This is a genomic window from Streptomyces sp. NPDC006283 (assembly GCF_040613325.1).
In the GTDB taxonomy this organism is placed as follows: Bacteria; Actinomycetota; Actinomycetes; order Streptomycetales; family Streptomycetaceae; genus Streptomyces.
In genome coordinates this window covers 1-47,703 of the sequence record NZ_JBEXRZ010000029.1, presented here as the reverse complement: position 1 = coordinate 47,703, position 47,703 = coordinate 1, and the positions used below count along the sequence as shown (strand labels likewise).

Genomic DNA, 47,703 nt, shown 5'->3' with positions numbered 1-47,703 from the left:
ATCAGGGCCGAATGCGAGATCTCGTCGAAGCAGGCCGTGATGTCGCCTTCCAGCACCTACTCGTAAGTCTTGGATGCCAAGAAGCGGGTCTCGGCTGCTCGCCGATCATCGCCCCCGGGATGCAGCCCGCCGGGCTGACGGCAGTGCTGGCACTGCTGCTCGCCGGCGGCGCCGCCCTCGGCCCGTACGCGCTGCTCGTGCCGCTCGTGCTGCTCCAGGCCGTCACGGCGGCCGGCTGGTTCCGGCTCAACGGCATGTGGCCGGCCCGGCAGGGCATCGCGCTGGCCTTCCTGGGCGGCGTGGCCGCCGACGTCGCGCTCCTCGCTTCCGGGGAGGGGAACGCGGCCACCGCGATCGTCGGCACGCTCGGCGTGTGGGTGCTGCTCACGCTCGTTCTCCAGCTGCGCAGCCACGCGGGCCCCGACGAGAGGATGTACGGCCTGATGGCGACCGTCGCCTCCGCGGCCCTGGCGATCCTCGCGACCGGGCATCTCGCCGCCGCGGGCGACGCCGTGGTCGTCGGCTCGGTCGCGGTCGCCGTGGCCACGCTCGCCCGTGCGCTGCCACTCGCGGGGCCGGCCTCCGTCGTCCTGTCCCTGCTGGCCGCGGCCGGTGCCGGTATCGCGGCGGGCGGGCTCACCGGCCTGGGCGCCGAGGGCGCGCTGCTGGGCCTCGCGGCGGGCGGGTGCGCCCTGATCGGCCTGCGGGTCGCCTCCTACGACTACCCCTCCCGCTTCGTCCACATGACCGCGGGTGTGGCGCTGCCCCTGACGGCGGCGGCTCCCGCCGTCTGGCTGATCGGCCGCGCGCTCGCATAGCCCCACCACGTCGCGGGCAGGCGCGGAACCATCACAGGCTGCCGGACGTCGATCATTGCGCAGGCGTCGTCCGGACGGATTCGGGCTCAACGGGCGTCCGTGCAGACAGTGTGGGGGACACCGAAGACATGCGTGCACTGCGAATACTGACCGTCGTTGTCGTCGTCCTCGGCGCCCTGTTCGTCGTCGTGGACCGGTTCGCGGTCAACATGGCCGAGTCGGAGGCGGCGGAGCGCATCAAGGTCCAGGAGGGGACGGCCGATTCGACGAACGTGTCCATCAAGGGCTTCCCGTTCCTGACCCAGGCGATGGACAAGACGTTCGACGAGGTCACGATCAGCCTCACCGGCATAGAGACGAGGGCGGCGGGCCGGCCGGTGCGGATCGAGGAGATGACCGCGGACCTGTTCGACGTCCGCGTGTCGGAGGGGTACTCGAGCGCTACGGCTGCCCGCGCAGATGGCACCGCCCGGATCTCGTACGCGGACCTCACCGAGGCGGCGGACGACGGTGTCAGCGTCGCGTACGGCCAGGACGGCAAGGTGAAGGTGACCGGGTCCGTGACGCTGCCGGTGTTCGGCAAGATCACGCGCAGCGTCGTCTCGACCGTGAGCATCGTCGACGGCGACACGATCCGGGTGCGGGCCGACAAGGTGCCCGGCGAGGGCATTCCGGGGCTCGAGGGCGAGGTCCGCAAGAAGACCGACTTCGACCGGAAGCTGGGCGGGCTCCCGGAGGGGCTCGAGCTCACGAAGGTGGAGGCCGGTCCCGACGGTGTCGTGATCACGGTCACCGGCAAGGACGTCCGGCTGGCGGGCTGATTCCTCTCCCTGCGCCCGGGCGGTGCGTACGTCCGTGTGCGCCCCTTGGTCGTAGCCTCTGGTCGTAGCCTCGAGCACAGGCCGAATGGTGAGACGGCTGTGTCCGCTGGGCAGAAGGGGTTGTGACCCGGGTCACGCGCCGACCCCTGGCGAGGCGGCGTGGCCACCTTTGCATTCCGCATAGTGGACGATCGCGTCTCATCATCCGACACGCCGGTGACACGGCGACCGACTCGTCCCTACGATCGGTCCCATGAAGCAGCGACAGGCGGATCTCACGAAGCGGCGGGCAGTAGACCTGTGCCGCGTCGCCGCCATGCTCTGTCGCTCCGTCTGAGCGGGAGCCCTGCCCCGTATCCCCTGGCCCTTCGACCTCTTGTCGGGGCCGCCCCGTGCTGATCGACGCGCTTTCCGCGTACCCGCACACCTCTCGCGCACAACCCCTCGCGCACCACCGCCGCACACTGCCCCGGAGGAGAACCACCATGAGCCGCAGCGACGTCCTGGTAGACGCCGACTGGGTCGAGGCCCACATCGACGACCCGAAGGTCGTCATCGTCGAGGTCGACGAGGACACCTCGGCCTACGACAAGAACCACATCACGAACGCGATCCGTATCGACTGGACCAAGGACCTCCAGGACCCGGTCCGCCGTGACTTCATCGACCAGGAGAGCTTCGAGAAGCTCCTGTCGGCCAAGGGAATCGCGAACGACTCCACCGTCGTCCTCTACGGCGGCAACAACAACTGGTTCGCCTCCTACGCCTTCTGGTACTTCAAGCTCTACGGTCACAGCGACGTCCGCCTCCTCGACGGCGGCCGCAAGAAGTGGGAGCTCGACTCCCGCGACCTGGTCGCCGAGGTGCCGGTCCGCGAGGCCACCGAGTACAAGGCCAAGCCGCAGGACAAGTCCATCCGCGCCTTCCGCGACGACGTCGTCGCCGCCATCGGCAGCCAGAACCTGGTCGACGTGCGTTCGCCCGACGAGTTCAGCGGCAAGCTGCTCGCCCCGGCGCACCTCCCGCAGGAGCAGTCGCAGCGCCCCGGCCACGTGCCCAGCGCCCGCAACATCCCGTGGTCGAAGAACGCCAACGACGACGGCACGTTCAAGTCCGACGAGGAGCTCAAGGCCCTCTACGAGGACGAGCAGGTCGACCTGTCGAAGGACACCATCGCCTACTGCCGCATCGGTGAGCGCTCCGCGCTGACGTGGTTCGTGCTGCACGAGCTCCTCGGCCAGGAGAACGTCAAGAACTACGACGGCTCGTGGACCGAGTACGGCTCCCTCGTCGGCGTGCCGATCGAGCTCGGCGCCAACAAGTAACCCCACCGACCTTCTGCAAGGAGAAACAGCATGTGTGGAGCGCAGGTCGGTGGCCCCGACGCCTCGACGATCAAGCCCGGTGAGACCACCATCCAGGGTCAGGTGACCCGTGACGGCGAGCCGGTGACGGGCTACGTCCGTCTGCTGGACTCGACCGGAGAGTTCACCGCCGAGGTCCCGACCTCGGCGACCGGACAGTTCCGCTTCTACGCGGCCGAGGGCACGTGGACCCTGCGTGCGCTCGTCCCCGGCGCCACGGCGGACCGCACGGTCGTCGCGCAGACGGGTGGCCTCTCCGAGGTGGCCATCGCCGTCTGATTCATTGACCGGCCGAAGGGCCGCACCTCCTGGGGGTTGGACGCTTACCGGGAACGAGGTGCGGCCCTTCGGTCGTGTCCGGGTGCGGTCGTACGCTGGAGGTATGTACGCCCGGCGTCGTCACGCCTACTTCCTGCTGATGGGCGGCTGTCTCGTCCTCTTCGTGTCCGCCTGGGCCGTGGTGCGGCTCTGGTCGGTCCCGGCGGCCGTGGGCATGTGTCTCGTCGCCATGGTCATTCCCCCGATCGCGGCGATGGTCGCGAACCGGCGCGGGCCGGACGACCGCTGGTGGGACGACCCTTCCGGCGACCCGAAGTCCGACGAATGGTGGGACGAACTCGACGGCAAGCGCCGGCCGCGTCAGTAGGTGCCGGCCGCGTCCTTGGACGAGGTCAGTAGACGAGTGCCTGCACGTCCTCCGGCATGATCTCGCTGACGAACACCTGCGCGCCGGCGATCCGCACACCCTCGACGGTGTCCTTCTCCGTGATGTCGCGACGTGCCGCGCACTGCGTGCACAGGGTGATGAGCCCGTTCGCCCGGATGGTCTCGATCAGGTCGGGCAGCGGCGCGGCGTGCGGCAGCTCGAACTCGGCCGCCCGCCCGGGCAGCGCGAACCACGCGGACTCGCCGGTCAGCCAGAGCGAGACCTCCACACCGCTGGCGGCCGCGACGGCCGCGACCGTGAAGGCCTGGGAGCAGCGCTCCGGCGCGTCGGCGCCGGCAGTCACCTTGATCACGAGCTTCTTCGCCATATGCCGAACTGTAATGCGCGGCCCTACAACCCGGATCACCCACTGGGAGTCAGCTGTGTGCGCGGATACGGAATTCGCGCCTCAGGTCTCGTGGGGGGACCCCTTTGGACACGCAGGACAACGAAGTGCCGCAGGCCGCGGCACCTCACACACCACCGAAACCGGAGCCGGCTCCGGAGCGGGAGCCGGCCGCCGTGCTGGGCCTCGACCCGGCGCCCGTCGCGGCCGATGCGCCGACCGGGCCGGCGACGCTGGTCCGTCGCCGCGGCCGCACCACGCTGCTGATCGCCGCCGCCGCGGTGCTCGGTCTCGCCGCCGGCACGGTCACGGGCTACGCCGTCCAGTACCAACGTGAGCCCACACCGTTGCCGGTGCTCTCGCAGCCGGACATCAGGACCCCGAAACCGGTCAAGGCGGGCAGCAACAGCACCGCCAGGTCCCTGTCGGTGAACCGGTGGGTCAAGACCGACGGCGACCTCCGTCAGCTGCTGCTCCCGAAGCCGAAGGGCGCGAAGGAGGAGCAGAAGGCCGCCTGGGACGACCTCTACTCCTTCGCGACGTGGTTCGAGGAGGAGGCCAGAATGTTCGAGAACCTGGCCGAGCAGGACTTCCGCCGGGCGGCGAGGATCAACTGGTCGAAGAATGAGAAGGTCTACGTCGAAATCAGTCTGGTCCAGTTCCGTGAGACCTCGGAGGTCAACGCCGAACAGTTCGGTGAAGGCCAGCAGGCTTATCTGGACGGCGACGACTGGGCGGGGAACGAGGGCGAGCCCATACCGGGCAGCGCCAACGGACGCACCTATGTCTTCGACAAGCCCCTGCGCGAGGCGGGATACGAGCCCTTGTACCAGGGCCGCGCGGTGGCATGGCGGGGTGACATCGTGATGATCATCGAGTACGCGAACAACTCGGGACCGGTCGACGAACGGGACTTGAAGTCGCTCGCCAAGCGCCAGTTGGAGCGACTGTGACCGAACAGCCCGAACAGCCCGAACAGCCCGAGCAGCCGGAGCAGCCGGAGCAGGCCGCCCCTGCTCGGAAGCGGCGCCCATTCCCGGTGGCGCTCGTCGCCACGGCGTTGAGCCTCGCCCTGCTCGCCGGGGGAGGCGCCTGGGGATGGTCGACCCTGAAAGAGGCGGACCGTACGGCGCCCACAGTCATCTGGGCCGAGCCGGCCGAGCATCCTGAGCTGGACTTCCCGCCTCCCGAGCCCACCGGACTCGCCGCCCAGCTGCTGCCGCTGTCCGTCCAACACATGCCGGGGCCGGATGTCGAGGAGTTCGGCAACGACAGCGTGGTCGATGCCCAGCGGGCCGTCGCCCTCCTCAAGCAGGGTTCACGCGGCCTGCCGAGCGCGCAGCGCAAACAGCATGACAAGGCCGTCGACAAGCTCCGGGTCAAGGGCCTCGCCATGCGCAGCTACCGTCCGATCGACGGAAGGTACGTCGTCGAGACCCGGCTGACCCAGATGGAGAACACCAAGGCCGTGCGCGACATGGCCGAGTTCCAGAAGGCGATGGGTGACACGCTCCGAGTGTTCCGGAAGGGCCCGAAGATCAAGGGCCATCCGAAAGCCGCGTGTCACTTGCTGCCCAAGATCGACGACGTGGAACTGGACGCCATGATGTGCACGGGGCACGTCGGCGAAGTGTTCGTGACCATGTACGCGTACGGCACCAAGTCGCTGCCCACCGGGACGATCGCGGCCATGGTACGTGATCAGCTCGACCACATCGCTTCGCCCGGGGAGTCCGTGTGACCGACCAGATTGTTGTCGCGGCCGCGCCGGCCTCCATGACGGAGCCCGAGCTGCTCGTGCCGCAGGAACCCCGCGACCGGCGGAAGCTGCGGGCCGTGCTGCGGTGGACGGCCGCCGTGCTCGTCTTCGCCGCTGCCGGCACCGGTACCGCGTTCGGTATCGCGTCGCAGGAGCGCACCGATGTGCCCGGACTGTCCACACTGAGCGACGGCCGCTGGGACTACCCGAAGCTCACCAAGCCGGCGCTGCCGCCCGGTGCGCCCCTGCCGTTCGTCCAGGAGAACCCGGGCGAGATCCACTACGCGGACCTGGAGCAGCTGCTGCTCCCGGCCCCGGCGGGAAGCAGGCCGGACGCGACCCTGGCCGGTGAGCGCAGCAGGGTACCGGTCGACCGGTATCTGAAGGAGTACGCCGAGGACAGCCGGGAGAGCCTGCGCGAGCACCTCAAGGAAGGGGGCCTGCGTCATGTCGTGGCGCGCGGATGGTCGATGCCCGACGGCACGTCGGCCCGCATCTTCCTGCTCCGCTTCCACACCTCGGCGATCGCGGGCCACTATTTCACCGAGCAGCTCGGCGGTGCGCCGGACACGCTGCTCCGCCCGGCGGACGTCGAGGAGATGTCCTCGTACGACGAGAAGTACATGCACGATGCCAAGGTGGCCTCCACCGAGCGCTACGTCTATGACGAGGCCGCACCCCGCGGCCCGGTCCATGTCCGGCACGCGTACGTGACCGCCGGCGACACCATCGCGCTCGTCGTGGTCTCCCGTAAGGGGACGGTCCCGCTCGTTCCGTTCCACCAGACGGTGATCCTGCAGAACCAGCTGCTCGGCTGACGCGGACCTCACGGAACGGGCCGGACCCGGGCCCACTAAGCTGGGGTCCGGCCCGCTATCGCCTTCACGCTCATTCGAGGAGCACCCCGTGATCGTTTTCTTCGAAGCTCTGCTGGTTCTGGTCTGCGTCGGCGTCCTCGCCTTCGCCGGTCTGACCGTGAAGAAGCTGTACCAGGGCCAGCGATAGTCCCCCGTATCACTACAGATCGACAGAGCTGCTCATGATCGAGATCCCGTCCGACCTGCATCCGGACCTCGTCCCCCTCGCGTTCCTCCTCGGTACGTGGGAAGGCGCGGGCGTCTCCGACTTCCCCGGCGCCGAGAAGTGCAACTTCGGCCAGTCCGTGACCTTCAGCCACGACGGCCGGGACTTCGTCGAGTACGTCTCGCACTCGTGGGTGCTCGACGCCGAGGGCAACAAGGTCAAGCCGCTGGAGAGCGAGAGCGGCTACTGGCGCATCGACAAGGACCGCAAGGTCGAGGTCGTGATGGTCCGCGACCAGGGCATCGTCGAGGTCTGGTACGGCGAGCTCGCCGACCAGAAGCCCCAGATCGACCTGGTCACCGACGCCGTCGCGCGCACCGCGGCCTCCGGCCCGTACACCGGCGGCAAGCGTCTCTACGGCTACGTCAAGAGCGACCTGATGTGGGTGGGCGAGAAGGCCACCCCGGACGTGCCGCTCCGGCCGTACATGTCGGCGCACCTGAAGAAGGTCGTCACCCCGGAGCAGGTCGAGTCCTGGGCCAAGGACCTGGGTGACCTGCCGGACGACGGGATCGCCTTCTTCAAGTAGGCCGTCTCCTTGGAGCAGGCCGTCTCCTTTCCCGGAGACGGTCTCCGAACGGTCCGGCGGGGCCGGGTGCGCGGCTGCCTACACTGGGGGGCGTGGTGAGCACCGACTGGAAGAGTGATCTGCGGCAGCGCGGTTACCGGCTGACACCGCAGCGCCAGCTTGTCCTCGAAGCCGTCGACGCCCTCGAGCACGCCACCCCGGACGACATCCTCGTCGAGGTGCGCAAGACCGCGTCGGGGGTGAACATCTCCACCGTCTACCGGACGCTGGAGCTGCTCGAGGAACTGGGACTGGTTTCCCATGCCCATCTCGGGCACGGCGCCCCGACCTACCATCTGGCCGACCGGCACCACCATCTCCACCTGGTGTGCCGGGACTGCACGGACGTGATCGAGGCGGACGTCACCATCGCCGCCGACTTCACCGCGAAGCTGCGCGACACCTTCGGTTTCGAGACGGACATGAAGCACTTCGCGATCTTCGGCCGTTGCCGGGACTGCACAGTGAAGGCAGCGGAAGCCGAGTCGTAGGCTGGGGCCATGTCATCGACCAGCCCTCTGTTGTCCCTGCCCGGCGCGGTCCCCGCCGAGGGGCGCGACGAAGGGGTCGCCGCGCACTACGGCGACCTGTTCCGCGAGCAGCGTGCCCTCGCCGACGGCAAGGGATTCGTCGACCTCTCGAACCGGGGCGTCGTCACCGTGACCGGCGAGGAGCGGCTGAGCTGGCTGCATCTGCTGCTCACCCAGCATGTGAGCGACCTCCCTGCCGGCCAGGCCACGGAGGCGCTGATCCTCTCCGCCCACGGCCACATCGAGCACGCCCTGTATCTCGTCGACGACGGTGAGACGGTCTGGGCGCACGTCGAGCCGGGCACGCGTGAGGCGCTGGTCGGCTATCTCGAGTCGATGAAGTTCTTCTACAAGGCCGAAGTCGCCGACCGCACCGACGAGTTCGCGGTCGTCCACCTGCCGGCCGGGTCCATCGCGGAGGTGCCGGAGGGCGTCGTCGTACGCGAGACGGCGCACGGCCGGGACCTGTTCCTGCCGCGGGCCGACCTCGAGTCGTACTCGGCGAAGGCCGGTCCGGCCGTGGGCATCCTCGCGTACGAGGCGCTGCGGGTGGAGAGCAGGCGTCCGCGGCTGGGCTTCGAGACCGATCACCGCACCATCCCGCACGAGTTGGGCTGGATCGGCAGCGCGGTCCACCTCCAGAAGGGCTGCTACCGCGGCCAGGAGACCGTCGCCCGTGTCCACAACCTGGGGAAGCCGCCGCGCCGTCTCGTCTTCCTCCACCTGGACGGCAGCGAGGTGCACCTGCCGCCGCCCGGAACCCCGGTGCGGCTCGCGTCCGACGGGGACGAGGGCCGCCAGCTGGGCTTCGTCACGACATCCGCCCGCCACTACGAGCTGGGTCCGATCGCGCTCGCGCTGGTGAAGCGCAATGTGCCGGTGGACGCCGAGCTGCTGGCGGGCTCGACCCCGGCCGCACAGGAGACGGTCGTCGAGCCGTAGGGCCGCGGCGAAACAGGGCCTCGGGCAAGGGCCAGGGCCTCGGCCGCGCCGGGCTCGGGGCCCTGGTCCCCGGCTCAGATCTCGATCAGCACGGTGAACGGGCCGTTGTTCGTGAGCGAGACGCTCATCCGCGCTCCGAACCGTCCCGTCTCCACCTGCGCGCCGAGTGCCCGCAGCTGCGCCACCACCTCGTCCACGAGCGGCTCGGCCACCGGGCCGGGCGCCGCCGCGTTCCAGGTGGGGCGGCGGCCCTTGCGGGCGTCCCCGTAGAGGGTGAACTGCGAGATCACCAGCAGGGGCGCGCCCACGTCCGAGCAGGACTTCTCGTCCTCGAGCATACGAACCGACCATAGTTTCCTGGCGAGTTGGGCCGCCTTCTCCTTGGTGTCCTCGTGGGTCACCCCCACCAGCACACACAGCCCTTCCCCGACGATCTCGCCGACGGTCTCCGGTCCCGATTCACCGGGCACCACGACGCTCGCCCCGTCCACCCTCTGCACCACTGCACGCATACAGGCCAACCTATCGGGGTCGTCCGCACCGCCATTCAGGGCCGAACGGGTGCAGAGCGCCTGCGACGGGACGTATCGGAGTGGCACCATGCACCAAGGCGGTGCAACCCCTCGGCCCTCCGGGCCTGGGGAGGCCCATGCACCGGTCGAGGGGACGGACTACGCAGATGAGCACTTCTGGCGCCGGGCAGTCGCTCGGTCCCGTACCGATCCGGCGGCAGCGACCCGTTCCGGCGAACCGGCCGCCGCGGCAGCGCAGCGGCGGGGAGCTGCCGGAGCACCCGGAGCACGACCTGGGCGCACTGCGCCTGCCCGAGCTGCGCACGCTCCGCCGCGACTCCCAGCGCGACGAGGCCGACCTCAGCTATGTGCGGCGGCTGGTGCAGGGCCGTATCGACATCCTCCGCGCCGAGCTGGCCCGCCGTACGGCCCCCGGCACGCCGGTCGGGGACCGGCTGCCGGTCGACCGGCAGCTCGTCGACCGGCTGTCGGAGATCCTCGCCGACGCGCCCTCCCGGCGGGGCTCCTCCGCCCGTCACGTCACGCTCTCCACGCCACGCGGCGAGGAGTACCGGCGCCTCGCCTCCGACATGCTCGATGAGGTGGAGCTGTCCGACCTCGACGCCCGTACGGACGAGGAGCTCCACGCGGCGATGGGACGGCTGCTCGGCTATGAGCAGCAGGTCTCGCACCGCCGCCGGCTGCTCCAGCGGACCGCCGACGATTGCAGCGCGGAGATCGCCCGCAGGTACCGTGAAGGCGAAGCACAAGTAGACGACCTGCTCACGTGAAGCGATCCTTCCGGTGCGGGTCCCCTGCCCGGAAGGCCGCCCATGTCCGCCTCGTCCTCCTCCAGCACCCTCGCGATACCCCCGGTTCTCGCGGAGGTCGTCCGCTCCGGTTTCGTGGAGGGGCGCCACCGGGGCTCGCTCGTCGTCCTGGCGGCGGACGGCAGTGTGGAGCTGGCGCTCGGCGACCCGTCCCTGCCCGTGTTCCCGCGTTCGTCCAACAAGCCGATGCAGGCCGCGGCCGTGCTGCGCGCCGGGCTCGACCTGGATGGGGAGCGCCTCGCGCTGGCGGGGGCCAGCCACTCGGGCGAAAGCTTTCACCTCGATCTTGTGCGCAAGATGCTCGCCGAGCACGGCCTGTCCGCGGGTGAGCTGCAGACGCCGCCCGACCTGCCGCTGGACCCGGTCGAGGCGGAGACGTACCTGGCGTCGGGGCACGTACGCGACAAGGTCGCCATGAACTGCTCCGGCAAGCACGCCGCGATGCTCGCCGCCTGCGCCGCCAACGGCTGGGACCGCACGAGCTACCTCGACCCGGCGCACCCGCTGCAGCAGCTGGTCCACACGGTGGTCGAGGAGGCGGCCGGCGAAGCGGTGACGGCCGTCGGTACGGACGGCTGCGGCGCGCCGCTCATGGCGATCAGCCTGACCGGGCTGGCCCGCGCCTTCCGGCACTTCGTGCTCGCCGCACCCGGCTCGGCGGAGCGCCGTGTCACCGACGCGATGCGCGCGCACCCCGAGTACGTGGCCGGTACGCGCCGCCCCGACACCTGGCTGATGCGCGGGGTGCCCGGCTCGCTCTCCAAGATGGGCGCGGAGGCGGTGCAGGCTGTGGCGCTGGCGGACGGCAGGGCGCTCGCCTTCAAGGTCGAGGACGGGGCGACGCGGGCGCTGGGGCCGGTGCTGGCGCGGACGCTGCGGCTGATGGGCGTCGAGTCGCCCGAGCTGGACCGGATCGGGAGCATGCCGCTGCTCGGCGGGGGCGTCGAGGTGGGATCGATCCGGGCGGCGTTCTGACGAGCCTCGGGGGGGCGACGGGCGGGGCCGGAAATCCGGGTGCGGGGCCCGGCCGCGCACGCCTAGCGTGTCGGCATGACCGTCGAAACGCGCCTGATCGCCGAGTCCGAGTACCCCGACTGGCTGAGGGCGCTGGCCACCGGTTTCCTCCGGCCGCCGGTGGTCACGGATGAGGAAGCCGCCGAGCGCCGGGCCGCCACGGACCTCGGCCGGGTCAGGGGCGCGTTCGACGAGGGCCGGTGCGTGGCGACGTTCCGGTCCTTCGGCCAGCAGCTCACCACAGTGGGTGGCGCCCGGCTCGCCGCGAGCGCCGTCTCGAACGTCACCGTCTCCCCGACCCACCGCCGGCGCGGCCTGCTCGGCTCTTTGATGGATGCCGAGCTGTCCGAGGCCAAGGAGCGCGGTGAGACGGTCTCGACGCTGATCGCCGCCGAGTACCCGATCTACGGCCGGTACGGCTACGGCCCGGCCACCACGACCACTCAGTGGTCGGTCGACGTCCCCCGTGCCGGTCTGGACCCGCGCCGGTCGGGCCCGGACGACGGCGGCCGGATCGACCTGGTCGACGGCACGGACGTCCGCAAGCTCGGCCCGGAACTCCACGGGCGGCTCGCGGCCGCACAGCACGGCCTTGTCGACCGGGACGAGCGCTGGTGGCAGGTCGCCACGGGCCTGAGGCGGCTCGCCTCGCACCCGTGGACGGAGCCGTTCCACGCGGTCTACCGCTCGGCGGACGGCTCGGTCGACGGGCTGCTCACATACGCCGCGGACGACGAGTGGGGAGACGCCAAGCAACCCCTCAACACGGCCACGGTGCGTGATCTGATCGCCCGCACCCCGGCCGCCGAGCGCGCGCTGTGGCGTTTCGTCTGCTCGATCGACTGGATCGTCACGGTCCGCTCCGGCTACCGCGCCCCCGACGATCTGCTGCCCCACCTCCTGCCCGACCCGCGTGCGGCGCGCGTCGTCACGCACGCGGACTTCCTGTGGCTGCGCCTCTTGGACGTCCCTGCCGCGCTGGAGGCCCGTACCTACCCGACGTCGGGCACGCTGGTTCTCGAGGTCGCCGACGCGGCAGGCCTGGCCGGCGGCCGCTTCCGCCTGGACGCCTCCCCGGACGGCGCGACCTGTACGCCCTCCAGCGGGTCCCCGGACCTCACCCTGGAGGTCGGTGAGCTGGCCACGCTCTACCTGGGCGACGAGTCCGCGACGCGCCTGTCGGCCCTCGGCCGCCTCGACGAGCACCGCTCGGGTGCGGCGAAGACGGCGGACGGGCTCTTCCGCCCGGGGCGCAGGCCGTGGTGCCCGGACGTGTTCTGAGGGCGCCCCGGACCGGCCCCGGTGGGCCTGGTCCAGGGCGTGGTCCGGCGACGCCGGACAGTGGCAGGTCACCGGCCCGGCTGCGTCAGCAGCAGGACAAGGATGATGGAGCCGATGGCTGTGCAGGTCGCGCTCCTGGCCTTCACCCCGATGGTCAGCATGGCCAGACCCACCACGCCCATGGCGCCGAACTGCCATTGGACGAGCTGCTCGAAGCCGAGGGCGAAGGTTGCGAGTACAAGGGCGAGCAAGGGCATGGGGGTCCCCTCCTTCAAACGGCGGGGAGCGCCCCCTGCCCGCACGCCGTTGTACCCGGCCAGGGCGCCCCGTGGATGTTCGCTCGAGCAGTCAAGTACCGGACAAATGGAGCCGGTTGACCTATTATTTGTCTTCCCGCTGAATGCATGCCGGTAAACTTGTATGACTATTGTCTGGGCCAGTTGACTGGAAATTGCCCGGTCATGCTGAGGTGGACCGGTCCTGGCTGATTCGACAAGACAATTACGCCTGTCCTCGCAGTAGTTGTACGGTGTGGTGGTGCCAACACGCGGACAAGCAGGTGACGACGGCAGGAAGTACGAGTACGTCGCGGAGCAGTTGAGGTCCCGCATCCGCAGCGGCGTGTACGGAGTCGGCAAGCTGCTGCCCACGCAAAGGGAGTTGGTCGACGACTTCGACGTCTCACGCGCGACGGTCACCACCGCGCTGCGGATCCTGCGGAACGAAGGTCTCATCGAGTCCCGCCAGGGCAGTGGAGCCCGTGTTCTGCCTGCTCAGGCAGGCTCCGCCGGCGCCACGGCGCCGGGTGTCCCGGCGAGTGCCCGTCCGGCGCTGGAGACGCTCCACCCCCACCTTCAAGCCGCTTTCGAGGCGGAGCACATCACCATGGATGTGTTCTCCCTGACGTCGGAGACGATGAATCGGCACCTGGGGGCGCAGATCACCCGAATCCACGACCGCGAAATCCAGCCACGGAGCATCTCGCTGCGGCTGATGCTTCCCGACCCGAAGATCAGGCTGGCGTTCCCCGCGTCCCTCGACGACCCCGAGGACGAGCGGCCGCGCCAGCGACACCGTGACACGTTGATCCAGTGTTCCCGTTCGCTGCGGAGCGAGTTGCGTAGTCTCAAGCGACAGAGGCTCGTCGCGGAGGTGTCGGTCCGGATCAGGACCGTGCCCCTCACGCCGACCGGCAAGATGTACCTGCTGAACCAGGATCTGCTGCTCGAGGGCTACTACACCCTGGAGGGCACGGATCCGGATCAGGTCGAGGGCGAGGAGCAGGAGGGCACAACCCTCAACTCGCTCGGACTCGGCGCCACGCTTTTTCCGTACTCCAAGCCTGACCAGGCACTGAAGGTGGAGACAGCGCAGTCCTTCTTCGACTCCTATTGGGACCTGCTGGCCCAGGATGCGGACTTCGTCAACCAACCGTGACCACAGAAACCTCCACCTCCACCCCGCCATGGGGTCTGCTGTCCAGTGCCTCCCTCGTCGTGTGGGACTTCGACGGCCCCGTATGTGATCTGTTCGCCGGCAACGCAGCCTCGGGTATCGCCGAGAGGCTCTGCACGCTGATAGGAGCGGACGACTGCGCCGCAGCCGGAATCACCGGTGAGCGCGACCCGCTGGAAGTGCTGCGGCGGGTGGATGCCACCCATCGGCGTGATGCCCCCGACGTGATCAGGACCGTCCGTAAACGGCTGGACGAGGAAGAGACGGAGGCGGCGGAGACCGCCACCCCGACGCCCGGCGCGCGGGAGGCCATGGTCCGGCTCAGGCGGGGTGGCGTGCGGATGGCCGTCGTCTCCAACAACTGCGAGGCGGCCGTGCGCGCTTATCTCGACCGCCATGAGCTCTCCGGGTTCTTCACCGCCGGGCTCATCGGCCGGCCCGAGGATCCGTCCTTGATGAAACCGCACCCCGACGGGCTGCTCCGTGTGCTTCGAGCGAGCCGGACGAGGGCCGCGGACGCGGTGATGATCGGTGACTCGGGGGCGGACGCGCGCGCGGCGCGCGCGGCGGGTGTCCACTTCATCGGAGTGCACGCCGATCCGGGCCGATGGCAGGACACGGATCCGTTGGACGTGGTGCACGCCGTCCCCGACATCGAGTCCCTGCTTCACGACTTTGTTGCGGCGCAAGGGGTTTGAGGCTCCGGCTGCTGTTGGGTATGAAGTTGATCGGCGGTAGGTGACGACCCGTCCGTGACTTCGGCCTCGAGAGCGCAGGAGCCGCATGCCCGATGTAGCGCGCAGCGACTCCGGCCGCGTCGTGGACAGTTGGGAGTCGCTGTACCGGACGGCAGCCGAGAGCACCCCGCTCACCGGCTATTACCACCGCAACCACTGCGCGCGGCTTCCTCCCGCGCTGGCCCGGTCCGTCGCGCTGCCGTCCGGAGCGATCGTGAAGCTACGGGCCCCGATCACCGACGCCGTCCAGCTCAATCTGCGGATCTGGCCGGAGGGCGAGGTCCTCGGCGCCATCGAGGGCCGGGTTGCGGACAGTCCCCGGGTCCTCGCCGACCGGCCCGGTTTCGCCGTGCATTCCTTCGCCGCGGGCCGGACGCTGGCGGACCTGGTGGGAGACGGCGGTGCGGTGGGCCGTGCGCACATCGAGTCCTTGGGGGAGCTGTTCCGGCAGTTGGCCGCGGTGCCCTCCGCCCGGCTGCCGGCGTGCCCGGACGGCTGGCCCCGGGACGGGGACTGCGCCGGCTTCCTGCGCACCCTTGTCGATTTCACCGAGACCGAGGTGAAAAGGCGCCACGGTAAGGACCAGCAGGCCCTGTTCTCGGCGCTGCAGGTGCCCGACGACGCCTTCGCGCGGCTGCTGGAGCGCGCCGGCTCACTCGGGGAGAGGCCGTTCGTGCTCCTGCACACGGACATCCATCGCGGCAATCTCATCGTCGGCCCCGACGGGCGGCTGTCGCTGATCGACTGGGAGCTCGCCCTCTTCGGGGACCCGGTGTACGAGATCGCCTCGCATCTCTCCCGTATGCGGTACGCGAAGCGGGCGGAACGACGGGTGGTGCGCGCGACATGGCGAACGGCACTGCGCCACAGCCACCCCGCGGCGCTGGAGGGCCACCGCAGGGCTCTGAGGATCTACCTGGATTTCGAGCGGCTGCAGTCGGTTCACATCGACGTGATCAGGCTGGCGCTCGACTTCGCGCGCTGTCCGGACCGGGCCGGCCGTGAGCGCTCTGTCGCCGGCATCGAGGCCGTACTGCGGGCAGCGCGCAGGCCGCTCGGTATGCGTCGCGTGCCGAGCCGGCGGCGGATAGCGCAGGCGCTGGCACACGCCGCTCCTGCCGCTCCCGCCGCCTAGAGCTCTTGGTCACTTCACGACGTCCGCGCCTTGAACAGCACCCCCGACATTCCCACCGCCACGGCCAGGATCCCGCCGCACCACGCCAGTGCCTGCCAGGGTGCCGAGCCGACCGGTTGGGCGTGGAGGAGGCCGCGGAGGGATTCGATGAGGGGGGTCACGGGCTGGTGGTCGGCGAAGCCGTGGAGCCAGGTCGGCATCGTGTCGATGGGGACGAACGCGCTGCTCGGATAGGGCAGGAACATCATGAAGAAGGTGAAACCCGCCGCCGCTTCCGGCGTTTTCGCGAGCAGACCGACCGCCGCCGAGAGCCAGGACAGGGCCACCAGGAACACGGTCAGGATGCCCGCGGCGGCGAGCCATCCCATCGGGGTGGCCGAAGGGCGGAAGCCGATCAGTACGCCGACGGCCAGGACGAGCGCGGTCGAGAAGAGATTGCGCAGGGTGCTGGCCACCACATGGCCGGCGAGGATCGACGTGCCGCTGATGTCGAGGGAGCGGAAGCGGTCGATGATGCCCCCCTTCATGTCCTCGCTTACCCGCACCGCCGTGCCGGACGAGCCGAACGCGGCGCACAGGACGAGGATGCCGGGCGCCACGTAGTCGACGTACTGCGTACCGGTGTTGATGGCGCCGCCGAAGAAGTAGACGAAGACGAGCATCAGCATGACCGGCAGCACCATCGAGGTGATGACCGCGTCGACGTCCCTGCGGCTGAGGCGGATGCAGCGGCCGGTCATGGTGAGTGCCGGGGTCAGGAGGCCGGCGGTGCCGGTCGCTTCAGACATGGGCGGGCTCCTCTTCGGTAGGGGCGCCGGGCCGGGTGAGGGAGAGGAACACGTCGTCGAGCGTCGTCGTGTGCAGACAGAAGCGGGTCACGTCGCTCCGGGCCGGATCGATCTCGTCGAGCAGGGCCCGCACCTCGGCCGCCGTGCCGCTGGTCGGAAGGCCGAGTGTCAGGGTTTCGGGGGAGCGGTGCACGGCGCGCGCCTCGTGCCGCCGGTATGCCGCCGAGTCGGCGAAGACCAGGTCCAGACGGTGGCCGCCGACCCTGGCCTTCAGCTCACCGGCGGTGCCTTCGGCGATCACGCGGCCGCCGTCCATGACGGCGATGCGGTCGGCCAGCCGGTCGGCCTCCTCCAGGTACTGCGTGGTGAGGAAGACGGTGGTGCCCCGGCCGGAGAGGTCGCGCACCACCTGCCAGAGCTCCTGACGGCTGCGCGGGTCGAGCCCGGTCGTCGGTTCGTCCAGGAAGACGACGCCGGGGTCGCCGACGAGCCCGGCGGCGAGGTCGAGCCGGCGGCGCATTCCTCCCGAGTAGGTGGCCGCGAGGCGGTGGGCGGCGCCGGTGAGGTCGAAGCGTTCCAGCAGCTCGGCGGCACGGCGACGGGCCGCGGTGCGGGAACGGCCGCTGAGGCGGGCCATCATGCGGAGGTTCTCCTCGCCGGTCTGCTTCTCGTCCACCGCCGCGAACTGGCCGGTGAGGCTGATGGCGCGGCGTACGTGGCTCCGCTCGGTCAGCACGTCGTGGCCGGCGACGCGGGCGCGCCCCGCGTCCGGTGCGGTGAGCGTGGCGAGGATCCGCACGGTTGTCGTCTTGCCGGCGCCGTTGGGCCCGAGCAGGGAGAAGACGGTGCCCTGGTCGACCTTGAGGTCGACGCCGTCGAGCACCGTCACCTTTCCGTACGCCTTGCGTAGCCCTGTGGCCTCGATGGCCGGCCCGTCGGTGGCCGGTGGTCGGTCTGTGCTCATCTGCGGGAACCCCCTTCGGCGCTGCGCCTGCGCATGCCTGTGCGCAGGCCTCGGCCTGCTTCTGCGTATGTCATACGCGTTACTGTGTAAGGGTTACGCATTACTAGGATGGGCGTCAAGCGCGAGAAAGCCCGGGGCCGAACCCGGTGGCGGAAGCGGCGGAGGCGGCGGAGCGATGGCGGGCGACGGACGTAGGCGCGGACCGGGCGGTGCGCGGACCAGCACCGGGCTGCCCGCGAGCATCGAGGCCGCGTGGGGGCTGCGGGAGCGCCCGGGCAAGGGGCCCAAGCCGGGCATCGGCGTCGAGCGGATCGTCGCGGCCGCCGCCGCCGTGGCGTCGTCCGAGGGGCTCGCGGCCGTCTCCATGGGGCGGGTCGCCAAGGAGCTCGGCGTCTCGACGATGTCCCTGTACCGGTACGTGGCCGCCAAGGACGAGCTCTACATCCTGATGCAGGAGGCGGCCGTCGGCCTGCCGCCAGCGCCCCCGCCGCCCGGCACCGGCTGGCGTGAGGCGCTGGAGGCGTGGGCGTGGGCGCAGCGCGAGGTGTTCCACCGGAACCTGTGGATGCTGCGCATCCCCATCTCCGGCCCGCCGGCCACACCCAACTCGGTCGCCTGGTGGGACCGGGGGCTCGCCGCCCTCGCGGACACGGGTCTCGACGAGGGCGAGAAGATCTCGGTCATCCTGCTGGTCGGCGGCTTCGTGCGCAACGAGGCCCTGCTCATGGCGGACCTGGGTGCCGCGATCGCGGCGAGCGGGGAATCCGCCGAGGTGGTCATGGGCCGTTACGCCGAGACCCTGGAGCGTTTCGCCGACCCCGAGCGCTATCCGGCGCTCGCCAAACTGCTGGAGTCGAGGGTGATGCACGAACCCGACAGCGCGGACTTCGAGTTCGTGTTCGGTCTGGAGCGCCTGATGGACGGGGTGCAGGTGCTGATCGACAGACGCGGCCGGGTGAACGGCCCAGGCAGCGGCAGCGTGGACGGCGGGGGCGCCGGCCCGCGCGAAGGGGGCGTCGAGGCGTGAAGGGCGAGATGGGGCTGCGGGAGCGCAAGAAGCTGTTGACGTACCGCGCGATCTCGGAGGCCGCGATCGCGCTCTTCCTCGAGCGGGGCTTCGACGCCGTGTCCGTCGCCGAGGTGGCGGCCGCGGCCGACGTCTCCAAGCCGACCCTTTTCCGGTACTTCCCGGCCAAGGAGGACCTGGTGCTGCACCGGTTCGCCGACCACGAGGACGAGGCGGCGCGCGTGGTGGCGGCGCGGCCCGCCGGGGTCTCGCCGCTCACGGCGCTTCACCGGCACTTCCTCGACGGCCTGGAGCGGCGTGACCCGGTGACCGGGCTGAACGACGACGAGCGGGTGCTCGCCTTCCACCGTTTGCTGTACGGGACCCCCAGCCTGGTCGCGCGGCTGCCCGCCTATCAGGGCAGGTCCGAGGCGGCCTTGGCGGACGCGCTGGGGGCGGCCGGTGCGGAGGGGCTCGGCGCCCGGCTCGCGGCGGGGCAGATCGCGGCCGTGCAGCGCATCCTCGCGGAGGAGAACTGGCGGCGGATCGCGGCGGGTGAGCGTGCGGTGGAGGTCGCTCCGGACGCGGTGGCGGCGGCGGACCAGGCGTTCGCGCAGCTGCGTGACGGGCTGGAATGATGCTCGGTTAAAAATGTGACTCGGTTGCGTTATTCTCCTGTGTATGAGGGGAATGACGTCACTCGACCACGACCTGGCCCGGGAGCGGGCCTTCCACGAAACCTGCCGCGCCGCCATGACCGCCATGGTGGACGGCGCGGACCACCGGGTCGCCACCGGCGCCGACGTGTCCGCGTCCGGCGCGGACGCCGAGGCCCTCGGCCGCCAGTTCCGCAGTCACGCACGGGAACTGCGCGAACAACCGCCCGGGCCGCTGTTCTTCGGCCGTCTCGACCACGAGGACGGCCGGAGCCACCACATCGGCCGCCGCCGCATCAGCCGTCGCCCCGCCGACCCGCCGCTCGTCATCGACTGGCGCGCGCCCGTCTCGCGCACCTTCTACCAGGCGAGCGCCCACGACCCCCAGGGCGTCGCCGTGCGCCGCCGGTTCGGCTGGGCACCGGGCAGCGACGGCGACTCCGCCGACCTGACCGGCCTGGAGGACGAGCACCTCGGCGGGCCGGACGCCACCGGAGCGGCCGCACGCGCGAGCGCGATCGTCGCCGACGAGATCGAACGGCCGCGCGTCGGTCCGATGCGCGACATCGCCGCCACCATCCAGCCCGAACAGGACGATCTCGTACGCGCCGAACTGGCCGACACCGTCTGCGTCCAGGGTGCCCCGGGCACCGGCAAGACCGCGGTCGGCCTGCACCGCGCCGCGTATCTGCTCTACACGTATCCGCAGCGCATCAAGCGCAGCGGCCTGCTGATCCTCGGCCCCAACCGGACCTTCCTGTCCTACATCGCCGAAGTGCTGCCCGCGCTCGGCGAGATCGACATCCGCCAGTCGACCGTCGACGACGAGATCGCACGGCACGGGACGCGGCAGGAGGACTCGCATGCCGCCGCGGCCCTCAAGCACGACATCCGCATGGCGGCCGTACTGCATCGCGCCCTGTACGCGCGGGTCGTACCGCCGACGGAGCCGCTCGCCGTCCCCGACGGCTCCTACCGTTGGCGCGTGCCGCTCGGCGACCTGGAGCGGATCGTTGCCGATGCCCGCGAGGAGGCGCCGCCGTACGCCGTGGGCCGCGAACGGGTGCGCAGTCGCGCCGTCCGCGCCCTGCAGCTCCAGGCGGAGCGGCGGGCAGGGCCGGTGAGTGCCGCATGGGTGCGCAAGATCGCCAGGGCGCGGGCGGTCGGCGCGTTCGTCGACGCGGTGTGGCCGAAGGCGCTGCCCGAGGAGGTGCTGGCCGAGGTGCTCACCGATCCCCGCGACCCGCTCCTGACAGCGGCCGAGCGGGACGCCCTGCGGTGGGCGAAGCCCCCGCGCTCGTACCGGTCCGCGAAGTGGTCCGCCGCCGATCTCGTCCTGCTCGACGAGCTCGCCGGCCTGATCGAACGCCCCGAAGGCTACGGGCACATCGTCGTCGACGAGGCACAGGACCTGTCGCCGATGCAGTGCCGTGCCATCGCCCGCAGGGCGGGATTCGGCTCCCTCACCGTGCTCGGTGACCTCGCCCAGGGCACCACGCCGTGGGCCGCGCGCGACTGGCCGCGGCAGCTCGCCCACCTGGGCAAGGAACGCGCCACCGTGGTCGCCCTGACGGCGGGCTTCCGGGTGCCGGCGGCGATCGTGGACCTCGCCAACCGTCTCGTCGGAGCCTTGGACGTCGACGTGCCGCGGGCCCGGTCGCTGCGCCGGGACGGCGAGCTGACGATCCACGGCGTCGACGACACGGCCGCGGCCGTGGTCCCTGTCGTGCGCGACGCCCTGGCGCGCGAGGGATCGGTCGGTGTCATCGCGGCGGCCGGCCAGGCCACGGAACACCTGCGCGATGCGCTCGCACCCCGTCTGTCCGACAAGGAGCGCGCACGGGTCAGTGTCCTGCCGGCAACGCTCGCCAAGGGCCTCGAGTACGACCATGTCGTCGTCGTGGAACCGGCGGCGATCGTCGAGGCGGAAGCGCGCGGACTGCACAGGCTCTACGTGGCGCTCACCCGGGCCGTCTCCCGCCTCGACATCCTGCACAGCCGTCCGCTGCCGCCGGAACTGGGCGTTCCTGACCGACCGTTCGCGGCAGGCGCCCGCCGCCCGTTCGGCGCGGGCGGTCCGCCGGGCCGCGTGTCAGACTCCGCGCATGACTTCACAGACGATCACCGCGGCGGCCGCGGGAAGTTGGAAGCTGGGCGACCTGACAGTCAACCGGGTCGGGTTCGGCGCCATGCGGCTGACGACGAATGCGGGCGGCGGCCCCAGTGACCGGGACCGGGCGATCGCCGTGCTGCGCAAGGCCGTCGAGCTCGGGGTGAACCACATCGACACCGCTGCGTTCTACTTCTCCTCGACACGCTCCGCCAACGAGCTGATCAACCGGGCCCTTTCGCCGTATCCGGACGACCTCGTCATCACCAGCAAGGTCTGGCCCGGACGTGATCCGTCGGGGGAGTGGTGGTGGGCGACGCCGGCGCAGCTACGGGGCCAGGTCGAGGAGAACCTGCGGCAGCTCGGCCGTGACCACCTGGACGTCGTGAACCTGCGCCTTCCGCCCAGCGTGCAGACGGAGTCCCTCGCCGAGCACTTCGGTGTGCTGGCCGAGCTGCGGGACGCCGGGCTCATCCGGCACCTCGGCGTCTCCAACGTCAGGCCCGGACATCTCGCGGAGGCCCGGGCCATCGCGCCGGTGGTGTGCGTACAGAACCCGTACGGAGTCGGCGGCGCCTCGCCCGAGCACCGGGCGTTCCTGGAGGCCTGCGGAGAGCAGGGGGTGGCGTTCGTACCGTTCTTCGCGATCGCCGGCGACGGGCGCGAGGCGGGGGCGAGCGGCACGGACAACGCCGAGGTGCTCGCCGTGGCCGGCGCCCACGGCGTGAGCCCCGCGCAGATCCGGCTCGCCTGGACGCTGCAGCAGGGGGCGCACGTGCTCGCGATCCCGGGCACCGGCAACCCGGACCACCTGGCCGACAACGTGGCCGCGGGCGCGCTGCGGCTCTCCGACGAGGAGATGGCCCGGCTGAACGCGGTGGAGCCGGGCCCGGCCCGTCAGCCGTAGCGGCGCAGCAGCGCCAGGAGGTAGTCCTCGAGCCGCCGGGCGAGCACGGCCCCGGTGAGGTCCGTACGCCCCAGCTCCCGCCACGGCACCGCGACCTTCTCCGCGTCGGGAGCGAACGCGAGGGCGTCGAGCATGCGCCAGTACAGATGGGCGGCCGGGTCCTGCGACAGCCGGCCGCCCGCGGCGGTGTAGCGGTCGGCGAAACGCATGCCCGCGTCGGGGCCGTGCAGCAACGCCAGCGCCGTCGAGCAGTGGGCCACGTCCAGGTCCGCCGGCCCCCAGGAGGTCTCCACCCAGTCGACGACGCCGCTGATCCGTGTCGCGTCGGCGTCTTCGGTGAAGAGCACGTTCCCCGGGTGGAAGTCCCGGTGCAGGAAGCACCCTTGGTGGTCGGGCGGATCCCGGCGTATGACGTCGACGGCGCGTCGCCAGACCTCCGGACGATCCGTGGCCTCGGGCAGCCGGACCACCTCGGGTGACGTCCACGCCTGGTAGGCACGCGGCCGGGCCCCTTCCGGCACCTGCACCCGATGGATGCCGACGAGCTGGCGGGCGAGAAGCCCGGCCCGGCGTTCGGCGCCGTCCTCGCCGAGCCGGACGCTGCCGGGCAGCAGGGTCATCAGCAGGGAGGGGTGGTCGCAGTGCTCCCCGTCCGCGTCGAGGGCTTGGAACGTTGCCACCGGTACGTCGGTCGGGCCGAGCATCGTCAGGATGTCCGCCTCGCGGGTGAGCATGGCGGGGGCGTGCCGGACGTAGAAGGGCTTGACGAACGAACGCAGCACCAGGTGCCGCCCGTCGCCGCCGGGGCCGGCGACACGCAGCCGCCGCATCGACGAGGTCCACCCGCCGCGAAGCCGCTCGACGGCCTCGATCCGCTCGCCCGCGCCCAGTTGCTTCTCGACCCAGGCGCGTGTCGCCGCCCAGCCCTCGGGTCGTTGCTGCCGTTGGCCGGCGGTGTCCCCGTTCATGCCGCACACGCTATCGATCTTGGCGTGCGTGCCGTGGTGGTTCGGCGCGATCCGAACGAGAGGCCCTAGTGGTGCCAGGCCCGGCCGCCGGTGTTGTGGATGAACCGCTGCAGCACCTTGAGGGTGGTCAGGTACTCCTCGTCGGATATGCCGGCGTGGCGCTCGGCCCACAGCTGCCTCTGAAGAGCCGATCCCTTGGCGAAGAACTCCTCGCCGTCCGAGGTCAGTCCGAGCCTGCCGCCGGCCTCCTCCGCGACCCAGCCGCGGGCCACGACGGTGTCGATCTCCTCGTCGATCGCACGGTCACCCGCGTCGAGATAGCCGCTGAGCACGGCGATCACCTCGTCGCGGGTCTTCGTGCGACCGGCCCCCGCGACCTGTCCGAGGACCCAGAACTGGGGCTGTGTGGTGCCGATTCCGGCGAGGGCTTCCCGTATCCGGGCGACGACCGCCTTGGAGGCGGCCCAGCTTCAGTAACCGATGGGCTGCCGGAGCAGTTCTGTGTCGTTGTGCGAGTACTCCATGGCGGGTTCCTTCGTTCGCGCTGTGGATGGTCCGACGCACACGACCGTAGGAACTCAACCAGACTTGAGGTCAAGCGTTCCCGCGCCGGGAAGATCGCGCGAGCGGCAGACTGGCCCCATGAACGCAACGGATCCGAAGACCGACCTGCACTTCTACCTGCAGTCCGCCCGCGATGCCCTGGTGTGGAAGCTCGAAGGGCTCTCGGAGTACGACGCCCGCCGGCCGCTGACACCGACCGGCACGAACATCCTGGGGCTGGTGAAACACGCGGCCGGTGTGGAGTTGGGCTACCTCGGCGACACTTTCGGACGGCCGTCCGGCGAGCCGCTGCCCTGGGTCGAAGACGGCGCCGAGCCCAACGCGGACATGTGGGCCACCGCCGACGAGTCACGTGAGTTCATCGTGGATCTCTACCGCCGGGCATGGGCGCACGCGGACGCGACGATCGACGCGCTGCCGCTGGACACGGTCGGCAGGGTGCCGTGGTGGCCGAGCGGCAGGGACGAGGTGACGCTGCACCATGCGGTGGTGCGCGTGATCGCCGACACGCACCGGCACGCCGGCCACGCCGACATCGTCCGTGAACTCGTGGACGGCGCCGTCGGGATGAACAAGGGCAACACCAGCATCCCGCCGGGAGACTCCGCATGGTGGGAGAACCACCGCAGCCGCCTGGAGCGCGTGGCGAAGGAAGCCGATCGAAGCGCGTGATGTCGGGCCGGACCGAGCGATGTGCGACGCGGTGAGCTCGGCTTTCGCCGGGTGCCCGCGAACCGGGCGCCGGCCGGTGTCCCACCGACGGGAGTGCTTCTGGCCACTCGAACGCGGCGATCTGTTGGCTGCGACACTTTTGCAAGCGGGTGCTTGCAATAGTTAGCAGCTGTGGTGCACCATCGACCTATGGCATCGCTCAACGTCGGCAATCTCGGTGAGTACCTCCGCGAGCAGCGGCGCAACGCGCAGCTGTCGCTGAGGCAGCTCGCCGACGCCGCCGGGGTGTCCAACCCGTATCTGAGCCAGATCGAGCGCGGGCTGCGCAAGCCGAGCGCGGATGTTCTCCAGCAGGTTGCCAAGGCCCTGCGGATCTCCGCGGAGACGCTGTACGTGCGGGCCGGGATTCTCGACGAGCAGGAGCGGGACGAGCTGGAGACGCGTGCCGTCATACTCGCCGACCCCTCCATCAACGAGCGGCAGAAGCAGGTGCTCCTGCAGATCTACGAGTCCTTCCGCAAGGAGAACGGGCTCGAGACCGCCGCTGCCGCGGGTGGCGCCGACGGCGACGCGTCGAAGGACACCGCCTCGACGGACACCACGTCGAACGAGACCGACTCGAACGAGACCGACTCGAACGACACCGACTCGAAGAACACCGCCGCTGACGGCCCCCGCACGGCCGACTCGGGCGATGCCGACCGATAGACGAACTGATCTGCGTTCCGGGAGGACCACAGTCATGGCCATCACCGATGACCTGCGTAAGACCCTCACCGACCCGACCCCCCTCTACTTCGCTGCCGGCACCGCCGATCTCGCCGTGCAGCAGGCCCGCAAGGTGCCCGCGCTGATCGAGCAGCTGGCGGCCGAGGCGCCGAGCCGTTTCGAGGCCGTGCGCAGGACCGACCCCAAGGCCGTGCAGGAGAAGGTGACCACGCAGGCCAAGGAGGCGCAGGCCACCGTTCAGGCCAAGGTCGCCGAGGTGTTCGGGACCCTGGACACCGACCTGAAGAAGTTCGGCGAGACCGCCCAGGACCTCGCGCTGCGCGGCGTCGGCGTGGCCGCCGAGTACGCCGTCAAGGCCCGTGAGACGTACGAGAAGGTCGCCGAGCACGGCGAGCAGACCGTGCGTGCCTGGCGCGGCGAGGCGGCGGACGAGCTCACCGAGATCGCCGTCGCCGTCGAGCCCGAGCCGGCGTCCGAGAAGGCCGCGGCGGACAAGAAGGCCCAGCCCGCGGCCGCGGTCGCCGCAGAGCCGAAGGACGAGAAGCCGGCCGCGCGCAGGACCACTGCGTCGCGTAAGCCGGTCGCCAAGAAGAGCACTCCGCCTGCCTCGAAGTGAGCGAATGCGCGGGCGCCGCGGGGATGCGGCGTCCGCACGTTCATCGCGCCGGGGGCGGACTCGGAGGTACCTTGACCGCGAGGCGACACAAACCACTCACTAGGCGGTGCTGAGGATGCTGGCTGACAAGTTCGACTTCGGGCTCTGGATGATCGTCAACCTGGTCTTCCTCGTCACGTCCGTGGCCGCCCTGGTCATGGCAGCCATGGCCCGCGAGGACGCCTACCGCGCGGCCGACAAGAAGACCAAGCCGTTCTGGCTGGTCATCCTCGGTGTCGCGGTGGCGGTGAACCTCTTCGTCCCCATGCTGTTCCTGTCGATCGCCGGCCTGATCGCCTCGATCGTGTTCTTCGTCGACGTCCGCCCCGCGCTCCAGCAGGTCTCCGGGGGCGGCGGCCGCCGCGGCGGCTCGAGCAGCGACGGACCGTACGGGCCCTACAACGGCGGCCGGTGACGCCCGCCAAGCGGTCGCGACCCGTTTCGCGACCGGCTTCGGCACCGGCTGCGTGACCCGCTGGGGACTGGCACCCGCTGGGCACATGGCACCCGTCACCGGTCAGGGGCGGGTGCCGTCCCTGCTCAGCAGCAGTACTGCCACGTCGTCCGTCAGCTCCCCGCCGTTCAGCTCGCGCACCTCGCCGACAGCCGCCTCCAGCAGGTCCTCGCCGTCCAGGCCGGTGGCGAGCTGCCGGTTGATCATGGCGACCATGCCGTCCTGGCCCAGCCGCTGCTTGGTGTCCGGGCCCTGGCGGCCCTCGATGAGCCCGTCCGTGTACATCATCAGGCTCCACGAGCCGCCGAGCTCCACCTGCCGGCGCGGCCAGCGGGCACGCGGCAGCAGACCCAGCGCCGGACCGCCGTCGTCGTAGGGGAGCAGCTGCGCCGCCCTGCCGTGCCGGGTGATCAGCGGGGTGGGGTGGCCCGCCAGGCACAGCCCCGCCCGCCGCCCGTCGGGCGCTATGTCGACGGTGCAGAGCGTCGCGAAGATCTCCTCGCTCTCCCGCTCGTGCTCCAGCACCTGCTGGAGGGTGGAGAGCAGGTCGTCGCCGCACAGGCCGGCGAAGGTCAACGCTCGCCAAGCGATGCGCAGTTCCACGCCGAGCGCCGCCTCGTCCGGCCCGTGGCCGCAGACGTCGCCGATCATCGCGTGGACCGTACCGTCCGGGGTGCGGACGGTGTCGTAGAAGTCGCCACCGAGCAGCGCGCGCGAGCGCCCGGGGCGGTACCGGGCCGCGAAACGCAGGTCCGAGCCTTCCAGCAGGGGTGTGGGCAGCAGGCCGCGCTCCAGCCGTGCGTTCTCCTGGGCGCGCAGCCGGGACTCGGCGAGTTTCACCTGGGCGGTGTCGGCCCGCTTGCGCTCCACCGCGTACCGCACGGCGCGGGTCAGCAGGCGTCCGTCGAGCTCCTCGCGCACGAGGTGGTCCTGGGCGCCGACGCGTACCGCCTCGGCGGCCAGCTCCGCGTCGCCGGACGCGGTCAGCGCCAGCACGGCGTGGCGGGGCGCCAGGCGCAGGACGTGCTCGAGCGGTCCCAGGGCGTCCTGGGCGCGGCCGGGCAGCGCGAGGTCGACGAGGATGCAGTGGACGTCGTCCGTGAGCAGCCGCTCGGCCTCGGTGAGATTCCGGGCGGTGCGGATACGGACGCGGGTCCCGGAGGCGTCGAGCAGTTCGGGAACGCTGAAGGTGCCCGTCGGGTCGTCCTCGATGACCAGCAGGGTGAGGTCGCCGCCGCCGGCTCCGCCGGGGGCGGTCTCCGCGACGGGGATGTTCCTCTGTCGCGGTACGGGTACGGGCATCGGTGTTGTTCCTTCCCTCCCCCCGAGGGCACGGCAGGACGACGATCGACGTCCCGCCAGACGGGGACCATAGCGGTATGCGGCGGTCGAACGGAATGGCGATCGTGGAAGACCGGTTGGCATATGCCGCGCATGGGGGCGTAGTTGGCACCTGACCCATGACGAACGTCACCCCGACTGACCGTTTCGCCCCATTCCCCGCGTGGCGCACGTCACTTGTCGCTGCATGGCGCACGTCACTCACGAAGGCGTCCGCGCCATGCGGGCGTCACCTGCGTGAGCAGGGGTACGCGTCGCGCGCGGCGGTGCCGCCTGCACGGATCTCGCGCCGCACCCGCGCGGATGCCCGGCCGGGCCGCCGCCCGGCCGCCCGGCCGGGCACCCCAAAGGCCTCACTTGTCCGGTCGTACGACCCCGAGGATCGACATCGAGCCCGCACCCGCGATGGTCACGTTCCGCCCCGGCCGGGGCGCGTGGATGATCGCCCCGTCGCCGATGTACATGCCCACGTGGCTGGCGTCCGAGTGGTAGATGATCAGGTCGCCCGGCCGCATGTTCTTGATGTCGATGCGGGGCAGCAGTCGCCACTGCTCCTGAGAAGTGCGGGGGATACCGCGCCCCGCAGCCGCCCAGGCCTGTGAGGTGAGCCCAGAGCAGTCGTACGAGCCCGGCCCTTCCGCCCCCCACACGTACGGCTTGCCGAGCTGCTGCGTCGCGAACCGGACCGCCTTCAGGCCCTGCTTGCTTGCCTTGCCGCTGATGCCTTTGAGCGCGCCGGAGTTCAACCAGGCCGTCTGCGCCTGGTACTGCGCCTGCTTCTCCAGCTCCAGCAGCCTTGCCAGCTCCTGCTTCTCGAGCCGGTCCTCCAGCTTCTGGGCCGCGGCGATCCGCTCCTTGAGCTCCTTCTTGGCCTTCTCCTTCTTGACGCGGGTGGCCTCGAGCTTCTCCCACTGCGCGCTGGCGTCCTTGGTGTACGTCGCCAAGTCGGCCTGCGTCCGTGTCAGTTCGGTGATGAGGTCCTTGGTGGCCTTGTGGCCCTGCTCGATGCGGCCCACTCCGTCCAGGAAGAGCTGCGGGTCGTCGACAAGCGCCAGCTGTGCCTCGGGCGGCAGGCCGCCCCCGCGGTACTGGGCACGGGCGGCGGCGCCCGCGCGGTTCTTCAGCTCTTCGATCCTGGCTCGGCCTCTGGCCATCTCCTGCGCCAGTTTCACGATCTCGGCGGACTGCTTCTCCGTCCGCTCCTCCGCGAGGTTGTACGCGTCGGTGGCGGACGCGGCCTGCCGGTAGAGGGCGTCTATCTCCAGGCGCACCTGCTCGAGCGACTGGCCCGGTGCCGGCGGGGCGGGCGCGCCCGGCCTGGTGACGGACGCCGGAGTCGTCGGGGCCGGCTCCGGGGCCGCGAAGGCGGGGCCGGGGAACGCCAGCAGGGTCAGAGCGCAGACCAAGGTGATCGCGGCAGTGGCACAGTGGCGTCGGTTCACGACTCCCCCTTCGGACAAACGCCTGGCATTCAAGGCGTCAGGAACGCCCGAATGTGATTAACCGTCAGTAACTTGTGTGTGACGTCGTGATGGTGCCATGGCGCACGCAAAAACGACAGGGCCGACCGGCAGATCGGCGCGCAGATCACCCCCGTAGCTCACCCCGCCCCGCAGCGCGCCTGCCGCTCATCCCCATTCCACTGACGAGCAACGCGCCCCGTGCGTTCCCCTGTTCGTTTCGTTCACCCGTTCGTGGCACCGTTCACCCCGAATTGGGTGCGAGTGCGGCCCACTTCACCGTGACCTCGCCCTGCCGCCACCGCCTCCGGTCGTCGGTCAGCGGCCAGTCGGCCTTCAGGTCCCCCACTGCTTTGATCCAGCGCTGCCGGGCACCCAGCGAGGCGTACGGCGCGGCCGCGGCCCAGGCCCTGTCGAAGTCCCGCAGAAAGGCGTGCACCGGCTCGCCGGGCACATTGCGGTGGATCAGCGCCTTGGGCAGCCGCTCGGCCAGGTCGGAGGGGCGCTCCAGTGAGCCGAGCCGGGTCGCGAACGTCACCGTCCGAGGGCCGTCGGGCCCGAGCGCCACCCACACGTGGCGCCGCCCGATCTCGTCGCAGGTGCCCTCCACCAGCAGCCCGCCGGGAGCCAGCCGGCCGCACAGCCTCCGCCACACGACGGCGACCTCGGCCTCGTCGTACTGGCGCAGCACATTGGCGGCCCTGATGAGTACGGGCCGGTCCGGCGTCGGCACCTCGAAGCCGCCGTGGCGGAAGGTGAGGCCGTCGCGTTCGTACGGCGTCGCGGCGGTGACCCGCGCCGGGTCGATCTCGATGCCGACGACCTCGCACCGGGGGTCGGCGGTGCGCAGCCGCTCCAGCAGCTCGACGGCGGTCCAGGGGGCCGCCCCGTACCCGAGGTCGACGGCGACGGGGGCGGTGGAGCTGCTGCGCAGGGCGGGGCCGTGCGTCGCGGCGATCCAGCGGTCCATGCGGCGCAGCCGATTGGGGTTGGTCGTCCCGCGGGTCGCGGTCCCGACGGGGCGGTTCATGGGAGTGAGGGTATGCGGTCGGACCGGGGCCGGGCGGACCGCGGCGTACCGGACCCGGTCCGCCCGGTGCTCCGCGGGCGCAAGCGTCGCGGCGGCGACCGACGGTAATGATTTGGCAAAGTGACTCCGGCCGGGAAATGGAAGCGCGCACTCCGCTGTTGTGAGCCTGTGCGGGACCGCTTGCCCCGCACCTTGCCGTGCCCGCAGCGAGAGGACCGCCGACGTGAGCCAGTACGTGTCCCGCCTCGGCAGCAGCCGGATGGCACCGCGTATCCGGTTTCCCGGCGGCCACCGCAAACCGCGCAGGGTCGCCATGCTCAGCGTCCACACCTCCCCGCTGCACCAGCCGGGCACGGGTGACGCGGGCGGCATGAACGTCTACATCGTCGAACTCGCCAAGCGCCTCGCCGCCATCAATGTCGAGGTCGAGATATTCACCCGGTCGTCCTCCGGCGGGCTGCCGCCCGCCGTCGAGCTGGCCCCCGGCGTCCTCGTGCGGCACATCGACGCCGGACCCTACGAGGGCCTCGCCAAGGAGGACCTGCCGCCCCAGCTGTGCGCCTTCACCCACGGCGTGATGCAGGCGTGGGCCGCCCGCCGCCCCGGCCACTACGACCTCGTCCACTCCCACTACTGGCTCTCCGGCCATGTCGGCTGGCTCGCGGCCGAACGATGGGGCGTCCCGCTCGTGCACGCCATGCACACCATGGCCAAGGTCAAGAACGCCGCGCTCGCGGACGGCGACACCCCGGAGCCGGCCACGCGCGTGATCGGCGAGACCCAGATCGTGAACGCCGCGGACCGGCTGATCGCCAACACCGCGGAGGAGGCCGACGAACTCGTCCGTTTCTACGAGGCCGACCCGGCGAAGGTCGCCGTCGTCCACCCGGGCGTGAATCTGGACCTCTTCCGTCCCGCCGACGGCCGCGCCGCCGCCCGCGCCCGCCTCGGGCTCCCGCAGGAGGCGTTCATCCCCCTCTTCGCGGGCCGGATACAGCCACTGAAGGCGCCCGACATCCTGCTGCGCTCCGTCGCGGTCCTGCTGGAGCGGGACCCGTCCCTGCGCAGCCGTATCTTCGTCCCCGTCGTCGGGGGCCCCAGCGGCAGTGGGCTCGCCAAGCCGGAGGGCCTGCAGAAGCTGGCCGCCAAGCTCGGCATCGCGGACGTCGTCCACTTCAGGCCGCCGGTGGGCCAGGAGCAGCTCGCGGACTGGTTCCGTGCCGCCTCCGTGCTGGTCATGCCCTCGTACAGCGAGTCCTTCGGGCTCGTCGCCATAGAGGCGCAGGCCGCGGGCACGCCGGTGGTGGCGGCCGCGGTGGGCGGTCTGCCGGTCGCGGTCCGCGACGAGCGGACCGGTTTCCTCGTGCCGGGGCACGACCCGGTGCACTACGCGGACGTGCTGGGCGGCTTCGTACGGGACGCGTCGCTGACGGACCGGATGGGTGCGGCCGCCGCCCGGCACGCGCAGTCGTTCGGCTGGGACGCGGCGGCGACGGCGACGGCGGACGTCTACCAGGCCGCCATGCACGAGCACCGTCGCCGTGTGCGGGCCACCCACCACTGACCGGCCCCCTGGCGGTCTGCGGTGCCGCACGCGGGCGGGGGACCCCACTGACGTACGCTCGCCCCATGGCTGACGTGCAGCAGGTGACGCGGGTCGTCGAACAGGCCCTCAAGGAGGCGGACCTCGAGTGGGAGAGTCCGGACGCGGGCTCCTACGTCGTCAAACTCCCGGGCACCCGCAAGCTGTCCACGACCTGTTCGCTGCTCGTGGGCCGGCACTCGCTCTCGATCAACGCCTTTGTCATCCGCCACCCCGACGAGAACGACGCCGCGGTCCACCGCTGGCTGCTGGAGCGCAACCTCAAGCTCTACGGCGTCAGTTACGCGATCGACCGTCTCGGCGACATCTATCTCGTCGGCAAGCTTCCGCTCTCCGTGGTCACGCCGGAGGAGCTGGACCGGCTGCTCGGCACGATCCTCGAGGCGGCGGACGGTTCCTTCAACACCCTGCTGGAACTCGGTTTCGCGAGCGCGATCCGCAGGGAGTACGAGTGGCGGGTGTCGCGCGGCGAATCGACGCGCAACCTGGACGCGTTCACTCATCTGACCCAGCGACCTGCCAAGTGACCGTCTGACACCCTCCGTTCTTCCGTACCCGGGCTACGCGACCCCTTCCGCGAGCCCGGGCGTCGTGCCATGCTCGCCGCCGACTCAGATATGAACTACGTTCACATGCATGGAAGGTGGGCTCATGGGGACCGATCAGCGCGCCCTCAGCAGACGCACCCTGCTCGGCAGTGCCACGGCCGTCGCGGCGGCCCTGGCGACGGGCGGCGCCGCGGTACCGGCGGCAGCCGCCCCGCGCGCGGCCCACCGCCCCGGCGCCACCACACCCGCGCTCTGGGGCGAGTACCGCCGCACCCCACGCACCCACCCCCAGATTCCGTACGTGGGAAGGGCCGGGCAGCGAGCCGGAGCGCGCGGCCTCCCGCGCCTGCCCGTCAAGGCCAACGTCCTTGCGTACGGGGCCAGAAGGGACGGCTCCGCCGACTCCGCGGCCGCGATCAACCGTGCCGTTGCCGCTGTCGGAGAACGCGGCGGCGGCACGGTCCTCGTCCCCGCCGGTACGTACCGCGTCGACGACGTGATCCGCATCGGACACAGCAACGTCGTCCTGCGCGGCGCCGGCAGTGGCCGCACGACCCTGCTCGCCACCAGGAACCTCACCGAACTCATCGGCGCGTACGGCTCCCGCTACGGCGGCGACAAGTCCTCCTGGTCGTGGGCCGGTGGCCTCATCTGGCTCTGCCCCAAGGACCGTTACGCGTCCCTCACCGACGCCATCAGAAACCGGGCGTGGCCTTTCGAGGGCTGGACCGGCAACCAGCGCGACGAGTGGACCACCCTCGCCACCGTCGGACCCGCCCGCCGTGGCGACTGGTCCGTCACCGTGTCCGACGCCTCGAAACTGCGCCGCGGACAGCTCGTCATGCTCCGCCTCGCCGACGACGCCGACCACACCCTGCTCGCGCACATGGCAGGCGGCGGTGAGGGCACGGCCTCCTACGTCTGGGACGACAAAACCAAGCTGACGTCCTATGTCCCCTACGAATGGCCCGTGCGCGTCACGGCCGTCGAACGCGACCGGGTCACCTTCGAACGCCCGCTCCCGCTCGACGTACGCCCCGCCTGGGACCCGCGGATGACCACTCTCGTCACCCCGCTCACCGGCTCCGGCGTCGAAGGCCTCACCCTGGAAGCCGTCGAAACGCCCCAGTCGAAGCACCTGCTCGACAAGGGCTACAACGGCGTCACCTTCCAGTGCGCGTACGACTGCTGGGCCGACGACATCACCGTGCGCCACGTCGACAACGGCTTCGGCCTCGTCGCCGCCTCCGCCTGCACGCTGCGCCGCACCCGTGTCGAGGGACGCGGCTCCCACCACCCGTACTTCTGCCGCGAAGGTTCGCACGACAACCTCGTCGAGGACTTCACCGTCGCGGAGCGGACCCGTCCCGCGCCCGAAGGGACACAGCTCCACGGCATCAACGTCGAGGGCCTGTCCAGTTACAACGTCTGGTCGCGCGGTGTGATGGAGATGGGCACCTTCGACACCCATCGCGGGATGCCGTTCGCGTGCGTACGTACGCAGATCACCGTGAACAACAACGGCCGCCACGGCGGCGACGCAAGCGCCGGTCCGCTCTACGGCGCCCGCTTCGCCCACTGGAACGTCACCGTCATGAACGAACGCGCCGGACTGATCAAGATCGACGAGGTTGCGCCGTACAGCGCGACCGTCGCCATCAGCACGGTCCGCGAATTCGACCAGACCGACGTGCCGGACTTCACCGGCGCCCTCAACTCCCGGCTGGAGGCGTACGGCTCCCCGGGCGCCGTCCGCCCTGCCAATCTGTACGAGGCGCAGCGCGCACTGCGCGTCTGACCTTGCGGCGCGTGGGCCTGCCACGGGACGCCATCGCCTTGGCCGTCGCTTTCCTGTGCGCGCTGTTGCCCCGGGGGCGCGGGTGACGGGCGGTGCGGTGAAGGCGGGTGGTGACGGGCGGCCGGTGAAGGCGGGTGGTGACGGGCGGGCGGGACGCGTGTGAGACCGCGCCCCGCCCGTTCGCCCCGTCAGCTGTTGGCGGGTGCCGTGGTCGGTGCCGTGGTCCGTGTGCTCTCCGGCATGGCCTTGGCGGCCACCTCCGCGGCGTCCGTGACAGCCTCCGCCTCCCCCTGTCCGCTGTGCTCGGCCAGTGCGCGCCGCAGCAGGAGGGCGTACCCCGCCGCCGCCACGACGCCGATCACCGCGCAGCCCATCCACAGCACGTCCGGGCCGGGGCCGTCCACCACCCAGCCGGCCAGGACCGGGGCGACGAAGCCCGCGACGGCCCAGGACATGCCCATGACGCCCTGGTAACGGCCACGTGCGTGTGCCGGAGCGAGACGAGCGGTGGCCGCCGCGTTGGTCGGCACGTGCACCATCTCACCGAGCGTCCAGATCACCACCGTCGCCGCGAACATCAGAGGGGTGCCCGCCAGGGCCGTCGCACCGGTGCCGACGGCGAAGAGCAGCGAGGACACGGTGAGCAGAGCGGCCGGCGAGCGCTTGTCCGTGATCCGGTTGACCAGCAGCTGCAGCGCGACGATCACCACGCCGTTCACGGCGATGACCATGCCGTACGAGTCGGCCGACAGCCCCTCACCGGCCATGGTCAGCGGCAGCCCCACCCAGGGGGCGGTGAAGATGAGGCACACCAGCAGGTTGAGCAGCACCAGGGTCCTGAACGGCGCGTCCTTCAACACGTCGAGCACGGTCACCTGCTGGTCGGCCGGCGCCCCGGTGACGGCGTCCACCCGTGCCTTCGGCCGGGTCTCGGCCAGCCGCAGGAAGACGATCAGCGCGCAGAGCGCCGTCGCCAGCGCGTCCACGACGAACAGCGTCCGGTAGCCGAGGAAGATCGCTGCGCCGCCGCCCAGAGCGGCGACGGCGAAGCCGAGATTGAGCGCCCAATAGTTCAGCGCGTAGGCCCGGCGCAGCTCCGACTCGGGCACCATGTCCGCGATCATCGCGCTGATCGCCGGTCGCACGGCCTGCATCGCGACGCCCATCAGCAGGACGACGACCGCGATCCCCCAGGCGCTGCTCACCACGGCCAGGGCGGCGGCGCACGCCGCTCCGGCCAGATGCATCGAGACCATCGTCGGCCGCCGCCCCCACCGGTCGGTGAGCATCCCGCCCAGCGGCGAGCCGGCCACACCGCCGAGCCCGTGGAGCGCGATGACAAGACCCGCGTACCAGGCCGAGTAGCCGAGCTCCTGCGTGAGATAGAGCGACAGGAAGGTGAGGACGAACGCGCCGGTACGGTTCACCAGCGTCGATGTCCACAACCACCAGAAGCCCTTGGGCAAACCCGACACGGTCTGGAGCGCTGCGCGTCTGAGCGAAGCGATGGACATACGGGAGCCCCCCACGCTGTAATGACCCTTTTCAGTATCCGCAACTTACTTAACCGGGTCTCCCGGCCGCCACTGAATTGACGGGGACCGTCAACCGAGTCCGCTCCTCGGGCAGCCGCGCGGCGCCCAGGAGGAGTCGATTAGGCTCGTCCGCATGGCCGACGCACCGTACAAGCTGATCCTCCTCCGCCACGGCGAGAGCGAATGGAACGCAAAGAACCTGTTCACCGGCTGGGTGGACGTCAACCTGACGGAGAAGGGCGAGAAGGAGGCAGTCCGCGGCGGTGAGCTGCTCAAGGACGCCGGCCTGCTCCCCGACGTGCTCCACACCTCGCTCCAGAAGCGCGCCATCCGCACAGCGCAGCTCTCCCTGGAGGCCGCGGACCGCCACTGGATCCCGGTCCACCGCTCGTGGCGGCTGAACGAGCGCCACTACGGCGCGCTGCAGGGCAAGGACAAGGCCCAGACGCTGGCCGAGTTCGGCGAGGAGCAGTTCATGCTCTGGCGCCGCTCGTACGACACCCCGCCGCCGGCCCTCGAGGACGGCACGGAGTTCTCCCAGTCCGACGACGCGCGCTACCAGACCATCCCCAGCGAGCTGCGCCCGCGCACCGAGTGCCTCAAGGACGTCGTCGAGCGCATGCTGCCGTACTGGTACGACGGCATTGTCCCCGACCTGCTCGCCGGCCGCACGGTCCTGATCGCCGCCCACGGCAACAGCCTGCGCGCTCTGGTCAAGCACCTGGACGGCATCTCCGACGCGGACATCGCCGGCCTGAACATCCCCACCGGCATCCCGCTCGTCTACGAGCTCGACGCCGACTTCCAGCCGGTCAAGCCGGGCGGCACCTACCTCGACCCGACGGCGGCCGCCGCGGCGATCGAGGCGGTCAAGAACCAGGGCAAGAAGAAGTAAGAGCAGCGATCAGGCCCCTGATCTGCACATACGGTGCAGATCAGGGGCCTTCGTGCTGTCCACGGTGACGGACCGCCTGCACAAGAAGGAGGACGCCTGGGGCGTCAGCCGCAGCAGCCGCCGCACTGGCAGGGTGCGCCGGACTGGCAGCCGCAGCCGCAGCCGGAGCCGCAGCCGCAGGCGCGGAGGACCGGCAGGAAGACGACCTCGGGCGAGGCTTCCTGTCGTGGCTCGGTCGTGGGGGATTCGGCCATGGGTCCTCCTCAGGGGCGTACGGGAATGCCGCCTCGCCCATTGGACGCCCGCCCCGACGGGCGCATCAACGGCGCACACGCGCAAGCGCCCCCCGTACGCGCCGTGGGCTCCCTTATGCGCCCTCCACCGCGGTCTGCTGCTGGATCTCGTCCGCGTGCTCACCCGTCACCAGGTACACCACGCGCTTCGCGACCGACACGGCGTGGTCCGCGAACCGCTCGTAGTAGCGGCCGAGCAGCGTCACGTCGACGGCCGTCTCGATGCCGTGCTTCCAGCGGTCGTCCATCAGGTGCTGGAAGAGCGTCCGGTGCAGCAGGTCCATCTCGTCGTCGTCATGCTCCAGCTGGAGCGCCAGGTCGACGTCCTTGGTGATGATGACCTCCGCCGCCTTGGCCATCAGCCGCTGCGCCAGCTGTCCCATCTGCAGGATCGTGGCGTGCAGGTCGTTCGGGACGGCGCGGTCGGGGAAGCGCAGCCGGGCCAGCTTGGCCACGTGCTGGGCCAGGTCTCCCGAGCGCTCCAGGTCGGCGCTCATGCGCAGCGAGGTGACCACGATCCGCAGATCCGTGGCGACCGGCTGCTGCCGGGCCAGCAGCGCGATCGCCCTGGCCTCCAGGTCGTGCTGCAGATCGTCGACCTTCTGGTCGCCGGCGATCACGTTCTCGGCGAGCTTGAGGTCCGCGTCGAGCATGGCCGTGGTGGCGCGCCCGATCGCCGACCCGACCAGCCGGGCCATCTCGACCAGGCCCTCGCCGATCGAGTCCAGTTCCTCGTGGTACGCGTCACGCATGGGTGTCCCTCTCTTGATGCGGCCGGGTCCGGGTGGGGCTCGAACTCCACGCTCCCACGTTCAGGGCGACAGAAGTCCGTCGGCTCCATCCCAAATGAACCGGCACTTTCCCCTTGGTGAACTCTGAGCGACGACTGTTCGAGGTGCCACCCGTTTGGCTGGGAGAGCGCCCCCGACCACGCATAACCTGAATGCATGGACGTGAACGCGGCGGTGGCCGCAGCGGCAGCGATCGCCGGGCTGTGTACCGGTGTCATCGCCGTGCTGGCGTTCCGCTGGAGCGAGCGCGAACAGAAACGACCCACCAGGACATCGCTCCACACCGACGCCGTGCTTCCGCCGGGGGTCGACACGGTCCTTTCCGTGCTCCGCTCCTCCGCGGTGGTCCTCGACGAGTCCGACTCCGTCGTCAAGGCCAGCTCCGCGGCGTACGCCCTCGGCCTGGTCCGCGGTGGCAAGCTCGCCGTCGAACCGATGCTGCACATGGCCCGCGACACCCGGCGCGACGGCGAGATACGGCAGGTCGAGCTGGACCTGCCGCGCCGCGGCACCGGGCGTGGCGAAGCCCTCGCCGTCTCCGCCCGGGTCGCCCCGCTCGGCTCCCGCCTCGTCCTGCTCCTCGTCGAGGACCTGACAGAGGCGCGCCGTATAGAGGCGGTCCGGCGTGATTTCGTCGCCAACGTCAGCCACGAGCTCAAGACCCCCGTGGGTGCGCTTTCCCTGCTGTCGGAGGCGGTCATGGACGCCTCCGACGATCCAGAGGCGGTGACCCGCTTCGCCGGCCGTATGCAGATCGAGGCGACCCGGCTCACCAACCTCGTACAGGAGCTCATCGACCTCTCCCGGGTGCAGAACGACGACCCGCTGGAGGACTCCGAGCCCGTGAGAGTGGAGGAACTGGTCGCAGAGGCCATCGACCGCTCCCGCCAGACCGCGTCCGCCAAGCAGATCACCATGGCGGCCGGAGCCGCCTCCGACCTGCGGATCTGGGGCAACCGCGGCAAGCTCGCCGCCGCGCTCGGCAATCTCGTCGAGAACGCCGTCAACTACTCCCCGGCCCGCACCCGCGTCGGCATCTCCGCCCGCCGCGTCAACGCCCCGGGCGGGGACCTGATCGAGATCGCCGTGACCGACCAGGGCATCGGCATCTCGGAGAAGGACCGCGAGCGCATCTTCGAACGCTTCTACCGGGTCGACCCCGCCCGCTCCCGCGCCACCGGCGGCACCGGCCTGGGACTCGCCATCGTCAAACATGTGGCCGCCTCGCACGGCGGGGAGGTCACGGTGTGGAGCTCCGAGGGACAGGGTTCCACCTTCACGCTGCGGCTGCCCGAAGCGGGCGCCGCGAAAGAACGCGCAACCGCCGGTCCGGATCGCGTCGACGAGGACGACGACCGGCATTACGGCATCGACCCCAATGACCAGAACAGCGAAATTCCTGCCCCGGAGGTCCTTCCGTGACCCGAGTGCTCGTCGTCGAGGATGAGGAATCCTTCAGCGACGCCCTGTCCTACATGCTCCGCAAGGAGGGCTTCGAGGTCGCGATCGCGACCACCGGCCCCGACGGACTCGACGAGTTCGAGCGCAACGGCGCCGACCTCGTACTCCTCGACCTGATGCTGCCCGGCCTGCCCGGTACGGAAGTGTGCCGCCAGCTGCGGGGCCGTTCGAACGTGCCGGTCATCATGGTGACCGCCAAGGACAGCGAGATCGACAAGGTCGTCGGGTTGGAGATAGGAGCCGACGACTACGTCACCAAGCCGTTCTCCTCGCGGGAGCTGGTCGCCCGCATCCGCGCGGTCCTGCGCCGCCGCGGCGAGCCGGAGGAGGTCGCGCCGGCGGCCTTGGAGGCCGGGCCGGTACGGATGGACGTGGACCGCCATGTCGTCACCGTCTCCGGTGGCAAGGTCGACCTTCCGCTGAAGGAGTTCGACCTGCTGGAGATGCTGCTGCGCAACGCGGGCCGGGTCCTGACCCGTATGCAGCTGATCGACCGGGTCTGGGGCGCCGACTACGTGGGCGACACCAAGACCCTCGACGTCCACGTGAAGCGCCTGCGCGCCAAGATCGAGCCCGACCCGGGCGCGCCGCGTTACCTGGTGACCGTCCGCGGTCTGGGCTACAAGTTCGAGCCGTAGGCCTGCAACGTTCGAGCCGTAGGTCTGCCACGCACGAGAAGTCTGAGAAACAAGAGGGCGCCCGCCGGATGCCGGCAGGCGCCTTCTTCGCTGTTCGGGAGAGGTCAGTGATCCGCCTCGTGCGACGCGGAGGCCGCGTCGGACGGTTCGTCGGCCTCACTGCCCGCCGCCTCCGTGTCGCCCGGCTCGGCCGCGTCGCCGGCGGGGCCGCCCGACGGGGTGCCGGCCGGCGTGCCGGTCGCAGAGCCCGACGGCGTCGCCGCCGCGGACGGCGTCGGCAGCGCGCTCGGGCCGAAGTCCTTGAAGTAGTTCGTCGCCGGCACGACCAGCGCCTGTACCTTCACGTCGCCGGTCTCGCTGAAGCGGAAGACGACCTCGCGCACGGCGCCGTTGCTCAGGGCCTCGTTGCCGCCCTCGACGACGGCGGACGCGTTGCCCCGCCCGCCGACGATCAGCCGGCCCTGCGCGGGGACGGTGACGGCGCCCGAGCCCTCGGCGGGGGTGAGCTTCACCTCGGCGTCGTAGTCGGGCAGCGTGATCGACTCGAGGGTCTGGTCCTTCGCGCCGTCGTTGAAGATCGTCAGCACGACTGCCGCCGGGCCCTTGGCGTTCGCCTCGGGCTGGGTGATGACGTTGACGTTCTGAAGCTTGAGGCTGTCCACCGACGTCGCGGCGTTGTCCGGCTTCACGCCGAGTGTCTGCGCGTCGTTGCCCGCACCGCAGGCGGAGAGCGAGGCGATCGAGAAGACGACGGCAGCGCCCGCGAGGGCACCGCGTCGAAGGCTGCTGCTCACGGCGGCGGCTTCTCCTTCTGTGTACGGACTGTGTACGGGAGGGGCGGGCTGGCGGCTGTCGCCGGCCGAGGGCCTGACGGCCCGCGCTCAGGTTACCGAGCCGTCGATCACGCCCCGCACCCGACCCGCCCCTTTGCCCGTGCGGCTGGTGCGAACATCCGGCCGGGCCGCTCGCGCCTTCCGGTCGCGCCTTCGGTCGGACCCTTCCGGTCGCGCCTTCCGCTCCGCCTTCCGTGCGCGCCGTTCACATAACCGAAGTGATCAATTTCCGAGGGGGTCGCGCATTCCCTGTGAATACCCGGCGGTGATCAATTCGGGATTCGTGGCCGTGTCCGTCCGTACGGGTGATCGGCGGCCGAACGGAGTACGGGAAGTTCACCGTCGGGAATCCGGCAAATCGGGACGTTCGACCTCCCTGGAGGGGGTTGTGCGGGGTGTAACGTACGCGTTTCTGTCCGCCCGCGCAGCCGCTCCGACCTGCGAATACCGCACTCCGCATGCCTTCCGCAGCACGTTCCTGTTGCTGTTGTCAAGCCCCGAGATATGCCCTGACCTGCGAAAACGCCATTCAGAACACGCTGTATCCGTGTTACCCTGGATAGCCACGGAAGGGGTACCTGTCACATGACGTTCAAGGTTGGCGACACCGTGGTCTATCCCCATCACGGGGCCGCGCTGATCGAGGCCATCGAAACTCGCCAGATCAAAGGCGTGGACAAGACCTACTTGGTGCTCAAGGTCGCCCAGGGTGACCTGACGGTTCGCGTGCCAGCGGACAATGCGGAGTTCGTCGGCGTACGCGATGTGGTCGGCCAGGACGGACTGGACCGGGTCTTCGAGGTGCTTCGTGCGCCGTATGCCGAAGAGCCGACGAACTGGTCCCGTCGCTACAAGGCAAATCTCGAGAAGCTCGCCTCCGGCGATGTCATCAAGGTCGCCGAAGTGGTGCGTGACCTGTGGCGTCGCGAGCGTGAGCGCGGGCTGTCCGCCGGTGAGAAGCGGATGCTCGCAAAGGCACGTCAGATTCTCGTCAGCGAGCTCGCCCTCGCGGAGAACACCAACGAGGACAAGGCCGAGGCTCTGCTCGACGAGGTCCTCGCGTCCTGACGCGCGATTGATCACTACGATTGATCATGATTAATGCCGCGGTGCCCGCTGGCATGCTGTGAATTCACTTGCGTGAGGTCCAGCTTGTCGCCGGGCGCTGCGGCATGTTCGTCGCCGTGGCCTGCTGGTGTTGTGTGTCGTCCTTGCCCGGTCGTGCCTGCCCGAGCGGGTACGTCCGAAACCTGCTGTTGACGCTTTGCTGTGCCGGGCCCGGGCGGCTGGCGCAGACAGTCACGGAAGGGTCCGGTCAAGGCGTCGCGCCCGGCACGCTGTGGCCATACCCAAGTCGGCCGAGGAAACAAACCTGCCGGAGTGCAACCGATGTCTGACGAATCGCGCCACCACCGCACCGCAGTCGTGATCCCGGCAGCCGGCCGGGGAGTACGGCTCGGCCCCGGCGCCCCCAAGGCGCTCCGCGCGCTGAACGGCACGCCCATGCTCGTCCATGCCGTACGCGCCATGGCTGCGTCCCGCGCAGTCTCGCTCGTCGTCGTGGTCGCTCCGCCCGACGGCGCGCCCGAAGTGAAGCGGCTGCTCGACGCCCACGCCCTGCCCGAGAGGACCGACTACCTCGTCGTGCCCGGCGGTGACTCCCGCCAGGAGTCCGTACGGCTGGGACTCGAGGCGCTCCCCGACGGCATCGACACCGTCCTCGTCCACGACGCGGCGCGTCCGCTGGTGCCCGTCGACACCGTGGACGCCGTCATCGAGGCCGTACGGGAGGGAGCGGTCGCCGTGGTGCCCGGGCTGCCCCTCGCGGACACCGTCAAGCAGGTCGAAGCGGCGGCCAAGGGCGAGCCCGAGCCCGTCGTCGCCACCCCCGAGCGCGCCACGCTGCGGGCCGTGCAGACACCGCAGGGCTTCGCCCGCGACGCCCTCGTACGGGCCCATGAGACGGTCACCGGCAATGTCACCGACGACGCGAGCATGGTCGAGCAGCTCGGGCTGCCGGTCGTCGTCGTCGCCGGCCACGAGGAGGCGTTCAAGGTGACCCGCCCGCTGGATCTTGTACTGGCCGAGGCGGTACTCGCCCGGAGGAGGGCCAACGATGGCTTCTGAGCAGTTCCGCCTGCCGCTGGTCGGTGTCGGCACCGACGTCCACGCCTTCGAGAAGGGGCGCGAGCTGTGGTGTGCCGGGCTGCTGTGGGACGGCCCCGACAGCGACGGGTACGGTCTCGCCGGCCACTCCGACGGTGACGTCGCCGCGCACGCCGCCTGCGACGCGCTCTTCTCGGCCGCCGGTGTCGGTGACCTCGGCGCCCACTTCGGGACGTCGCGGCCCGAGTGGTCCGGCGCCTCCGGCGTCACCCTGCTCGCCGAAGCCGCGCGGATCGTGCGGGCCGCCGGTTTCGAGATCGGCAATGTCTCCATTCAGGTGATAGGTGTCCGCCCGAAGATCGGCAAGCGCCGCGAGGAGGCGCAGAAGACCCTGTCCGAGGCCGTCGGCGCGCCGGTCGCCGTTTCCGGCACGACGACGGACGGCCTCGGCCTGACCGGACGGGCGGAAGGGCTCGCCGCCATCGCGACGGCGCTCGTCGTCAGGACCGACTGACAGCGGCAGGAGTCCCGTTCCTCCGTGGCCTTCGTCACCTTCATGCCACGCCCTGGCAGGAAACGGTCGCGGGGCACTACCACGCGCCCACTACCCTTGTTGCGTGACTATTCGCCTGTACGACACCAGCACCCGGCAGATCCGTGACTTCGCCCCTCTCGTGCCGGGTTGTGTCTCGATCTACCTGTGCGGTGCGACCGTGCAGGCAGCCCCGCACATCGGGCACATCCGGTCCGGCCTGAACTTCGACATCATGCGCCGCTGGTTCGAATACCGCGGTTACGACGTCACGTTCATCCGCAACGTGACGGACATCGACGACAAGATCATCGCCAAGTCGGCGGAGCACAACCGCCCCTGGTGGTCGATCGGTTACGAGAACGAGCGCGCGTTCAACGACGGCTACGAGGCCCTCGGCTGCCTGCCGCCCACCTACGAACCGCGCGCGACCGGCCATGTCACCGAGATGGTCGAGATGATGCGCGGCCTCATCGAGCGCGGTCACGCCTACGAGGCCGACGGCAGCGTCTACTTCGACGTCCGCTCCTTCCCCGACTATCTGGCGCTGTCCAACCAGGACATCGACGATCTGCGCCAGCCCGCCGAGGAGGGCATCACCGGCAAGCGAGACCCGCGCGACTTCGCCATGTGGAAGGCGACCAAGCCCGGCGAGCCCGCCTGGGAGACCCCGTGGGGCCGCGGCCGTCCCGGCTGGCACCTCGAGTGCTCGGCCATGGCGCACAAGTACCTGGGCGCGGCCTTCGACATCCACGGCGGCGGCCTCGACCTGATCTTCCCGCACCACGAGAACGAGATCGCCCAGGCCAAGGCCTACGGCGACGACTTCGCCTCGTACTGGGTGCACAACGCCTGGGTCACCATGAGCGGCGAGAAGATGTCCAAGTCGCTCGGCAACTCGGTGCTCGTGAGCGAGATGGTCAAGAACTGGCGGCCCATCGTCCTGCGCTACTACCTCGGCACCCCGCACTACCGCTCGATGATCGAGTACAGCGAGGACGCGCTGCGCGAGGCGGAGTCGGCGTTCGCGCGCATCGAGGGCTTCATCCAGCGGGTCGTGGAGAAGGCGGGCCCCGTCGCCCCGGCCGCCGAGGTGCCGCTCGCCTTCGCCGAGGCCATGGACGACGACTTCGGGGTGCCGCAGGCCCTCGCGATCGTCCACACCACGGTGCGGCAGGGCAACAACGCACTGGCGGCCGACGACAAGGAAGCCGCCGTCGCCCGCCTCGCCGAGCTGCGCGCCATGCTCGGCGTTCTCGGACTGGACCCGCTCGATGCACACTGGGTGGGCGAGAACGACCGCGGCGAGGATCTGCACGGCGTCGTCGACACCCTCGTACGGCTTGTGCTCCAGCAGCGCGAGGCGGCAAGGTCCCGCAAGGACTGGGCGACCGCGGACGCCATCCGCGACCAGCTCGGCCAGTCCGGGCTCGTCATCGAGGACAGCCCCGACGGTCCCCGCTGGACACTCGGCCCCCGCTGAGCACCATGCGCGATGTGCCGCCCGGGCGACCGGGCGGCACACTTCCATACGTAGACGCAACTGCGTACACACTTTTGATCGAGTGAACGAGCTTCACGGAAACAGGTAGGTCTAAGTCATGGCCGGGAACAGCCAGCGCAGGAACCGCCGCACGTCCAACAAGAAGGGCGCGCAGGTCGGCAGCGGTGGCAAGCGACGCCGCGGCCTCGAGGGCAAGGGCCCCACGCCGCCCGCGTCCGCACGCAAGGGGCACGTCAAGAACCGCGTCGCCAACGCCAAGGCGAAGCACTCCGCCCGCAGGCCGGTCGCCCGCCGTGGCGGCAAGGGGACGTCCGAGATGGTCGTCGGACGCAACCCCGTCTTCGAGGCGCTGCGTGACGGTGTGCCCGCTTCGACCCTGTACGTCCAGCAGTTCATCGACAACGACGAGCGGGTGCGCGAGGCGCTCCAGCTCGCCACCGGTCGCGGCAACATCAACATCATGGAGGCCCCGCGCCCGGAGCTCGACCGGCTGACGAACGGGCTGAACCACCAGGGCCTGGTGCTCCAGGTCCCGCCGTACGAGTACGCCCACCCCGAGGACCTCGCGGCCGCCGCCTTCGACGACGGCGAGGACCCCCTGATCGTCGCCCTCGACGGTGTCACCGACCCGCGCAACCTGGGTGCGGTCGTCCGTTCCGTCTCCGCGTTCGGCGGTCACGGTGTCGTCGTCCCCGAGCGTCGTGCCGCCGGCATGACGGCGGGCGCCTGGAAGACGTCGGCGGGCACCGCCGCCCGTACGCCCGTCGCTCGAGCGACCAACCTGACCCGCGCCCTGGAGTCGTACCAGAAGGCCGGGCTGACCGTCGTGGGCCTCGCCGCCGACGGCGAGCACGAGGTCGGCGACCTCGAGGCGCTCGGCGGGCCGTTGGTGATCGTGGTCGGCAGCGAGGGCAAGGGCCTGTCCCGCCTCGTCGGCGAGACCTGCGACTATCTCGTCCGCATCCCGATGCCGGGCGGCGCGGAGTCCCTGAACGCCGGTGTCGCGGCGGGTGTGGTGCTCTACGAGGCGGCCAAGCGGCGCGCCTGACGGCGCAGCCGGACCGGGTCGGCGGGCGCCGGACCGAGGTGTGCGGTTTCGGCCGTTTCCAGTGGACGTTTCGGACGACCACGGGGTGCAAAACGGTTGATAAGGAGCGCTTGACGGGTCTCGGACAGATCGGGCCCGTCACGGCCGTGCCCTAAACACACGTCACTCGGTTAGATGAGTGTGGACACCAGAACGCCCCGGTCCGGGTTCGATGATCAGCCTGCGCTGAGCATGGTCAAGGTGGACTGCGATCCCGCGCAGGTCATCGTCAGCCACGCCAGCTTCCGGGTGCAGCTCGCCCAGAGCCCGCGCCCCGCACGTGCCCTGGCGAACTCCGCACGTCTCGCCCCGCTCGGCGGCTCCGGCCCGGCGGGCCGGCGCAGGGCGCCCGTCGTGTGGAGCGGCAGGTCGGCCCCCGGGGACTCCGGCGCGACCGGACTGCTCCAGGCCGTACGCAACTCCACCCTGGAACACGACATGTACAGCGCGGGCGCCACCCAGGTCATCCCGCGCATCGAGCTCGACGAGACGGTGGAAGGGGCCGCGGTCACCGCACCGGGCGGCCCCGGCCACCGGGACCGGCCGCTGCTGCCGCCCATGCGCCAGGCGGTCGGCGCCTACGACTCCTATCCGCCGTACGACCAGCCGTCCGCCGACCAGCCGTCCTCCGGTCACCTGCCCTACGACGCCGGCACGTACGACACCGGCACGTACGACGCGGGGACGTACGACGTGGAGCCCTACGGGGAGTCGTACGACGACGAGGTACCGGGCCGGGCCCGCGAGGGGCGGCGCGCATCGCAGCGTCACGGCGCCGACTCCGTACGGCACGCCTACTACCCCGGCCGCCGCATGAACCTCGGCGTGGTGCTCCTGCCACTGCGCCTGCTCCTCGGCTTCACCTCCATCTACGCCGGCATGGGCAAGCTCTGCGACCCCGTCTACTTCGACGGCGGCGACCGGGGCTCCATGGTCAAGTGGCTCAACTCCCTGGACCCGTGGGCCCTCGCGGAGCCGCTGCGCGACTTCGCGGTCGGCCACCCCGTCGGCGCGGGCCTCACCGTCGCCTTCCTCCAGGTCATCGTCGGTGTCCTGACCGTTCTCGGACTGTGGCAGCGCGTCGGCGCGGTCGTCGGCGCGCTGCTGTCCGCCGCGCTGATCCTGACCGTGAGCTGGAAGAGCGTCCCCGTCTACGACACGCCGGACATCATCTATCTCGCCGCCTGGTCACCGCTGATCATCGCGGGCGCGCCCGTCTACTCCATCGACGGGCGCCTCGCGGGCGAGGCGTGGCGCACCCTCGGACCCCGGTCCGCCCTGTGGGAACTGCGCAGGCGCGTCCTGCGGCGCGGCGGTCTCGTCGCCGCCGTTGTCGTCGGCCTCACCATGCTCGTGGGCTCGATCCTCGGCGGCGCCGTCCGCTCCACCGAGATGGTCACCGTGCCGGGACCGGACGGGAACCCCACGAACCACCTGCCGGGCGCCCCGCTGCCCAGGGAGTCCAGCGGCGAACGCGGTTCCTCGGGTGCGCGGAAGGACAAGCCCTCCCCGTCGCCCAGCCGCGCCTCGCAGAAGCCGAAGGAAGCGTCGTCCGAGCCTGCGAAGGAGGCCGTCCGGGAGACCGGGCGGGTCGCCGGCACACCCAGCCAGACGCAGGGCAGCGGCCAGCAGCAGCCCACCGGCTCCCAGCCCGCCCCGCCGCCGCCGTCCGGCACCACGGGCCCGACGTCGACGGGCGGCAGCAGCTCCGGCGGCACGAGCGGCGGCGGCTCGACGGGAGGCTCAGGAGGCTCCGGGGGCAGCAGCGGGGGAGGCGGTGTGATCGGCGGCCTGCTGGGCTGAGCGGCGGGCCTTCGGCGACGTGAGGAGGGGCGGCCAGGACTCGCGATGCGGCGGATCGCTGATCTGTATCC

At 70.7% G+C, this 47,703-nt stretch carries 51 protein-coding genes and 1 pseudogene; 38 read left to right on the top strand and 14 right to left on the bottom strand.

From position 1 onward, the window contains the following. The 6 genes from ABZ070_RS09240 to ABZ070_RS09215 all read left to right on the top strand — a co-directional run. The coding region (locus ABZ070_RS09240) for a hypothetical protein (RefSeq protein ID WP_356631616.1) at positions 1-818 on the top strand (818 nt) is incomplete at its 5' end. 128 nt (positions 819-946) lie between these two features. Further along, positions 947-1,639 (top strand): DUF2993 domain-containing protein, encoded by a 693-nt coding sequence (locus ABZ070_RS09235; RefSeq protein ID WP_356631614.1) that lies wholly within the window; start codon positions 947-949, stop codon positions 1,637-1,639. 253 nt (positions 1,640-1,892) lie between these two features. After that, positions 1,893-1,976 carry a putative leader peptide gene (locus ABZ070_RS09230; RefSeq protein WP_351976584.1) on the top strand — a complete coding sequence of 28 codons (84 nt, stop codon included), beginning with the start codon at positions 1,893-1,895 and terminating at the stop codon, positions 1,974-1,976. Positions 1,977-2,124: 148 nt separating this feature from the next. Continuing rightward, the gene (locus ABZ070_RS09225; protein ID WP_356631612.1) at positions 2,125-2,964 is read left to right on the top strand and encodes a sulfurtransferase; all 840 of its coding nucleotides are present in this window, start codon (positions 2,125-2,127) and stop codon (positions 2,962-2,964) included. Positions 2,965-2,994: 30 nt separating this feature from the next. Beyond that, a complete protein-coding gene (locus ABZ070_RS09220; protein ID WP_356631610.1) occupies positions 2,995-3,282 on the top strand; it encodes a DUF1416 domain-containing protein in 288 nt (95 codons plus the stop codon). A gap of 103 nt (positions 3,283-3,385) precedes the next feature. Continuing rightward, complete coding sequence (locus tag ABZ070_RS09215; protein WP_356631608.1) at positions 3,386-3,649, top strand: DUF3099 domain-containing protein; 264 nt, start codon at positions 3,386-3,388, stop codon at positions 3,647-3,649. A 25-nt stretch (positions 3,650-3,674) separates the two neighbouring features. On the opposite strand, the gene ABZ070_RS09210 is transcribed toward ABZ070_RS09215, so the two are convergent. Then, positions 3,675-4,037: a DsrE family protein gene (locus tag ABZ070_RS09210; RefSeq protein ID WP_356631606.1), complete on the bottom strand. Its 363-nt coding sequence runs from the start codon at positions 4,035-4,037 to the stop codon at positions 3,675-3,677. 104 nt (positions 4,038-4,141) lie between these two features. Here ABZ070_RS09210 and ABZ070_RS09205 point away from each other — a divergent pair, with 104 nt between their 5' ends. The 6 genes from ABZ070_RS09205 to ABZ070_RS09180 all read left to right on the top strand — a co-directional run bounded on the left by ABZ070_RS09205 (position 4,142) and on the right by ABZ070_RS09180 (position 8,937). Further along, positions 4,142-5,008, top strand: coding sequence for a hypothetical protein (locus ABZ070_RS09205; protein WP_356631604.1), 867 nt, complete (start codon positions 4,142-4,144; stop codon positions 5,006-5,008). Then, entirely contained in the window at positions 5,005-5,796 is a 792-nt protein-coding gene (locus ABZ070_RS09200) for a hypothetical protein (protein ID WP_356631602.1), read from the top strand. The genes ABZ070_RS09205 and ABZ070_RS09200 overlap by 4 nt, the downstream gene beginning before the upstream one ends. Next, positions 5,793-6,632: a hypothetical protein gene (locus ABZ070_RS09195; RefSeq protein WP_356631600.1), complete on the top strand. Its 840-nt coding sequence runs from the start codon at positions 5,793-5,795 to the stop codon at positions 6,630-6,632. Before ABZ070_RS09200 ends, ABZ070_RS09195 begins: the two co-directional genes overlap by 4 nt. A 221-nt stretch (positions 6,633-6,853) precedes the next feature. Then, positions 6,854-7,426 carry an FABP family protein gene (locus ABZ070_RS09190; RefSeq protein WP_356631598.1) on the top strand — a complete coding sequence of 191 codons (573 nt, stop codon included), beginning with the start codon at positions 6,854-6,856 and terminating at the stop codon, positions 7,424-7,426. A gap of 92 nt (positions 7,427-7,518) precedes the next feature. After that, complete coding sequence (locus tag ABZ070_RS09185) at positions 7,519-7,956, top strand: transcriptional repressor (protein WP_356631596.1); 438 nt, start codon at positions 7,519-7,521, stop codon at positions 7,954-7,956. A 9-nt stretch (positions 7,957-7,965) separates the two neighbouring features. Further along, the gene (locus tag ABZ070_RS09180) at positions 7,966-8,937 is read left to right on the top strand and encodes a folate-binding protein (RefSeq protein WP_356631594.1); all 972 of its coding nucleotides are present in this window, start codon (positions 7,966-7,968) and stop codon (positions 8,935-8,937) included. A 74-nt stretch (positions 8,938-9,011) separates the two neighbouring features. On the opposite strand, the gene dtd is transcribed toward ABZ070_RS09180, so the two are convergent. Further along, on the bottom strand, positions 9,012-9,449 hold the full coding sequence (gene dtd, locus ABZ070_RS09175; protein WP_356631592.1) for a D-aminoacyl-tRNA deacylase: 438 nt from the start codon (positions 9,447-9,449) through the stop codon (positions 9,012-9,014). A 167-nt stretch (positions 9,450-9,616) separates the two neighbouring features. On the opposite strand from dtd, the gene ABZ070_RS09170 reads away from it, so the two are divergent. The 3 genes from ABZ070_RS09170 to ABZ070_RS09160 all read left to right on the top strand — a co-directional run bounded on the left by ABZ070_RS09170 (position 9,617) and on the right by ABZ070_RS09160 (position 12,574). Then, the gene (locus ABZ070_RS09170) at positions 9,617-10,240 is read left to right on the top strand and encodes an AmfC protein (protein ID WP_356631590.1); all 624 of its coding nucleotides are present in this window, start codon (positions 9,617-9,619) and stop codon (positions 10,238-10,240) included. Positions 10,241-10,282: 42 nt separating this feature from the next. Then, positions 10,283-11,254 carry an asparaginase gene (locus tag ABZ070_RS09165; RefSeq protein ID WP_356631588.1) on the top strand — a complete coding sequence of 324 codons (972 nt, stop codon included), beginning with the start codon at positions 10,283-10,285 and terminating at the stop codon, positions 11,252-11,254. A gap of 75 nt (positions 11,255-11,329) precedes the next feature. After that, positions 11,330-12,574, top strand: a complete 1,245-nt coding sequence (locus ABZ070_RS09160; protein ID WP_356631586.1) for a GNAT family N-acetyltransferase — start codon at positions 11,330-11,332, stop codon at positions 12,572-12,574. A 68-nt stretch (positions 12,575-12,642) separates the two neighbouring features. Here the strand turns inward: ABZ070_RS09160 and ABZ070_RS09155 are convergent, their stop codons facing one another. After that, complete coding sequence (locus ABZ070_RS09155; RefSeq protein WP_356631584.1) at positions 12,643-12,831, bottom strand: hypothetical protein; 189 nt, start codon at positions 12,829-12,831, stop codon at positions 12,643-12,645. 280 nt (positions 12,832-13,111) lie between these two features. Between ABZ070_RS09155 and ABZ070_RS09150 the strand changes: the two genes are divergently transcribed. From ABZ070_RS09150 to ABZ070_RS09140, 3 genes are all read left to right on the top strand, one after another. Beyond that, a complete protein-coding gene (locus ABZ070_RS09150; RefSeq protein ID WP_356631582.1) occupies positions 13,112-14,011 on the top strand; it encodes a winged helix-turn-helix domain-containing protein in 900 nt (299 codons plus the stop codon). Further along, positions 14,008-14,727, top strand: coding sequence for an HAD-IA family hydrolase (locus ABZ070_RS09145; RefSeq protein ID WP_356631580.1), 720 nt, complete (start codon positions 14,008-14,010; stop codon positions 14,725-14,727). Before ABZ070_RS09150 ends, ABZ070_RS09145 begins: the two co-directional genes overlap by 4 nt. A gap of 85 nt (positions 14,728-14,812) precedes the next feature. After that, positions 14,813-15,901: an aminoglycoside phosphotransferase family protein gene (locus ABZ070_RS09140; RefSeq protein WP_356631578.1), complete on the top strand. Its 1,089-nt coding sequence runs from the start codon at positions 14,813-14,815 to the stop codon at positions 15,899-15,901. Between the two features lie 14 nt (positions 15,902-15,915). On the opposite strand, the gene ABZ070_RS09135 is transcribed toward ABZ070_RS09140, so the two are convergent. Beyond that, positions 15,916-16,689 carry an ABC transporter permease gene (locus tag ABZ070_RS09135; RefSeq protein ID WP_356631576.1) on the bottom strand — a complete coding sequence of 258 codons (774 nt, stop codon included), beginning with the start codon at positions 16,687-16,689 and terminating at the stop codon, positions 15,916-15,918. Beyond that, positions 16,682-17,653: an ATP-binding cassette domain-containing protein gene (locus ABZ070_RS09130; RefSeq protein WP_356631574.1), complete on the bottom strand. Its 972-nt coding sequence runs from the start codon at positions 17,651-17,653 to the stop codon at positions 16,682-16,684. Before ABZ070_RS09130 ends, ABZ070_RS09135 begins: the two co-directional genes overlap by 8 nt. A gap of 175 nt (positions 17,654-17,828) precedes the next feature. Here ABZ070_RS09130 and ABZ070_RS09125 point away from each other — a divergent pair, with 175 nt between their 5' ends. The 4 genes from ABZ070_RS09125 to ABZ070_RS09110 are packed head-to-tail and all read left to right on the top strand — an operon-like array spanning position 17,829 to position 22,332. Beyond that, positions 17,829-18,680 carry a TetR/AcrR family transcriptional regulator gene (locus ABZ070_RS09125; RefSeq protein WP_356631572.1) on the top strand — a complete coding sequence of 284 codons (852 nt, stop codon included), beginning with the start codon at positions 17,829-17,831 and terminating at the stop codon, positions 18,678-18,680. Between the two features lie 8 nt (positions 18,681-18,688). After that, entirely contained in the window at positions 18,689-19,297 is a 609-nt protein-coding gene (locus tag ABZ070_RS09120) for a TetR family transcriptional regulator (protein WP_356631622.1), read from the top strand. A gap of 52 nt (positions 19,298-19,349) precedes the next feature. Then, positions 19,350-21,542, top strand: coding sequence for an AAA family ATPase (locus ABZ070_RS09115; RefSeq protein WP_356631620.1), 2,193 nt, complete (start codon positions 19,350-19,352; stop codon positions 21,540-21,542). Then, positions 21,436-22,332: an aldo/keto reductase gene (locus ABZ070_RS09110; protein ID WP_356631618.1), complete on the top strand. Its 897-nt coding sequence runs from the start codon at positions 21,436-21,438 to the stop codon at positions 22,330-22,332. The genes ABZ070_RS09115 and ABZ070_RS09110 overlap by 107 nt, the downstream gene beginning before the upstream one ends. Here ABZ070_RS09110 and ABZ070_RS09105 read toward each other — a convergent pair. Both ABZ070_RS09105 and ABZ070_RS09100 read right to left on the bottom strand, forming a co-directional pair. Beyond that, on the bottom strand, positions 22,323-23,300 hold the full coding sequence (locus ABZ070_RS09105; protein ID WP_356631570.1) for a phosphotransferase: 978 nt from the start codon (positions 23,298-23,300) through the stop codon (positions 22,323-22,325). The genes ABZ070_RS09110 and ABZ070_RS09105 overlap by 10 nt on opposite strands. Positions 23,301-23,365: 65 nt before the next feature. Continuing rightward, positions 23,366-23,824: pseudogene (locus ABZ070_RS09100) on the bottom strand (MarR family transcriptional regulator). 118 nt (positions 23,825-23,942) lie between these two features. On the opposite strand from ABZ070_RS09100, the gene ABZ070_RS09095 reads away from it, so the two are divergent. The 4 genes from ABZ070_RS09095 to ABZ070_RS09080 all read left to right on the top strand — a co-directional run bounded on the left by ABZ070_RS09095 (position 23,943) and on the right by ABZ070_RS09080 (position 26,335). Next, a complete protein-coding gene (locus tag ABZ070_RS09095; RefSeq protein ID WP_356631568.1) occupies positions 23,943-24,536 on the top strand; it encodes a DinB family protein in 594 nt (197 codons plus the stop codon). Between the two features lie 189 nt (positions 24,537-24,725). Then, on the top strand, positions 24,726-25,244 hold the full coding sequence (locus ABZ070_RS09090; RefSeq protein WP_356631566.1) for a helix-turn-helix transcriptional regulator: 519 nt from the start codon (positions 24,726-24,728) through the stop codon (positions 25,242-25,244). 34 nt (positions 25,245-25,278) lie between these two features. Continuing rightward, positions 25,279-25,881, top strand: coding sequence for a hypothetical protein (locus ABZ070_RS09085; RefSeq protein WP_356631564.1), 603 nt, complete (start codon positions 25,279-25,281; stop codon positions 25,879-25,881). A 115-nt stretch (positions 25,882-25,996) separates the two neighbouring features. Next, positions 25,997-26,335, top strand: a complete 339-nt coding sequence (locus tag ABZ070_RS09080; protein WP_356631562.1) for a DUF2516 family protein — start codon at positions 25,997-25,999, stop codon at positions 26,333-26,335. A 102-nt stretch (positions 26,336-26,437) separates the two neighbouring features. Here the strand turns inward: ABZ070_RS09080 and ABZ070_RS09075 are convergent, their stop codons facing one another. From ABZ070_RS09075 to ABZ070_RS09065, 3 genes are all read right to left on the bottom strand, one after another. Then, positions 26,438-27,676, bottom strand: a complete 1,239-nt coding sequence (locus ABZ070_RS09075) for a fused response regulator/phosphatase (RefSeq protein ID WP_356631560.1) — start codon at positions 27,674-27,676, stop codon at positions 26,438-26,440. A gap of 392 nt (positions 27,677-28,068) precedes the next feature. Continuing rightward, on the bottom strand, positions 28,069-29,157 hold the full coding sequence (locus ABZ070_RS09070) for an NlpC/P60 family protein (RefSeq protein ID WP_356631558.1): 1,089 nt from the start codon (positions 29,155-29,157) through the stop codon (positions 28,069-28,071). Positions 29,158-29,419: 262 nt separating this feature from the next. Continuing rightward, on the bottom strand, positions 29,420-30,205 hold the full coding sequence (locus ABZ070_RS09065) for a class I SAM-dependent methyltransferase (RefSeq protein WP_356631556.1): 786 nt from the start codon (positions 30,203-30,205) through the stop codon (positions 29,420-29,422). A gap of 223 nt (positions 30,206-30,428) precedes the next feature. On the opposite strand from ABZ070_RS09065, the gene mshA reads away from it, so the two are divergent. The 3 genes from mshA (at position 30,429) to ABZ070_RS09050 (ending at position 34,154) form a co-directional block, all read left to right on the top strand. Further along, positions 30,429-31,769, top strand: coding sequence for a D-inositol-3-phosphate glycosyltransferase (mshA, locus tag ABZ070_RS09060; protein ID WP_356631554.1), 1,341 nt, complete (start codon positions 30,429-30,431; stop codon positions 31,767-31,769). Between the two features lie 65 nt (positions 31,770-31,834). After that, positions 31,835-32,335: a YbjN domain-containing protein gene (locus ABZ070_RS09055; RefSeq protein ID WP_356631552.1), complete on the top strand. Its 501-nt coding sequence runs from the start codon at positions 31,835-31,837 to the stop codon at positions 32,333-32,335. A 124-nt stretch (positions 32,336-32,459) separates the two neighbouring features. Continuing rightward, positions 32,460-34,154: a glycosyl hydrolase family 28-related protein gene (locus ABZ070_RS09050; protein WP_356631550.1), complete on the top strand. Its 1,695-nt coding sequence runs from the start codon at positions 32,460-32,462 to the stop codon at positions 34,152-34,154. A 188-nt stretch (positions 34,155-34,342) separates the two neighbouring features. Here the strand turns inward: ABZ070_RS09050 and ABZ070_RS09045 are convergent, their stop codons facing one another. After that, entirely contained in the window at positions 34,343-35,629 is a 1,287-nt protein-coding gene (locus ABZ070_RS09045) for an MFS transporter (protein WP_356631548.1), read from the bottom strand. Between the two features lie 193 nt (positions 35,630-35,822). Here ABZ070_RS09045 and ABZ070_RS09040 point away from each other — a divergent pair, with 193 nt between their 5' ends. Then, positions 35,823-36,584, top strand: a complete 762-nt coding sequence (locus ABZ070_RS09040; protein ID WP_356631546.1) for a phosphoglyceromutase — start codon at positions 35,823-35,825, stop codon at positions 36,582-36,584. Positions 36,585-36,688: 104 nt separating this feature from the next. Here the strand turns inward: ABZ070_RS09040 and ABZ070_RS09035 are convergent, their stop codons facing one another. Both ABZ070_RS09035 and phoU read right to left on the bottom strand, forming a co-directional pair. Beyond that, positions 36,689-36,838 (bottom strand): hypothetical protein, encoded by a 150-nt coding sequence (locus tag ABZ070_RS09035; RefSeq protein ID WP_356631544.1) that lies wholly within the window; start codon positions 36,836-36,838, stop codon positions 36,689-36,691. A 113-nt stretch (positions 36,839-36,951) separates the two neighbouring features. Beyond that, a complete protein-coding gene (gene phoU / locus ABZ070_RS09030; protein ID WP_356631542.1) occupies positions 36,952-37,629 on the bottom strand; it encodes a phosphate signaling complex protein PhoU in 678 nt (225 codons plus the stop codon). 195 nt (positions 37,630-37,824) lie between these two features. On the opposite strand from phoU, the gene ABZ070_RS09025 reads away from it, so the two are divergent. Together ABZ070_RS09025 and ABZ070_RS09020 are read left to right on the top strand one after the other, a co-directional pair. Then, positions 37,825-39,090 carry an ATP-binding protein gene (locus ABZ070_RS09025; protein WP_356631540.1) on the top strand — a complete coding sequence of 422 codons (1,266 nt, stop codon included), beginning with the start codon at positions 37,825-37,827 and terminating at the stop codon, positions 39,088-39,090. Beyond that, on the top strand, positions 39,087-39,767 hold the full coding sequence (locus ABZ070_RS09020; RefSeq protein WP_037622332.1) for a response regulator transcription factor: 681 nt from the start codon (positions 39,087-39,089) through the stop codon (positions 39,765-39,767). Before ABZ070_RS09025 ends, ABZ070_RS09020 begins: the two co-directional genes overlap by 4 nt. Positions 39,768-39,871: 104 nt before the next feature. On the opposite strand, the gene ABZ070_RS09015 is transcribed toward ABZ070_RS09020, so the two are convergent. Then, a complete protein-coding gene (locus tag ABZ070_RS09015; RefSeq protein WP_356631538.1) occupies positions 39,872-40,561 on the bottom strand; it encodes a DUF461 domain-containing protein in 690 nt (229 codons plus the stop codon). A 624-nt stretch (positions 40,562-41,185) separates the two neighbouring features. Between ABZ070_RS09015 and ABZ070_RS09010 the strand changes: the two genes are divergently transcribed. The 6 genes from ABZ070_RS09010 to ABZ070_RS08985 all read left to right on the top strand — a co-directional run bounded on the left by ABZ070_RS09010 (position 41,186) and on the right by ABZ070_RS08985 (position 47,632). Further along, entirely contained in the window at positions 41,186-41,668 is a 483-nt protein-coding gene (locus tag ABZ070_RS09010; RefSeq protein WP_003953493.1) for a CarD family transcriptional regulator, read from the top strand. A gap of 321 nt (positions 41,669-41,989) precedes the next feature. Next, complete coding sequence (gene ispD, locus ABZ070_RS09005; protein ID WP_356631536.1) at positions 41,990-42,727, top strand: 2-C-methyl-D-erythritol 4-phosphate cytidylyltransferase; 738 nt, start codon at positions 41,990-41,992, stop codon at positions 42,725-42,727. Then, positions 42,717-43,220: a 2-C-methyl-D-erythritol 2,4-cyclodiphosphate synthase gene (ispF, locus tag ABZ070_RS09000; RefSeq protein ID WP_356631534.1), complete on the top strand. Its 504-nt coding sequence runs from the start codon at positions 42,717-42,719 to the stop codon at positions 43,218-43,220. Before ispD ends, ispF begins: the two co-directional genes overlap by 11 nt. Positions 43,221-43,323: 103 nt before the next feature. Beyond that, complete coding sequence (gene cysS / locus ABZ070_RS08995; protein ID WP_356631532.1) at positions 43,324-44,721, top strand: cysteine--tRNA ligase; 1,398 nt, start codon at positions 43,324-43,326, stop codon at positions 44,719-44,721. Between the two features lie 118 nt (positions 44,722-44,839). Next, entirely contained in the window at positions 44,840-45,790 is a 951-nt protein-coding gene (rlmB, locus tag ABZ070_RS08990) for a 23S rRNA (guanosine(2251)-2'-O)-methyltransferase RlmB (RefSeq protein ID WP_356631530.1), read from the top strand. A 231-nt stretch (positions 45,791-46,021) separates the two neighbouring features. Further along, positions 46,022-47,632: a DoxX family protein gene (locus ABZ070_RS08985; protein ID WP_356631528.1), complete on the top strand. Its 1,611-nt coding sequence runs from the start codon at positions 46,022-46,024 to the stop codon at positions 47,630-47,632. Positions 47,633-47,703 lie beyond the last annotated feature (71 nt).

Coding starts and splice junctions, on each gene's coding strand:
- ABZ070_RS09235 (WP_356631614.1), top strand. CDS start 947: ATGCGTGCACTGCGAATACTGACCGTCGTTGTCGTCGTCCTCGGCGCC.
- ABZ070_RS09230 (WP_351976584.1), top strand. CDS start 1,893: ATGAAGCAGCGACAGGCGGATCTCACGAAGCGGCGGGCAGTAGACCTG.
- ABZ070_RS09225 (WP_356631612.1), top strand. CDS start 2,125: ATGAGCCGCAGCGACGTCCTGGTAGACGCCGACTGGGTCGAGGCCCAC.
- ABZ070_RS09220 (WP_356631610.1), top strand. CDS start 2,995: ATGTGTGGAGCGCAGGTCGGTGGCCCCGACGCCTCGACGATCAAGCCC.
- ABZ070_RS09215 (WP_356631608.1), top strand. CDS start 3,386: ATGTACGCCCGGCGTCGTCACGCCTACTTCCTGCTGATGGGCGGCTGT.
- ABZ070_RS09210 (WP_356631606.1), bottom strand. CDS start 4,037: ATGGCGAAGAAGCTCGTGATCAAGGTGACTGCCGGCGCCGACGCGCCG.
- ABZ070_RS09190 (WP_356631598.1), top strand. CDS start 6,854: ATGATCGAGATCCCGTCCGACCTGCATCCGGACCTCGTCCCCCTCGCG.
- ABZ070_RS09180 (WP_356631594.1), top strand. CDS start 7,966: ATGTCATCGACCAGCCCTCTGTTGTCCCTGCCCGGCGCGGTCCCCGCC.
- dtd (WP_356631592.1), bottom strand. CDS start 9,449: ATGCGTGCAGTGGTGCAGAGGGTGGACGGGGCGAGCGTCGTGGTGCCC.
- ABZ070_RS09170 (WP_356631590.1), top strand. CDS start 9,617: ATGAGCACTTCTGGCGCCGGGCAGTCGCTCGGTCCCGTACCGATCCGG.
- ABZ070_RS09165 (WP_356631588.1), top strand. CDS start 10,283: ATGTCCGCCTCGTCCTCCTCCAGCACCCTCGCGATACCCCCGGTTCTC.
- ABZ070_RS09160 (WP_356631586.1), top strand. CDS start 11,330: ATGACCGTCGAAACGCGCCTGATCGCCGAGTCCGAGTACCCCGACTGG.
- ABZ070_RS09155 (WP_356631584.1), bottom strand. CDS start 12,831: ATGCCCTTGCTCGCCCTTGTACTCGCAACCTTCGCCCTCGGCTTCGAG.
- ABZ070_RS09140 (WP_356631578.1), top strand. CDS start 14,813: ATGCCCGATGTAGCGCGCAGCGACTCCGGCCGCGTCGTGGACAGTTGG.
- ABZ070_RS09135 (WP_356631576.1), bottom strand. CDS start 16,689: ATGTCTGAAGCGACCGGCACCGCCGGCCTCCTGACCCCGGCACTCACC.
- ABZ070_RS09130 (WP_356631574.1), bottom strand. CDS start 17,653: ATGAGCACAGACCGACCACCGGCCACCGACGGGCCGGCCATCGAGGCC.
- ABZ070_RS09125 (WP_356631572.1), top strand. CDS start 17,829: ATGGCGGGCGACGGACGTAGGCGCGGACCGGGCGGTGCGCGGACCAGC.
- ABZ070_RS09120 (WP_356631622.1), top strand. CDS start 18,689: ATGGGGCTGCGGGAGCGCAAGAAGCTGTTGACGTACCGCGCGATCTCG.
- ABZ070_RS09115 (WP_356631620.1), top strand. CDS start 19,350: ATGACGTCACTCGACCACGACCTGGCCCGGGAGCGGGCCTTCCACGAA.
- ABZ070_RS09105 (WP_356631570.1), bottom strand. CDS start 23,300: ATGAACGGGGACACCGCCGGCCAACGGCAGCAACGACCCGAGGGCTGG.
- ABZ070_RS09095 (WP_356631568.1), top strand. CDS start 23,943: ATGAACGCAACGGATCCGAAGACCGACCTGCACTTCTACCTGCAGTCC.
- ABZ070_RS09090 (WP_356631566.1), top strand. CDS start 24,726: ATGGCATCGCTCAACGTCGGCAATCTCGGTGAGTACCTCCGCGAGCAG.
- ABZ070_RS09085 (WP_356631564.1), top strand. CDS start 25,279: ATGGCCATCACCGATGACCTGCGTAAGACCCTCACCGACCCGACCCCC.
- ABZ070_RS09080 (WP_356631562.1), top strand. CDS start 25,997: ATGCTGGCTGACAAGTTCGACTTCGGGCTCTGGATGATCGTCAACCTG.
- ABZ070_RS09075 (WP_356631560.1), bottom strand. CDS start 27,676: ATGCCCGTACCCGTACCGCGACAGAGGAACATCCCCGTCGCGGAGACC.
- ABZ070_RS09065 (WP_356631556.1), bottom strand. CDS start 30,205: ATGAACCGCCCCGTCGGGACCGCGACCCGCGGGACGACCAACCCCAAT.
- ABZ070_RS09055 (WP_356631552.1), top strand. CDS start 31,835: ATGGCTGACGTGCAGCAGGTGACGCGGGTCGTCGAACAGGCCCTCAAG.
- ABZ070_RS09050 (WP_356631550.1), top strand. CDS start 32,460: ATGGGGACCGATCAGCGCGCCCTCAGCAGACGCACCCTGCTCGGCAGT.
- ABZ070_RS09040 (WP_356631546.1), top strand. CDS start 35,823: ATGGCCGACGCACCGTACAAGCTGATCCTCCTCCGCCACGGCGAGAGC.
- ABZ070_RS09035 (WP_356631544.1), bottom strand. CDS start 36,838: ATGGCCGAATCCCCCACGACCGAGCCACGACAGGAAGCCTCGCCCGAG.
- phoU (WP_356631542.1), bottom strand. CDS start 37,629: ATGCGTGACGCGTACCACGAGGAACTGGACTCGATCGGCGAGGGCCTG.
- ABZ070_RS09025 (WP_356631540.1), top strand. CDS start 37,825: ATGGACGTGAACGCGGCGGTGGCCGCAGCGGCAGCGATCGCCGGGCTG.
- ABZ070_RS09010 (WP_003953493.1), top strand. CDS start 41,186: ATGACGTTCAAGGTTGGCGACACCGTGGTCTATCCCCATCACGGGGCC.
- ispD (WP_356631536.1), top strand. CDS start 41,990: ATGTCTGACGAATCGCGCCACCACCGCACCGCAGTCGTGATCCCGGCA.
- ispF (WP_356631534.1), top strand. CDS start 42,717: ATGGCTTCTGAGCAGTTCCGCCTGCCGCTGGTCGGTGTCGGCACCGAC.
- rlmB (WP_356631530.1), top strand. CDS start 44,840: ATGGCCGGGAACAGCCAGCGCAGGAACCGCCGCACGTCCAACAAGAAG.
- ABZ070_RS08985 (WP_356631528.1), top strand. CDS start 46,022: ATGGTCAAGGTGGACTGCGATCCCGCGCAGGTCATCGTCAGCCACGCC.